The sequence below is a fragment of the Kocuria sp. 2SI genome (assembly GCF_005502825.1).
In the GTDB taxonomy this organism is placed as follows: domain Bacteria; phylum Actinomycetota; class Actinomycetes; order Actinomycetales; family Micrococcaceae; genus Kocuria; species Kocuria palustris.
Map to the genome: position 1 here is coordinate 112,702 of NZ_SCNB01000005.1, position 46,613 is coordinate 159,314.

A 46,613-nucleotide genomic window follows, 5' to 3' on the forward strand; every position below is an offset into this window, starting at 1 on the left:
CAGATCGGGATCCGGGTCCCCCACCTGCTCCTCTGCCTCCGCACGGGGATCGGCTGCGCCGCTGCCTGCGGGACCGGCCTGGTCCCCCGCTGCGGCGCCTGTGGCGGCCGCGGGCTCGGCAGGAGCCGCATGGCCTGCCGGCGCCGCAGCAGCTGAGGGCGCGGCCGCGTCCGAGCCCAGCGCCAGCCCCGGCCCCTCCTCCGGCGCGCGGCCGGCCTGAAAGGCCTTGGCGGCGGCGTTGGCTCGGGTGTCGGCGGCCTCGTTCAGCTCGTGGCCCGCGTGGCCCTTGACCCATTCGAAGGTCACGTCCCGGCCCTGCATGGCGGCGTCCAGCGCCTTCATGAGCTCGACGTTGAGCACCGGCTTGCCGTCGCTCTTCTTCCAGTCCTTCTTCTTCCAGCCCTTCATCCACTTGGTGATCGAGTTGATGACGTACTGGCTGTCGCACAGCACCCGCAGGGGCTCGCCGAGCTCCTGCGTGGACTCGAGCAGGTCCAGCACGGCCTGGAGCTCGCCCATGTTGTTCGTGCCATGCGGCCAGCCCCCGCTGCGCCAGTTGGAGTCGTCGATGTACCAGGCCCAGCCGGCCGGGCCGGGATTGCCCAGGGCGGAGCCGTCGGCGGCAGCGATGATCGTCATGCCGAACACTGTGGCACGTCCCACCGACAGCACAGCCCAGCCCGGCGCCGCGGCTCGGGCTGTCTCGACAGGCTCCCGTCGGCAGGCCGGTCGCACCGGGCCCTGGGACGCCTGCGGCACCGGCCGGCAGCGCAGACACTCGTCGGGTCCACCCCCCCGGACATGACGACGGGCCCCGCCTCCCGAGGTGGGAGACGGGGCCCGTCGGACTCGCTGGGCTGGCCTCAGCGATGACGCCGAGGCGTCATCACATCATGCCGCCCATGCCGCCCATCGGGTCCTCGCCGCCGCCGGCGGCCGCGGCCGGCTCCGGCTTGTCGGCGACGACGGCCTCGGTGGTCAGGAACAGCCCGGCGATCGAGCCGGCGTTCTGCAGGGCGGAGCGGGTGACCTTGACCGGGTCGTTGATGCCCGCGGCCATGAGGTCCTCGTACTCGCCGGTGGCCGCGTTGAGGCCCCAGCCCTTCTCGAGGCCGCGCACCTTGGCCGCCACGACGCCCGGCTCGAGCCCGGCGTTGAAGGCGATCTGCTTGAGCGGAGCGTCGATGGCGACCTTCACGATGTTCGCGCCGGTGGCCTCGTCGCCGCTGAGCTGCAGCTGGCCGAAGGCGGTCTCGCCGGCCTGGATCATGGCGACGCCGCCGCCGGCGACGATGCCCTCCTCCACAGCAGCCTTGGCGTTGCGCACAGCGTCCTCGATGCGGTGCTTGCGCTCCTTGAGCTCGACCTCGGTGGCCGCGCCGGCCTTCAGCACGGCGACGCCGCCGGCCAGCTTGGCCAGGCGCTCCTGCAGCTTCTCGCGGTCGTAGTCCGAGTCCGAGTTCTCGATCTCGGCGCGGATCTGGGCCACGCGGCCCTCGATCTCCTCGGCGGAGCCGGCGCCGTCGACGATGGTGGTCTCGTCCTTGGTCACGACGACCTTGCGGGCGGTGCCCAGCAGGTCCAGGGTGGCGGTCTCGAGCGAGAGGCCGACCTCCTCGGTGATGACCTGGCCGCCGGTCAGGATGGCGATGTCCGCCAGCTGGGCCTTGCGGCGGTCGCCGAAGCCGGGAGCCTTGACGGCCACGGACTTCACGGAGCCGCGCATCTTGTTCAGCACCAGCATGGCCAGCGCCTCGCCCTCGACGTCCTCGGCGATGATCATCAGCGGCTTGCCCGACTGGATGACCTTCTCCAGGACCGGGACGAGATCCTTCACGGCCGAGATCTTCGAGTTGACGATGAGGATGTAGGGATCCTCGAGGACGGCCTCCTGGCGGTCGGCGTCCGTGACGAAGTAGCCGGAGAGGTAGCCCTTGTCGAAGCGCATGCCCTCGGTCAGCTCGAGGTCCAGCCCGAAGGTGTTGGACTCCTCGACCGTGATCACGCCCTCCTTGCCGACCTTCTCCATGGCCTGGGCGATGAGGCGGCCGATCTCCGGATCCGCGGCCGAGATGGACGCGGTGGCCGCGATCTGCTCCTCGGTCTCGATCTCCTTGGCGGAGCTGAGCAGCTCGGCGGTGACGGCCTCGACGGCCTTCTCGATGCCGCGCTTGAGCGAGAGCGGGTCAGCACCGGCGGCCACGTTGCGCAGGCCCTCGCGCACGAGCGCCTGAGCGAGCACGGTGGCGGTGGTGGTGCCGTCGCCGGCGACGTCATCGGTCTTCTTGGCGACCTCCTTGACGAGCTCGGCGCCGATCTTCTCGTAGGGGTCCTCGAGCTCGATCTCCTTGGCGATGGACACGCCGTCGTTGGTGATCGTGGGAGCGCCCCAGGACTTCTCCAGGACGACGTTGCGGCCGCGCGGGCCGAGCGTGACCTTGACGGCGTCAGCCAGGGTGTTGAGGCCGCGCTCGAGACCGCGGCGGGCCTCCTCGTCGAATGCGATGAGCTTTGCCATGTGTTCGTCCCTCCTGGACGTTCAGTCTGACTCCCACCGACCCGCTGCCCGCGACGGACGGGGCGCCGGCTCCTGCGGGATCTGCCCGCCGAGCCTGCCCCTCAGAGAGGCGGTGGCTTCCACTTCGTGGTCGAGCGGCTGCGCCGACCGCAGCGGGGCCGGCTGGCAGTCTGCTCGACTGAGTGCCAAGTCCATTATTGGCACTCGGCCCCTGCGAGTGCAAACCCCTGAGCGCGTTCGGCTCAGGGTTCACCGAGGGCGGACGCCCCGTGCCACGGCACCTGCTCCCACTCCTCGCGCAGAATGCCGTAGATCATCCGGTCGTAGTGCTCCCCCGCCACCTTACGAGCCCTGCGGATCCGCGCCTCCTCGGTGAAGCCGAGCTTCCGGGCCACCCGGCACATGCCGCGATTGCCGCTCCAGGTCTCCAGGTCGACGCGGTCGGCGCCGCTGGTCCGGAACAGCAGGTCGACCCACAGGCGCAGGGCCTCCGAGCCGTACCCGCCGGACCAGTACTCCGGCGGGTAGATCGCCACGCCGATCGAGTGCAGCGGCAGCAGATGCGTGCCCGTACCCGGATCCTCCGTGGGGGCCTCCGCGTGATACCAGGAGACCTGCCCCAGGAACCGGTCGGTGCCCTGCTCGGCGATCACCGCGGTGTCGCGCACTGCGGGCCAGTCGCCCTGGCGCACCCGCTCCGTCAGCTTCCCGAGCCAGCGCTGGGCCGTTTCTGCGGTGAAGTTGGGGTAGAAGGGCCCGTCCGTGCGCTGCCACTCGTGCTCGCCGCCGCCGGGCGGGGGCATGATCCACCGCTCGTAGACGGGGAGGTCATCGGCGCGCCAGTCGCGCAGGCGCACGCGCCGGCCCTCGACGGCCAGCGGCTCGACAGCGCGCGAGTTCCCCGCCGCGCTCATCGGAGGGCCTCCGTCGGATCGGCCGCCATTGCCTGGGCGCCGGCGCCTTCCTGCGGGAGCTCGGCGGCGCCCTGCGCGGAGGACTGCTCCTGGCCTGCGCCCACCAGCTCCTCGCCGAGGTCGTCTCCGATCACTGCCACCAGCGGATAGGCGATGGCGTCGTCGGCCTGGACCTGCTCGATCCCCAGGGCATCGGCCACGAGCCGGGCCTGCTCCTCGGTGTCCCCGGTGACGCCGTCGCTCGCGTAGTAGACCACGCTCTCGTCCACGGGCAAGCCCCAGTTGCCGGTGGCGATGACCTCCCAGTCCAGCGCCGTGAGGTCCTCGCTGGCAGCGCCGGCCACGCCGTCGAGGTCGGTGGCGTTGAAGATGCCCACCTGCTCGGCGTCCTCGGGAGCGGCGGAGGCGCTCGCCCCGTCCTCCGCGCCGGCCGACCCGCTCGGATCCTCGGCGACCTGGTCCTCGGAGCCCTGGACGGCGCTCGAGCCGCGGTCCTGGTTCACGGTGGAGAAGACGTAGGCGCCGGCGCCCAGCAGCAGGCCGAGGGAGCCCACGATGACCATGGCCTTCAGGCTCCCGGGGGTCTTGGGGGCTGCGGCCTCCCGGGGCCGGTGCGCGCCCTGCCGAGGGCCGTCCTCCGGGACGTCGTCGAAGACGTCGCGGGGATGCAGGTCGGGATCGGACCACGGGGGCTGTTCGCTCATGCGCGCCATCCTTCCATCGGGGAGCCCGTTCATGCGCCGCGACGAGCCGCCGGGACCGCGCTCACGAGTCCCTCAGCTCGCGCAGCTGCCGCACCAGGACGGGCTCGGCGGCCCAGGCGGCCTCCGTGTCCAGCAGCGCATTGAGCCGCTGGTAGTACTCCGTCACGGGCATCCCGAGCTGCGCGCCGATGGCCCGCTCCTTGGCCCCCTGGTACTTGAAGCGCCGCTTCTCCAGGTCGAGGATCGCCCGCTGCTGCTCGTCCAGCTCCCCCGCCTGCGCGCCCATCAGCACTGCTCCTGGCGCGGGCGCACCGAGACCGAGGTGAGCTGCACATCCGGGGAGGCATCTACGACCGCACGCACGGCCCGGCCCACCGACTCGGGGAGGATGTACTCCTCCGGGCGGTGCTGCTTCCCGATCGAATCGTGGATCCCCCGCAGCATCTCGGTGTCCGTGGGTCCGGGGTGCACCGAGGCCACCCGCACGAGGTCCGGTTCGAGCTCCTGGCGCAGCGAGTCCGCCAGCGCCCTCAGCGCGAACTTGGAGGCCGCATAGACCGCATTGCCGCCGCTGGCGGTGAAGCCGGCGCCGGAGTTCACGAGCACCACGGTTCCCTGCGCGCGGCGCAGCGCGGGCAGGGCCAGCCGGGTCAGCTCGGCGGGGACCATGACGTTGAGCTCCAGCTGCGCCTGCCAGTCCTGGGGGCGGGAGTGCTCGACCGAGAGCCGGTGGCCCAGGGCGGCGCAGTGGACCAGGACATCCAGCCGCTCGAGCCCGTCCACGAGCTCGGGCAGGGCCTGGAAGTCCGTGAGCTCGGCGCGCACGGGCTCGGCCCCCTCCGGCAGCTGCGCCAGGGCGTGCTCATCGCGGCCCACGGCCAGGACCCGGTGATCGACCGCCAGGGACTCGACGACCGCCCGGCCGATGCCGCCGGTGGCACCGGTGACGAGGGCGACGGGACGCTTATCGGTGGGCATGCTCGACTCGCTCATGCCGCCACTGTAGAACGCGGCCACGACAGCGCAGCGGGGCGCCCCCGGCGTCGTGGGCGGCGGTCCCTAGAGTGGTCCGCATGACCAGCACCGATTCCGCAGACCGCCCCGACCTCGCCGAGATCATGGCCGAGGACTGGGCCGAGGCCCTGCGCCCCGTGGAGGACGCGATCCACGGGATGGGCGACTTCCTGCGCCAGGAGCATGCGCAGGGCCAGCGCACCTTCCCGCCGGGCCCGGAGATCCTGCGGGCCTTCCAGGAGCCGATGGCCGAGGTCCGCGTGCTGATCCTGGGCCAGGACCCGTACCCCACCCCGGGCCACGCCATGGGGCTGTCGTTCTCGGTGCGCCCGGACGTCCGCCCCCTGCCGCGGTCCCTGCAGAACATCTACCGCGAGCTGCACGACGACCTGGGGATCGCCCCGGCCGAGAACGGGGACCTCAGCGCATGGAGCCGCCAGGGCGTCATGCTGCTCAACAGGTGCCTCACGGTGCGCGACGGAGTGCCTGCCTCCCACCACGGCAAGGGGTGGGAGGCCGTCACCGAATGCGCGGTCCGGGCCCTGGCGGCCCGCGGCGGCCCGCTCGTGGGCCTGCTGTGGGGACGCCCCGCACGCCAGTGCGCCCCCTGGCTCGCCCCAGCCCCGACCGTGGAGTCCACGCACCCCTCTCCCCTGTCCGCCTCCCGTGGCTTCTTCGGCTCGCGGCCGTTCTCCCAGGTCAACCGTCTGCTCGAGGAGCAGGGGGCGGCTCCGATCGACTGGTCGGTAAGGTGAGCCTCATGAGTGACGACCCCGCCCAGCACCAGCCCGCTCCCGCAAAGCCGCCGAAGGCGCAGATCGACCTGACCGTCGTGCAGCGCCTGGAGCTCTCCCCGTCGATGGTGCGCATCGTGGCCTCGATCGGCGATCCGAGCTCCTTCCGGGACATCGAGCCCCCGGAGAAGTACTGCAAGCTCGTGTTCTTCGATCCCGAGCTGGGCCTGGGAGATCATCCCGACTACTGGAGCCTGCGCGAGACGCTTCCGCGCGAGCACCTTCCCGCGACCCGGCACATGACGCTGCGCCACGTGGACCTCGAGGCCGGGCAGCTGTGGATCGACGTCGCGCTGCACGGCGACTCCGGCTGGGCCGGGCCGTGGGCGGCCGGAGCGCAGCCCGGCGACACGATCGTCGCTGTGGGTCCCGGCGGCAAGTGGATCCCCGACCCACAGGCCTCCTGGAGCCTCATGCTCGGCGACGAGGCCGCGATCCCCGCGGTGCTCGCCAACGTCGAGGCCATGCCGGAGGACGCCCGCGGAGAGATCCTGCTCGAGGTCCAGGACGCCGATCACCACCTGGACATCCAGGTGCCCTCGGGCTGGAGCCTGCGCTGGATCCACCGCGCCGAGGCCCCCGCCGGCTTCCCCGCCCTGGTCGAGGCCGCGCGCACGGCGCAGTGGCCCGGCACGACGGACGGCATCCAGGTCTTCGCCCACGGCGAGCGCGAGGCCATGAAGGCCCTCCGACCCGTCCTGTTCGAGGAGCACGGCCTGGACCGGGCGCAGGTCTCGCTGTCGGGCTACTGGGCCCGCGGCCGCGACGAGGACGCCTTCCAGGCCGAGAAGAAGACCCCGGTCGGCAAGGTCTGATCCCCTTCCCCTCGCACAGCACGACGCCCGCGCACCTGCTCATGCGAGGGTGCGCGGCCGTCGTCGTCTGCGCAGGCGGGGTCGGTCAGTCAGCGGCGGCGGTTGCGACGCATGCCGATCCGGGCATCCTCCGAGAGCACGAACGGGCGCATCAGCAGCTGGCCCAGGACCAGCCCGGCGGCCATCGACAGGATCGTGGTCATGGCCGTCACCAGCGACACGACGCCGTGGCCCGTGGTCTCGGCCTCGATCGTCACCGCGTACATGCCGCGGAAGACCGACAGCCCGGGCAGCAGGAACGTCATGCCCGGCACCGCGAGCACCAGCGACGGGATGCGGTGCCGCCCGGCGATGTAGGCGCCGATCACGCCCGTCATCGTGGCCCCGAAGACCACCTGCAGGCGCGCGTCGAGTCCGACCCACCCCACCAGGTGATAGGCCAGCAGGCCACCGAGCCCGGCGACCATGGCGGGCAGCAGGTGCCGCGCCGAGGCCTGCAGGCTGATCGCGATCAGCCCGGCTGCCAGCGTCATGCAGATGATGTTGAAGTAGGGCGCCGCCGGCTCGAACTGCGTCTGGGAGATGTCCAGCCCTCCCTGGCCCATCAGCCCCATGACCGCGATGCCCGTGTAGATCCCCGCGACGATCCCTGCGAAGGCCATGCCCGTGGACAGCGCGCGCCCTGCGGCCGTGACGGGGAAGCCCGAGATCGCGTCGTGCATGGTCGACATGAACCTGGTGGTGGGCATCAGCATGATCAGACCGGCCGCGATCACCTTCGGGGGCGACATCTCGATGCCGATCTGGGAGCCCAGCAGCGCCATGACGGTGATGACGAAGGCCGAGACCACCATGGTGAAGAACTCCGGCACGCGGCGTCGACCCATCACGGCCCCGATCTTGCCCACCATGCCCGCCGAGAGCATCGAGATCGTGGCGCCCGTGAGGCCGCCGCCGATGCCCAGGGTGATGGCGAATGCCGCAGCCATGGTGGCCAGGGAGACCACCCAGTTGGGGAAGGGCTTGGGCCGGGAGTTGATGGCCTGGAGCCGCTCGCGGGCCTCCTCGCGCGACATCCTCCCCCGGCTGATCTCCGTGACCAGCCGGTGGGTGTCCGCCAGACCGGAGTAGTTGTCCGACGACGAGCGCACCACGCGCATGACGGTGTGGCTCGTGGTGTCGGCGTGGTTGAACACGTCCTCGCGGGTCGCGGAGGCATCGAGGCCGGAGACGTCTGCGACGTAGTTGATCGTGACCGACTGGTTGGTGATGTCGACCTCGATGTTCTCCACGCCGTAGGTCGCGCACACGGCCACGACCGCGTTCTCGACGTCGAGTGCGTCGGCGCCGTAGTGGAACATCGTCTCCGCCAGGCGCAGGGCGAAATTCAGGGTGCGCCGGGCCTCTCGGTCATCCGAGCTCGCGTACCGGCGCAGGCCCGCGAACGGGCTGGCCGTGAGCCGCTCGACCATGGGCATGGCGGCGGTCATCCCCGCGTCGCGCTTCATGATCGACTCGAGCACGCGACGCGAGCGCCGCGGCTGCGGTGCCGTCGCTGCGGAGCTCGACGACGGGTAGGCCGCCGTCTGCATCTGCGTGGTCGGCTGGCTGCCGAGATCCGTCGGCTCGACGGCCGGCAGCATCGAGGTGTCCGGGCGCGAGACCGGGCCCGTGGACTCCTGTGAGGCGCGCCGACGGCTCGTCGTGGCGATCGGGACGGTCTGGGCGGGCGACTGCCGCTGCAGCCGGTCGCGCTCGATGGCCTCGGTCGTGAGCACTGGAAGCGCCTCGACGCGCGGTGCCAGCACATCGCCGAGCTGACCGTCCGCCAGGGCCTGGGCGCGTCGGGCCTGGGCCTCGGTGGGCCGTATCGGCGCCAGGTCGTCGTCGCTGAGCCACTGCTGCAGGCTCAGCTGGGCGTCCGGCCCGAAGGGATCCGCGGGCAGCTGCTCGAGGTCCGTCCATCCCGAGCTCGGATAGGAGCCGGGGCGGACCTCCTGGCCGAAGGGCTGCAGAGCCGACGGCTCGGATGCGTCCGTCAGGCTGGTCAGGGAACCGGTGAGCGTGGCTGGGGGCACCGCGGACTCTCCTCCATGGTGTGTTCCGACATGCATCGTGCCGGATGCCGCCGTGCGGCGTCATCCGGCACGGGCACCCGGGCAGGCCGGGCAGGGGGCCGGTCGTCGGCTCAGTAGAACGCCTCGTTGCGGGAGCGGACCCACAGCCGTCGCATGACCTTCTCGATCACGGTGTTCCACAGGCGGGCGCGGCAGGGGGAGATCTGCTGATCCCACACGCCGGTGTAGTCGATGACGGTCTTGGTGAACGACGTCTTGAACAGCCCCAGCCCGTGGAACGGGTGCTCCTTGTCCTTGACCCGGTCCTTGGGCGGGGTGCCCACGAAGTCGTAGTCGATGATCCCGTGGTCCTTCATGAGATCCGTCAGCGCGGTCCACTGCACCAGGTGCGAATCGCCGTACTGCTTGCGCCGGGGCTTCGACCCGCCGTCCTTGTAGAAGCCGTGCCTCCCGAAGGCAACCACGAAGGCGCCGACGGAGGGCTCGCCGTCCTCGTAGGCGAAGTACAGGCGTCCCTGCCCGGCCTGGTCGAAGTTCGTCCAGAACCGCTGGTAGTACTCGTACGGACGCAGCATGACGCTGGCGCGGCCCTGTCCGATGGTCTGCATCAGCCCGAACATGGCCTGCATGTTCTCCTCCGTGACGGGCACGCGCTCGACGCGCGCTTCCTCCCGGATCGCGCGGCGCACCGCGTTGCGGCCGCGGGAGTGCAGGGCCTTGAAGACCTCGTCCTCGCTGCGGTCGGTGTCCAGCAGCGCGGTCGAGTCGTTGGACTGGATCGGGAAGGAATGCACCAGGCCGGCGTCCTCCAGGGTGGACGTGAGCTCGGGGTCATCCAGCAGCACCGGCTCCATCTTGACCATGAAGACGCCCAGGCGCTTGCGGCGGATCAGCTCCTCCGTAGCCTCGGCGAAGCCGACCAGGTCCTCGCCGGCCTCGACCGACGGGCCCTTGGCCATGTACCAGAGGGTGCCCAGCCCCGGAACGACCTTCTCCAGCACGAGCGTGAACACCGGCTGCGATCCGTCGCGCGGCTCGTGGACCAGGTGCACGGGCCGCCAGCCGTGATCCTTCTTGACGTCGGCGTACGAGGACGCCTGCAGCAGGTCCCCTCCGCGCGGGTTGGACTGCACATGCTCATCCCAGGCGTCGATCTCCTGGGTCGTGGCGAAGCGTGCGGTGAAAGCGCGCACGGTGCTCCTTTCGGGTCATGCCCCGGGACGATCGCTCGGGGGCTGTCTCGGCGAGGACGGGACGGGGGCCGACAGCAGGCCCGCGCCGCCCGGGCTCGCGGACAGGGGTCTCGGTCTCCCACCGTACCGGGTGATCCCTGCTCGGACCTCGGCACCGCCCCTGCGCGTCCTTCAGGCGATGACGACCTCCACACCGGCGCGCTCCAGGGCGCGGGCGAGCCCGGACGGCGGCTCGGCGTCGGTGATCATGACGTCGATCTCGCTCAGATGGGCGTAGCGCGAGAACGTCTCGTGGCCGTGCTTCTCGGCGTCGCAGACCACGACCACCCGGCGGGCGGCCCCTGCGATCGCCGCCTTGACCGCGGCCTCTGGAGCGTGCGGCGTGGAGAATCCGAAGCCCTCCGAGACCCCCGAGCAGCCCAGGATCGCCAGGTCCACCCGGTGGTCGGAGTAGTGCCCGGCGGTGCGGGCTCCGGCGGCCGCCCAGGTGAGCTTGCGCACAGCGCCGCCGACCATGTCGAGCTCGATGTCCGGGTGATCGGCCAGCCGCCCGGCCACGTGCAGCGCGTGGGTCAGCACCTGCAGCGGCTGCTCGGAGTCATCGGACCGCCAGTTCGCGAGCTCATCGGCCACCGCCTCCACCGTGGTGCCCGCGTCCAGGACGACGGTGACCGCGCCCTCATCCTCGAGCAGGCGCACGGCAGCCGCGGCGATGCGCCGCTTGGCCGGTGACTTCGGCGCCTCGCGCCCTGCGATCGCTGCCTCGACGGACGCCGGCCGGTCGAGGGAGACCGCCCCGCCGTGCACTCGACGCAGCCTGCCCGCGGCCTCGAGCGCGGCCAGATCCCGGCGCACGGTCTCCATGGTCACGTCGAATCGCCGGGACAGGTCGGCGCCGCTGACCCGACGGGATGCGCTGACCAGCTCGGCGATCTCCGCCTGCCGCTCCTGTGCGAACATGTGCCGATTCCTCCTGGGACCCGAGTCCGTGCCTCGCCCCCTCACTCGGTGCGCGGTCCTTTCGCGGCAGCCGAGACAGGGCCGCTGCGACCCGGGGCGTCGCCCCCGAGACTATCGGGAGCCTCCCTGTCCGAAGGTCTATCCTGTCCCGGGCCGGGCCCGGCTTCCGGGCCCCTGCCCCTTCCGCGCACCCCGTCATCGCTGACGCACGCACCCATCCCTGCGCCCCTCGTCGGCCACCCCCTTGGAGGCACCGCTTGCTCCTGCGCCTGATCCGCGACTACGCGGGCCGTTACCCCGGCTGGATCCTGGGAACGGTCGTCCTGCAGCTGGCCGCGACCCTGACGATCCTCCTGCTGCCCGCGCTCAACGCGCGCATCATCGACGGCGGGGTGGCCCAGGGCCGCACAGGGGTGATCGTCTCCACGGGTCTGGTCATGCTCGGTGTGACGCTGCTGCAGGCAGTGACTGCCGTGGCGGCCGTGTACTGCGGCGCGCGCGTGGCCATGGGCACCGGACGCGACCTGCGCCACGCCGTCCAGCGCCGGGTCGCCCGCTTCTCCGGGCGCGAGATGGACCGCTTCGGCACACCGTCGCTGATCACGCGCGGGACGAACGACGTCCAGCAGATCCAGATGCTGACCCTGATGGGCCTGACCATGATGATCACCGCGCCGCTGATGAGCATCGGCGGCCTGGCCATGGCACTGCGCACGGACCCCGGCCTGTCCTGGCTGGTCTGGGTCGCGATCCCGCTGCTCGTGGTGCTGCTGCTGCTGATCATGCGCAGGCTCATGCCCCTGTTCCGCTCCATGCAGGGCCGGATCGACGACATCAACGGCGTGCTGCGCGAGCAGGTGGTCGGCATGCGCGTGGTGCGGGCCTTCGTGCGCGAGGACCACGAGCGCCAGCGCTTCGCCGGTGTGAACGACGAGCTCTCGGGGATCTCCCTGCGCATCGGGCAGCTGTTCGTGCTGATGTTCCCCCTGATCATGATGATCCTGCACCTGGCCACCGCCGCGGTGCTGTGGTTCGGCGGCCACCGCGTGGATGAGGGGCTGCTCGAGGTCGGGCAGATGACCGCGTTCACGCAGTACCTGCTGCAGATCCTCATGGCCCTGATGATGGGAGTGTTCATGATGATGATGGTCCCCCGGGCCATGGTCAGCGCCGAGCGCATCGGAGAGGTCCTGCGCACGGAGACGAGCCTCCACGAACCGCTGCAGCCGCAGGCCCCGCAGCGCCTCGAGGGCGTCGTCGAGTTCCGGGACGTCTCCTACTCCTACCCCGGCGCGGAGGCCCCGGTGCTGGAGGGCATCAGCTTCACGGCCCGCCCGGGCACCACCACCGCGATCATCGGCTCCACCGGCGCCGGGAAGACCACGCTGCTGCACCTCATCCCGCGCCTGGACGACCCCACGCACGGGCAGGTCCTGCTCGACGGGGCGGAGACCTCGCGCCTGGCCCGCAGCGAGATCGTGCGCCGCGTGGCGCTCGTGCCGCAGAAGCCCTACCTGTTCTCCGGGACGATCGCCTCCAACCTGCGCTTCGGGCGCCCCGAGGCCACCGACGAGCAGCTGTGGGAGGCCCTGGAGACCGCGCAGGCCGCCGATTTCGTGCGCCGGATGCCCGAGCAGCTCGAGACGAACGTGTCCCAGGGCGGAACGACCGTCTCGGGCGGGCAGCGCCAGCGCCTGTCCATCGCACGGGCGCTGATCGCGGATCCCGTGGTCCACCTGTTCGACGACTCGTTCTCGGCCCTGGACGTCACCACGGATGCCGCGCTGCGGGCGGCGCTGCGTCCCGTGACCCGCGACGTCACCCAGATCGTGGTCGCCCAGCGCGTGGCCACCGTGCTCGATGCCGATCAGATCCTCGTGCTCGACGACGGCCGGATCACCGCCCGCGGCACCCACGCCGAGCTGCTCGAGTCCTCGGCCACCTACCGGGAGATCGTGGACTCCCAGCTCAGTCCCGAGGATCCCTCGGCCGACACGGAAGCGGAGGCCGCCCGTTGAGCCCCAGCACCTCCTCTGCACGTCGCCGCGGCCGTGCCGAAGCCGCGGCCGGGGATGAGTCCCTGAAGGACGATTCCCTGATCTCCCCCGAGATCGACCTGGATGACGCTCCCGCTGACGACGGCTGGGGCGGCGGCGCTCCCGCGCGCAAGCCGCGCAGCTTCTGGCCCTCGGTGCACCGGCTCGGCGGCCTCATGATGGACTTCAAGGCGGGGCTGGCCGTGGTGCTGGTGTTCATCACGGGATCCGTCCTGCTCTCTGTGCTGGCGCCCATGCTGCTCGGCCAGGCCACGAACGTCGTCTTCGCCGGTGTGCTGTCCCGGGACCTCCCGCCGGATGCCACGCAGCAGGAGGTCGTCGACGGCCTGCGCGCCGACGGGCGCGACTCCCTGGCCGACGTCTTCTCGACCATGACGCTGGACCCAGGCTCCGGAGTGGACTTCGGTCGGCTGGGCCAGCTGATCATGCTCGTGCTGGTCATGTACCTGGTGGCCTCGGTCCTGCAGTGGGCCCAGGGCCGGATCCTCAACACGATCTCCGTGCGGATCATCCGGGACCTGCGCGCCCAGGTCGAGGACAAGCTGCACCGGATCCCGCTGAGCTACTTCGACACCCGCCGCCGCGGGGATGTGATGTCGCGGGTGACCAACGACGTCGACAACGTCCAGACGGCGCTGCAGCAGACCTTCTCGTCACTGCTCGAAAACATCATGCGGGTGCTCGGCATCCTGATCATGATGTTCGTGCTGTCCTGGCAGCTGGCGCTCGTGGCGCTGATCGCGCTGCCGCTGTCCGCCGCCGCGGCCGGGATCGTAGGCTCTCGTGCCCAGAAGCACTTCGGGAAGCAGTGGGCGGCCACCGGAGCCCTCAACGGCCAGATCGAGGAGGACTTCACCGGCCACCAGCTCGTGACCGTCTTCGGGCGCGAGGACGACATGGCCCGGGACTTCGATCGCCGCAACGACGACCTCTACCGCTCGGCCCTCTCCGCCCAGTTCGTCTCCGGGACGATCATGCCGATCATGCAGTTCGTCTCCTGGCTGTCCTACGTGGGCATCGCCGTGGTCGGCGGGATGCGCGTGGTGTCGGGGTCCATGACGCTGGGTGCGGCCACGGCCTTCATCCAGTACTCGCGCGAGTTCAACCAGCCCCTGTCCCAGGTCGCCTCGATGGCCACCCAGATCCAGTCGGGCGTGGCCTCGGCCGAGCGCGTCTTCGAACTGCTGGACGCCCCGGAGCAGGAGCCCGAGTCCGCTCCGGCGCAGATGCCCGAGCGCATCGAGGGCCGCGTGCAGTTCGAGCACGTGGACTTCTCCTACCAGCCCGACGAGCCGCTGATCGAGGACCTCTCCTTCACCGCCGAGCCGGGGCGAACCGTCGCGATCGTGGGCCCCACCGGCGCGGGCAAGACCACACTGGTCAACCTGGTGATGCGCTTCTACGAGATCGACTCCGGGCGCATCACCCTGGACGGCACCGACCTCCGGGAGATGACCCGTGCGCAGCTGCGCTCGCAGGTGGGCATGGTGCTGCAGGACGCGTGGCTGTTCACCGGGACCATCCGCGAGAACATCCGCTACGGGCGCCTCGAGGCCACCGACGAGGAGGTCGAGGAGGCGGCCCGCGCCACCTCGGTGGACCGGTTCGTGCGCTCCCTGCCCGACGGCTACGAGACCGTGCTGGACAACGACGGCGGCAGCATCTCCGCCGGCGAGCGCCAGCTGATCACGATCGCGCGCGCCTTCCTGGCAGCACCGGCCCTGCTGATCCTGGACGAGGCGACCTCGTCGGTGGACACCCGCACGGAGGTCGCGGTGCAGAAGGCCATGGCCGCGCTGCGCCGGGGCCGCACATCGTTCGTGATCGCCCACCGCCTCTCCACGATCCGCGACGCGGACACGATCCTGGTGATGAGCGGCGGCCGGATCATCGAGCAGGGCTCCCACGACGAGCTGATGTCCCGCCCCGGGGCCTATCGGGCGCTCTACGAGAGCCAGTTCAGCGAGGAGCCTCCCGAGGAGCCCGAGGCCCTCACCGGCTCGCTCGATCAGCTGTGATCGCGGCCGCTGCGGGGGCTCGGCTCAGATGCGATTGTGGGCGAGTTCACATGTAGCATGGCGCACATCATCAGCCGCGGGTCGGGATGCCACCAGCCCTGACCTGCGGCTGCGCCACGCACCAGCAGGAGCCCTCCCGTGGAAGCACAGGAAACATCGCAGACAGGTCCCCCGGGCCGGCGGGCCGTTCTGAAGGGACTGGGCGCGGTCGTCGCGCTCGGGTCGTTCGGGACCGCGGCCTACGGCTCGATCACCTCGCGCACCTCCGGAACCGATCTGCGCTCGAACCTCACGATCATCGCCCCGGCCGCGGCCGGCGGAGGATGGGACACCATCGCCCGTGAGATGCAGATGGTCCAGCGCGAGAACCAGATCATCAACAACACCCAGGTGGTCAATCAGCCCGGTGCCGGCGGCACGATCGCGCTGAGCAACCTCATCAACATGGAGGGCGACCCGCAGACCCTGATGGTCGGCGGCACCGGCCAGCTCGCGGCGACCATCCAGTACGAGACGGAGGCGACCCTCGACGACGTCACCCCTCTGGCCGTCGTGGTCGAGGAGTACGGCGTGATCGTCGTGCCCGGAGACTCCCCCTACGAGAGCCTCGACGACCTCGTGAAGGCGTGGAAGGACGACCCCGGGGCCCTCCCATGGACCGGCGGCGGCTCGTTCGACGAGCTCGTGATCACCGATCTGGCGCTGAAGGCCGGGGTGGACCTGGCGAACTTCCAGTTCGTGTCCTCCGACGGCGGCGGCGAGGCCATCCAGGCGCTGCTCAACGGCACCGCCAAGGCGGCCACGGGCGGCTACCCGGACAACGTGGATCAGATCGAGGCCGGGAACCTGCGCGCGCTGGCGCTGGTGGCCCCCGAGCCGGTCGAGGGCATCGACATCCCCACCGCCGTCGACCAGGGATACGACGTCTCGCTGACCAATTGGCGCCTGCTCGCAGCCCCTCCGGGAATCACGGAAGAGGAGAAGGCCGAGCTGGAGGACGTGATCCTCGAGACCATCGACGCCCCCGAATGGGCCGAGGCCGTGGAGCGCTACCACTGGTCCGAGAACCGGATCTTCGGCGACGAGCTGACCGACTTCCTGGAGACCGAGCGCGAGCGCATCTCCGGCCTGTATGAGGAGATGGGCTCATGAGCACCTCAGCATCCGCCGCCGAGACCCCCTGGGCCGACGGCTCCGACGAGCCCCGCGACCCCGCAGCGCCTTCGAGCTCCTCCGCCGAGCCCGAGGTGCGCACCACGCTGATCCGCGATCTGCTCACTCCGCTGATCCTGCTCGCGTTCGCGACCTATCTGACGGTGAACCTGTTCCTGATCGAGGTCACGGACTCCACCGACTTCCCGGGCCCCCGGTTCTTCCCCGCGATCATCGCCGGGCTGATCTACGCGCTGACGGCCCTGGAGCTGCTGAGCATCGCCCGGAACCGCTCCCGTCGCGGCCCCGCGGCCGCCGCCGAGTCGGCCGCGCCGTTCGACTGGCCCGCACTGGTCTGGACCGTCGGCGGGTTCATCCTGTTCATCCTCACCCTGCGGCTGCTCGGCTGGGTCCTGGCCGCGGCTCTGCTCTTCTGGTTCGTGGCCCGCGGGTTCGGCAACCGCAGCCCGCTGACCTCGCTCGCGGTGGGCCTGACGGTCAGCTCGCTGGCCTACATCGGCTTCGACATGGGGCTGGGCCTGAACCTGCCCTCCGGCATCCTGGGGGGTGCGTTCTGATGGAATCCCTGTCCCTTCTGGCCGACGGCTTCGCCGGAGCCCTGACGCTGAGCAACCTCTTCTGGGTCGTCGCCGGGTGCCTTCTGGGCACCGCTGTGGGCGTCATCCCCGGGCTCGGCTCCTCCATGGCCGTGGCGCTGCTGCTGCCCGTGACCTTCGCCCTCGAGCCCACCGCCGCGTTCATCATGTTCTCGGGCGTCTACTTCGGCGGCCTGTTCGGCGACTCCACCATGGGCATCCTCATGAACACTCCGGGGCAGGGATCGGCGATCGCCTCCACGTTCGAGGGCCATCGCATGGCCAAGGACGGCAGAGCGCCCCAGGCCCTGGCCACGGCCGCGATCGGCGCGTTCGTCGGCGGCTTCACGGCCTCGATCCTGCTGGTGTTCGTCGCGCCCTGGCTGGCCAGGTTCTCCTCCAGCTTCGGACCGGCCGAGTACTTCGCCCTGGCCCTGTTCGCCTTCATGGCCACGTCCTCCGTCGTCACCGACTCGGCGGTCAAGGGCCTGCTGTCGCTGCTGCTCGGCCTGGGCATCGCGGTGATCGGCATCGACTCCGTCACCGGCATCCCTCGCTTCACCGCCGATTCGCAGAACCTCTTCGACGGCATCTCGCTGGTCACCGTCACCGTGGCCGTGCTGGCTCTCGGCGAGGTCTTCCACTACGCCACCGTCACCCGGCACACCCCGCAGGGGACCATGGTCGCCCCCAAGGGCCGTCCGTGGCTGTCGGGCAAGGAGTTCCGGGAGGCGGCCCCGGCCTGGGGCCGCGGCACCGCCATCGGCCTGCCCTTCGGTGTGATCCCCGCCGGCGGCGCCGAGATCCCCACCTTCCTGGCCTATGGCACCGAGCGATCGCTGGATCGACGCCGCAAGGACCCCCAGTTCGGCAAGGGGGCCATCCGCGGCCTGGCCGCACCCGAGGCCGCCGGCAACTCGACCACCGGCATGGCCATGGGCGCTCTGCTGGCCCTGGGCCTGCCGGTCTCCGCCACCGCGGCCATCATGCTGGCGGCCTTCCGGCAGTACGGCCTGCAGCCCGGCCCGCTGCTGTTCGAGCGCTCCTCGGACCTGGTGTGGGCGCTGCTGGCCAGCTTCTTCGTGGCCATGGTGGTCCTGCTGATCATCAACCTGCCGTTCGCACAGGTCTGGGCCAAGCTGCTGCTGATCCCCGCCCCGTATCTCTACGGCGGGATCATGGTCTTCTGCGCGCTGGGCATCTACGCGTCGTCGAGCGCCCTGTTCGACCTGGGCCTTCTGCTGGTGCTCGGACTGATCGCGTTCGTCATGCGGCTCAACGACTTCCCCATGGCGCCGCTGATCATCGGCATGGTCCTCGGGCCGCTGGCCGAGACCTCCCTGCGGGATGCGCTGGTGTCCTCCGCCGGTGATCCCTCCGTGCTGATCGACGGCCCCATCACCTGGGTGCTCTACGGGCTGCTCGCCGTGATCCTGCTCCTGTCCATCCGCGCCAAGGTGGTCAGCCGCACCCGCGAGGACGTCTGAGCCGGGTCGAGCCGCGAAGGCCCTCCTCGGTGCGCAGTGCCCATCGAGGAGGGCCTTCGTCGTGCCCGGGCCAGGTGCTCGACGGTCCCGCGGCGGATCCCGGTGGGAATGTCCTGTGCATTCGAGCCGATGCGACGAGTGCGGTTCCTCCCCTCGGCGTGCGCGGATACGTTGGGGAGGAAGGCATCGCATCAGTCATCGCATGAGCGCCTCCGGCGACCCGGAGCGCGCCGGGAGGAGATGAAGTGACCAATTTCGCCGTCGTCGAGCGCCGTCACCTGGCAGCCCTGCTGCGCCGCGTGGGGCCGGATGCCCCCACCCTGTGCGAGGGCTGGGTCACCCGCGATCTCGCGGTCCACCTGATCGAGCGCGACTCCCGCCCTGATCTCATCGCGGGAACCGTCCTGCCCAAGATCCCCGTGCTGAGCAAGCGGGCGCAGGAGGCCGACGCCCAGCTGCGCGGCCAGGACTGGGCCGAGCTGGTGTCCAAGGTCGAGAAGCCTGCCCTCTACTCCCCGGCCCGACTGGGCCCGCTGGACAAGCGCATGAACACCGCCGAGTTCTTCGTCCACCACGAGGACGTGCGCCGCGCGCAGGAGACCTGGCACCGCCGTCAGCTGCTGCAGGAGGAGGAGCGGGACCTCTGGGCCGCCCTCAAGCTCATGGGCAAGGCTCTGCTGCGTCCCGAGCAGGATTCCGTCCTGCTGGTGGCCAACGGCTACGGCTCCGTGACCGGGGGCAAGGCCAAGACCTCGACGGTGCGCATCGTGCGCGGCACCCCGTCCGAGCTGCTGCTGTGGGCCTTCGGCCGCCGCGAGCAGGCGGAGGTCGCGATCACCGACGAGTGATCCCGCCTCGATCCCCAGCGGCCCCCGACCGGATGGTCGGGGGCCGCTTCCGTGCTGTGCGGCACCTCAGCGCCGGAACGCCGCCCCGGGGTGGGTGCTCGGCAGGTGATCGGCGCCGGTGAGCCTCCCGCGCAGCGTCGAGCCGGGCCGGGCGCCCTCGGGCAGGTGCCCGCGGCGGCGCAGCTCGGGGCTCACGTGCTCAGCGAAGGCCGTCATATCGACGTCGCGCAGGCCGTAGTCGATGTTGAAGCCGTCCACGCCGGCCTCGACCATCCAGCGCTCGAGCTCCTCAGCGACCGTGGCGCCTGAGCCGATCACGACGGGGCCGCGAGCGCCCAGGCACATGTGCGCAGCCACTTCCCCCACCGTCCAGTTCCGGTCAGGGTCCAGCTCCAGGAAGGACTGCAGCGCTGAGCGGTTGCCCTCGATGGCGCCGTCGCCCGTCAGCTGCGCGACTGCCCGCGCCAAGGGGGTCTGCGGGTCGAACGGCGCCAGGTCGAGCCCGGTCCAGCCCGCGAACAGCGCCAGGGCAGCCTGCCGGTCGGCGAACTGGGCGTAGGAAGCCGCGCGCTCGGCCGCCTCCGCGTCGGTGCTGTCGGCGATCACCGTGATCGACATCAGCATGTGCGCAGCATCCGCCCCGCGGCCCTCCCGCTCCAACCCGGCTCGCGCGGCGTCCGTGAGCCGACGGACGGATGCTGTCGAGGTCCCGGAGAAGAACATGGCCTCGGCATGCCGGGCGGCGAAGGCCATCCCGCGCGGCGAGGAGCCCGCCTGGAAGAGGTACGGGGTGCGCTGCGGGCCCGGCGCCACGAGCGCGGGTCCGGGGACGCTGAAGTGCTCGCCCCCATGACCCGCCCCGTGGACGAGGTCCGGGTCGAGATAGATCCCGGACTCGGCGTCGGCGCGCAGCGCCCCCGGTTCGAACGTGCCCTCCCACAGCGCGCAGACCACGTCCATGAACTCATCGGCCCTGTCGTAGCGGGCGTCATGGGGCAGCTGGCCTCCGGCGCCGAGGTTGCGCATGGCGGATTCCTGATAGCCGGTCACGATGTTCCAGCCGATGCGCCCGTCCGTGAGGTGGTCCAGGCTCGCGAAGCGGCGCGCCAGCAGATACGGCTGCTCGTAGCTCACCGAGGCCGTCACGCCGAAGCCGAGGCTGGTGGTGGCTGCGGCGAGCGCGCTGACGGCCGTCAGGGGATCCAGCGCCGGGTACTGCATCCCGGAGCGGATGGCGGTGCGCCCGGAGCCGTCGAAGACGTCGTAGACCCCGGCGGCATCGGCCAGGAACAGGACGTCGAAGCCGGCGCGCTCGAGCATCTGCGCGTGGGCGGTCCAGAACCTCAGGTCCCGGTACTGCTCCGGCTGAGCGCGAGGATGGCGCCACAGCCCCGTGCTCTGGTGGGTGGGGACCATCATGTCCAGCGCTGCCAGGATCATGACCCACATGCTGGCACAAGCGGAGCCCCCTGTCGGAATCGAACCGACGACCTGCTGTTTACAAGGCAGCTGCTCTGCCGACTGAGCTAAGGAGGCGCGTCCTCTGCTGAAGGACCCTGCCATCCTAGCGGGGAGCACCCGGATGACACGACGGCGCCCGTCGAGCCATGGGCTCGACGGGCGCCGTGGGCGCGCGGTCCGAGGGGGAATCAGCCTTCGGTGGGCTCCGCCGAGGCGGTCGAGGAGCCCGACGCGGAGGCGGACGGCGACTCCGTGGCCCCGCCCGAGGCGGAGTCCGAGGCCTCGCCGCCGGCCTCGTTCGGGTCCTTGCCCTCGGCGGCGGCCTTGACGGCCTCGGAGAGGCTCGAGCCCTGCTCCCAGACCACGCCGTCGACCATGACGGTGGGGGTGCCGTTCACGCCGTCGGCCTGGGCCGTGGCGGAGGTGTAGTCGACCATCGGGCGCCAGTCCTGATCGTCCATGGCCTGCTCGATGTCGGCGCCGTGCTTGGAGGCGATCTCGACGATCTCGTCGTCGTCGAGCCCGCCGGTGCCCTGGTGCGTGAACATCTCCTCCTGGAAGGCGAGCGCCTCGTCGGTGCCCACCTGGTTCGCGACCTCGTAGAAGGCGGCCGCGGAGCGGGAGGAGTAGTACGTGGCGCTGTCCAGGTAATTCACCGTGCGGTACTCGACGGTGGCCTCGCCCGCGTCCACGAGCTTCGCGAGGTCCTCGGCGTGGGTCTCCTCGAACTCCGCGCAGTGCACGCAGTCGAAGTCCTGCCAGATCACGATCTGCACGGGCTCATCGGAATCGGCGGCCGTTCCCGGCTCGACGATGCCCTCGGCCTCCGGGGTCTCCGGCGGGGTCTCGGGCGGGTCGCCGGCGTCATCGGCGGAGACCTCATCCGTATCGGAGGAGTCCTTCGTGATGCCGTCGGCGGTCATCTCGATCCCGCCCCACTGGTTGGCGCTGGCGGGAACGGGCCCGGAATCGGGGATGCGCTGGGAGCGCACCTGCCAGAACACCAGCGCGGCGATGACCAGGACCGCGACCACGAGCAGCGCGATGCCGCCCTGGAGGAGGCGCTTCTGCCGCTGGTCGGCCTGGGCGTGCTTCTCGGCGATCCCGCGAGCCTGAGCCCTGAAATCGTCCTTGTCGTGGGTGGAGGCCATGGATCCTCTTCTGCGTGAAGGTCGGGGGTGACGGCACCACGGTGCCCGGGGGCGTATCGCGGGCTCGAGTGGTCTCACGCGCCAGGATAGCGGTGACCGCGTCCGCCTCCGCGATCAGGGACCGTCCAGCCGACGTGCAGATGCCCCGGGTCCGGGCCAGGCGAGGCGACCTAGACTGGAGCCAGCAGATCACCCGATGGAGGAGAGTGCACCGTGAGCCAGTCCGCATCCGCGAGCACCGATCAGACATCCACTGGGGACTGGCAGGGCCGGGACTTCGTCGTCGTCGCCAACCGCCTGCCGGTGGACCGCGCCGTCGACGAGAACGGCAGCAGCTCCTGGCACCGCTCCCCTGGCGGGCTGGTCTCCGCGCTCGCCCCGGTCATGGCCAGCAACGACGGCGCCTGGGTCGGCTGGGCCGGCAGCCCGGACGAGCAGCTTGAGCCCTTCGACCACGACGTCTTCCACCTGGTCCCGGTCGAGCTCTCCGCCCGGGAGGTCGAGCGCTACTACGAGGGCTTCTCCAACGGCACCCTGTGGCCGCTGTACCACGACGTCATCGCCCCGCCGAGCTACCACCGCACCTGGTGGAACGCGTACAAGGACGTGAACCGGCGCTTCGCCGAGGCCGCCGCAACGGCTGCCTCCGAGGGCGCGACCGTGTGGGTGCAGGACTACCAGCTGCAGCTCGTGCCCAGGATGCTGCGGCAGATGCGTCCCGATCTGACCATCGGGTTCTTCGATCACATCCCGTTCCCGCCGGTCGAGATCTTCGCCCAGCTGCCCTGGCGGCGCTCGGTGCTCGAGGGCCTCACCGGTGCGGATCTGGTCGGCTTCCAGCGCCCCGGCGACGCCCAGAACTTCCAGAACTGCGTCCGCCGGTTCATGGGAGTCTCTTTCCGCCGCGGCGAGGCCGAGATCACCGCGCAGACCACCTCCACCGCCTTCGACTTCACGGGCGAGGACGCCGCGGACGATCCGTCGTGGACCCTGAAGGCCGGTCCGTACCCGATCTCGATCGACGTCGAGGGCATCAAGGAGATGGCCGCTCGGAAGGAGACGAAGGCGCGCGCGAGGCAGATCCGCCGCGAGCTCGGCGATCCCGAGACGGTGTTCCTGGGCGTGGACCGCCTGGACTACACCAAGGGCATCCGCCATCGGATCAAGGCCTACGGCGAGCTGCTGGCAGACGGCGATCTCGATGTCGATCACGACATCCTCGTCCAGGTCGCCTCCCCGTCGCGCGAGCGCGTGGAGTCCTACAAGGTGCTGCGCGAGCAGGTCGAGGGCATGGTCGGGCATCTCAACGGCCAGTACGACACCATGGGCCACACCGCGATCCGCTACCTCCACCACGGCTATCCGTTCGAGGAGATGGTCGCGCTCTACCTGGCCACCGACGTCATGCTCGTGACCTCCCTGCGCGATGGGATGAACCTGGTGGCCAAGGAGTTCGTGGCGGCCAAGGCCGACGGCAGCGGACGGCTCGTGCTCTCCGAGTTCACCGGGGCGGCGGATCAGCTCAAGCAGGCGATCCTGGTCAACCCGCACGACATCGACGACCTCAAGCTGCTCATGCTCGCGGCCAAGGCCATGCCGGACGACGAGGCCCGCAAGCGCATGCGCGCCATGCGCCGGCAGGTGCTGACCCACGACGTCGACGCCTGGCAGGAGGCGTTCCTCAACGACCTCGCCGCCCTCCGCCGCCGCAACGACGATGCCCAGGAGTCCTGAGCCCATGTCCTCTCCCGACGACGCCCTGTCTCCTGAGCTGCTCGAGGCCCTGCGGCGTCTGGCGAAGGCGCCCGTCCTGCTGGCCGCCTTCGACTTCGACGGCACCCTGGCCCCCTTCACCGTGGACCCGCAGGACTCCCGGGCGCTGCCCGAGTCCCAGGAGGCGCTCGACCGGCTGGCGGCCATGGAGCGCACTCACGTGGGCATCATCTCCGGGCGGGACCTCGGCTTCCTGCGCTCCGTCGTGGACAAGGACCGCACCAAGCTGCTCAGCGGGTCCCACGGGGCCGAGCTGGACCTGCATCCGCTCGGGCCCGACGCCGGCGACACGGCCATCCGCCTGTCCGGGGAGCAGCTCGTGGCACTCGATCGCGCCGTCGACGCCGTGCGCGAGGTCGTGGACAGGTATCCCGGGGCCAAGGCCGAGCTCAAGCCGGCAGGGGTCTGCCTGCACACCCGTCCCATGGAGGACCAGTCCCTGTCGGATCAGGCGCTGGCCGAGATGCTCGGGCGCTTCGAGGCCCTGGACGGGCTGCGCATCACCCCGGGCCAGCAGGTCATGGAGTGCTCGGTGCTCTCGGCGACCAAGGGCGAGGGCGTCGAGGCGCTGATCCGGGCCACCGGCGCGGATGCGGCGCTGTTCGTGGGCGACGACGTCACCGACGAGGACGGCATGCGAGCGCTGCGACCCCAGGACGTCGGCCTGAAGATCGGCGACAAGGAGACGGTCGCGCCGTTCCGCGTGGCCTCCCCCGAGGCCCTGGGGCGACTGCTGACGCAGTTCGCGCAGCTGCGGGCGGACGCCCTGGGCTGAGCGGATCCGAGATCTGCTCAGCCCTTGACGGCCCCGCCGGTGAGTCCGGCCACGATGTAGCGCTGCAGGAAGAGGAACAGCAGCACGACTGGCAGCGCCGAGAGCACGGCTCCTGCCGTGAAGACTCCCCAGTCCGCCCCGAACTCGACCGAGACGAACTGGTAGAGGCCCACCGCGAGCGTGTATTGGCGAGGATCCTGCAGGACGATCTGCGCCAGCAGGAAGTCGGAGAACGACGCGATGAAGGAGAGCATGCCGACGACCACGATGATCGGCGTCACGAGCGGCAGGATCATCCGCCAGTAGATCTGGGCATGGCTGGCCCCATCCAGAGTCGCGGCTTCGTCGAGGTCCCGCGGGACGGTGTTGAAGAACCCGAACATCAGGAACGTGTTCGCGCCCAGAGCCCCGCCCAGGTACACAGCGATCAGACCGAAGCGGGAGTTCAGTCCCAGGACCGGATAGACCTCGGAGATCGCGAACAGGAGCAGGAAGATCGCCACGAAGGCCAGCAGCTGGGGGAACATCTGGATGATCAGCAGTGCCATGAGCCCCTGGCGTCTGCCCCGGAAGCGGAACCGGGAGAACGCATAGGCCGCCGCCGCCCCCATGAGCACCGTGCCGATCGCTGTGATCGTGGAGACCATCATGGAATTGAGGAACCAGCGCGGGAACGGATTCTGCGGATCGGAGAACAGCTGCCTGTAGTTCGCATCGGTGACGGTGGCGAACAGCTGATTCGAGCCCACCAACGACCCCGAAGCCGACAGCGAGGCCGACAGGGCGTAGACGAGCGGGAACAGCGCGAACACGCACATGGCCACGGCGGCGAGATGGCGCCACCAGGCATTCGAGCGTGCACGGGCGCTGCGACGACGACGAGGGGTGCGAGACCCTGCGGTGCTGGCCATGTCAGTTGATCTCCTCGAGAGCCTGGGAGCGACGGAAGGTCAGCAGCGAGATGAGCGCGACCATGAGGAAGATCAGGATCGACAGGGCCGCCGCCAGACCGTAGTCATTGGTGCCGCCCGCGAACGCGATCTTATAGACGAACGTGATCAGGATGTCCGTCCCGCCGACCCCCGTCGTGGATTCGAGGTCCACGGGCCCGCCGCCGGTGAGCAGGTAGATCACGTTGAAGTTGTTGAAGTTCATGGCGAAGGAGGCGATCAGCAGCGGGCCCACCGCCACCATGAGCATCGGCAGCGTGATCGAGCGGAAGCGACGCACCGGGCCCGCACCGTCGGTCGAAGCCGATTCGTAGATCTCGGAGGGGATCGCCTGAAGGGCCCCGGAGCAGATCAGGAACATGTACGGGAAGCCCAGCCACAGGTTCACCAGCAGGACCGAGCCTCGCGCCAGCCAGGCGTTCTCCAGCCAGGGCACCCCTGCGCCCCCGAGCAGCACCTGGTTGATCCATCCGTAGTCGGTGTTCAGCAGGCCGGCCCAGATCAGCGCCGAGAGGAACATGGGGAAGGCATAGGGAAGGAAGAGGATCGCACGGTAGAAGCCGCGTCCGCGCAGCTGGGGGTCGTTGAGCAGCATCGCCAGCAGCAGCCCCAGGAAGAAGGTGAGCGCGACCGACAGGATGGCGAAGGCGAAGGTCCACAGCGTCACGGATACGAACGGCCCGCCCAGGATCTCGGGGTCGAAGATCGCCGCGAAGTTCTCGAATCCCACGAACTCCCGCCACCCCGGACGCAGCTCCTCGCCCGCCTCCGAGACGAACGAGCCCTCACCGGAGTCGCTGTACACCGTGCCGTCCTCGGCGACCATGGAGCCTGTGTCCTCGTCGTAGCTCAGCGTCGGCTCCCAGGCATAGGCGGTCCTCCCGTCCTCGGTCCGCAGCGAGCCGTCATCCGGATCTCCCGAGACCGGGACGCGAAGCTGCTCCAGGTCCTCCGAGGCCGAGACGACGCCCGCGTAGTCCAGCACCTCGTAGCCATCCGCAGCTGTGACCCGATCCCCGTCCGTCTGGGCAGAGTCCTCAGCAGCCAGCGGCTGATCGGCCGTGCCGATCAGCACCTCCTCGTCCTCGACAACCGCCAGGGCGAGGTCGCCGTCGTCGCTGCGCAGCACGGTCACAGCACGTTCGGGCGAGCCCTCCACGCGCTGCTCGTAGGTGCGGGTCAGCTGGGCGATCGCCTCGTCCTTGGAGCCGTTGTGCCCGTCGCCGTAGTTCGTGAACGCAGTCATGCCCGTGTAGAGGATGACGAAGACCTGGAAGACCACGAGCATCAGCAGCCCGGGGAACAGGTACTTGCCCGGGAGCATCCGCCGGGAGGGGACGAAGTAGATCAGGTCGGCGATGACCAGCGCGAGAACCAGGAAGAGGCAGATCGCCCAGCTGCCGACCGTGGCGGAGGCCACGATCCCATAGAGGCCGAACGCGTTGACCAGCCCCATCAGGGCGAGCTTGACCAGGAATCCGGCGCCGAAGCCCCGGGTGTGGGAGCGTCGCGGGGGCTTCGAACCCAGTTCGGAGCCCGTCTCCGGAGCCTTCACCTGCTCAGTCATCAGATCTGCCCCTCGATGCTCTCGATCATGGACTGCCACTGGGGTCCGGGCTCCGCGCGTCCGTCCAGGATGGCGTTCTCCGTGGTGCCCCAGAAGCTCCACACCGCTCCCATGGCCGGGATCGACGGCATGGGCAGCGCCAGCTCGTCGGCGATCCTGGCGTACTCGGTGCGCAGGGGATCGCCGTCCATCGCCTCGACGGCGGAGACGGAGGCCGGAGGCCGCCCTGTGGATTCGTAGAGGGCGGTCTGCGCCTCGGTGGTGGGCAGCCAGTTGGTCACGAAGTCATGTGCGGCGACCGGATTCGCCGCGTGGGCGTTGACGAACAGCGCCTGGACTCCGGCGAAGGGCCGAGCGGGCTGGTCACCGGCTGGCGGCACGGGGAGCACGGTGCACCTCATCCCGGCCGCCTCGATCGCCGCGAGCTCCCACGGCCCTCCGATCAGGAAGGGCGACTCTCCGTTGAGGAACGCCTCAGAGGCGATGTCGGGAGTCATCGAGGTCTGCACATCGCCCGCCTCCCCGAGCTCGGCCAGGTAGTCGGCGAAGGCCTCGCCCTCCGAGCCGCCCATGGTCAGCTCGGGCAGGTATTCGCCGTCCTCGGTCCGGTGGAAGACCTCCGCGCCGAATGAGGTCTGCAGCGGGTAGAGGTGGTACGGATCTCCCGAGGTGGGCGATTGGGAGACCGCCAGCGGATAGCTCAGCCCCTGCTCCTGCATCAGCCGCCGGCCGATCCGCCGCAGCTCGTCGAAGGACTCCGGCTGCGCGTCGGTGATCTGATCGTTGCGGATCAGCGCCACGCACTCCACGGCATAGGGCACCCCGTAGGACACCCCGTCGAAGACGACGGCGGTCAGAGCGTTGTCCGTGAAGTCCTGCGCCCGGTCGCCCAACTCGACCGATGCCACGACGCCGTTCGTGGCCAGCTGCCCGAGATTGTCATGCGGGGAGATGATGATGTCCGGGGCCTGGCCCATGGGCGACTGCGCGATGAAGTCCGAGATCGAGTCGGCGTTGATCTCACGCTGGATGTACTCGACGTTCACGCCCGTCTGCTGCGTGAATCCCTCGGCGATGCGCCGCAGGCCGGGGATCTCGTCGTCACCGGCCTGGATCTTCAGCGTTCCTGCACCGAGTCCCAGACCGGCGCCCGATTCAGTGCAGGCGCTCAGCGCCCCGAGAGCACCCAGACCCAGGCCTCCGCCCAGCAGGGCCCGGCGCGTCAGACGTCGGTCAGGACGCTGTCCAGTCGCAGCCAAGTGTCTCGGGTACGGCGTTCGCTCCACAGTGATCTCCGGTCCGATCTGGGACGGTGCATACCCGAATCCAGGCTGCAGGAGACTCAGACTAAATGCTCAGCCCACTACGTGACGCGCGACACGCGCAGACCAGGTGGTGTGCGCAGCGCCGGCGTCATCTCAATGGCTGCCGATTGACCAGTAGGATCTTGTTCCATGTCGGAGTCCCCCACCGCCCCTCCCGAGACGCACGGCTCCGCGCGCCGCGTGTCGATCCAGACCGGCTTCCCCCAGCCCGAGCTGCTGGATCTGCCGTGGCAGGTACCGCTGGCCGAGTGGCCCGAGGACGTCCTGGTGGCCTACCCCCGGGGCATCTCCCGTCACGTCGTGCGCTTCGCCCGGGTGGGCGAGCGCGTCCTGGCCGCCAAGGAGACCACGGCCCGCAATGCCTCGCGGGAGTACGAGGTCCTGCGCCAGCTGCGGCACATGGGCACGCCGTCGGTCGTGCCGGTCGCCGTGGTCACCGATCGACGTGCGCCGGACGGCTCCGAGCTGCCTGCGGTGCTGCTCACGGAGCATCTGGCCTTCTCCCTGCCCTACCGGGTGCTGTTCTCGGATAATCCGGACCCCGAGATCGCAAACAAGCTCGTGGATGCCCTGGCGCTGCTGCTGGTCCAGCTGCACCTGGCCGGCTTCTACTGGGGGGACGCCTCCCTGTCGAACACCCTGTTCCTGCGCGATGCCGGGGCCTTCGCGGCATGCCTGGTGGATGCGGAGACCGGCGAGCTGCACCCGCGGCTGACGGACGGCCAGCGACGTTACGACCTGGACCTGGCCACGACCAATGTGGCCGGGGAGCTCATGGACCTGCTGGCGGCCTTCGAGCAGGACGAGGACCCCGCAGACATCCATGAGGACCTGCGCGGCGACGATCAGATCGACCCCGAGGACCGCGGCACGCACTCCGGGCCCGGCTACGAGCCGGCGGCCGCCACTCAGGCGCTGACGGTGCTCCCGGCCGAGGCCACCGCCTCGACCCCGGTGGACCCGTTCGCCACCGCCAACCGGCTCTCGGAGACCTACGACTCCCTGTGGGAGGAGCTCACCGGAGAGGAGCGCTTCCCTCACGAGCAGAAGTGGCGCGTGGCGGAGCGCGTGCAGCGCCTCCAGGACCTCGGCTTCGATGTGGAGGAGGCCTCGCTGGACACCGACGACGACGGCGTGGTGCGCCTGATCCCCCGCGTGGTCGAGCCGGGGCACCACACCCGGGAGCTGCTGAACCTGACCGGTCTGCACGCCCGGGAGAACCAGGCGCGGCGCATCCTCACGGACATCCGCCAGTTCGGCCGCGCCCTGTACCCGGGGCTGCCCGACGACATGACCGCCAGCCTGTGGAAGCAGGAGGTCTTCTCGCCCATGATGCAGGCGGTCCCCGCGGAGCTGCGCGCCAAGCGCGAGCCCGCCGAGATCGTCCACGAGGTGCTGGAGCACCGCTGGTTCCTCTCCGAGCGGCAGAAGCACGACGTCCCGACCGAGGTCGCCACGAAGGACTACCTGGAGTCCCAGCTGCGGCGCAGGCCCGATGAGCAGATGAGGCTCTGAGGCCTCCCGGATCCGCGGGTGCTCAGTCCTGTCCGAGCTGGCCCAGCAGGGCATCGCGCACCCGCTGCGCCCAGTCGGCGCCGAGCTCCCCTTCCCGCGCCAGACGCGCATAGGCGGAGCCCAGCACGAAGTCGATCACGACCTCCAGATCGAGATCGGAGCGCAGCCGCCCCGCCTCGACCTGCAGCTGCAGCAGCCGGTGCAGCTGCTCGATCCTGGGCCGCACCAGGTGCAATCGCAGGATCCGGGCCACCTCGGAGGTCGGCTGGGACAGCAGTGCGACTGCCGTGCCCGTCCCGAGATCGAGGACCAGCGATCGCACCGCGGCATCGAGAGCCTCGGTCCACTGCCGCTGGGTCCACTGCCCGTCCTGGGGGATCTCCAGGGGCCGCGGTGCGAGGCTGTCGCCGCTGCGCTCCAGGACGTCCTCGACCATGGCCTCGGTATTGGCGTAGCGGCGGTAGATCGAGGTCTTGGCCACCCCGGACTCGGCCGCGACCGATTCGATGGAGACCCGTCCCGGGCCCTCATGCACGAGCAGCGACAGGACTGCCGCGACGATCTTGCGATCCGTCGTGGCAGCGCGCCCCCGCGCCGGCCCTGCCGAGGCTTCCTGCCGCTGCGAGCTCATGCGACCTGCCGCTGGGCAGACTCCGCCTCGCCGGGCCCGGCGGTCTCCTGATCTGCGGGCTCGGCATGCCCGATGACATCCTGGAACAGGGTGAGCCCCTCCATGCCCGGCAGGCGGGCGATGTTGGCGTCGAGCTTGCGCATCTCCGCACGCCCCTCCTCGCCGGCGAAGAGGTGGCCCATCACGTGGCGGACCTCCTCATCGCTCATCACGCCGGAGCCCACCGGGCGCCAGGCGCTGCGCAGCGCGAGCCGGGTGATGCGCTGGGCCTTGACGGAATCCCCCAGTCGTTGCCGGGCCTGGGTGGAGTAGAAGGCCACGTGGCGCGACTCCTGACGGGCGATGCGCACGAGCAGCTCCGAGAGCACGGGGTGGCTCTCGATCGCGGCCATCCGCTTGTAGGCCGCCACCGCCGAATACTCGTTCGCAGCGCCCCAGGTCATGTGCGTGGCCACGAAGTCGTGGCCGATCAGCGCGGACAGCAGCGACTGCTTCAGCGGCTTGAGCGCCTCCGCCCAGCCCAGCTTCACGCGCTTGGCCTTGATCTCGTCGTAGTCCACGACGATTCCGTGCAGCCCCAGCACCTCCGCCAGCGCCTCGCCGTGCCAGAACTCCTCGCGGTTCCACATGGTCATGAACGCGGAGACGTCCTCGTCGTGGTGCGACGGGGTGATCAGCAGATCGCGCAGGTAGCAGACGGTGTGGAACTCGACATCGCACATGTAGCGCAGCACCCGCAGCGACGACTCCGGCAAGGGGTTCCTGCGGAAGCTGTCCATGTCGAGGTCCTCCCACGCGACGCGGTGGGAGGTCTCGGCGAAGCGGTCGATGTCGAATGCCATGCGATCAGTGCCTCTTCCAGTCTTCGATCGGCCAGTGGGAGCGCTTGGCCAGGCGGTACAGGGGGATGTCCGGGTTCACGGCGGCCGGGTGCCCGACCAGACCGAGCCACGCCGCATCGGCCACGGAGTCGCCGTAGCCGAAGGAGCGGGACAGGTCCAGACCGTGATCCTGCGCGTAGCGCTTGAGCCACTGGGCACGGGCCTCATCCACCAGCGGCGGGGTGTCGAGGTAGCCGGTCAGCACGCCGTCGCGCACGCCCATGCGGGAGGCCACGACCTCGTCGAACAGATCCGCGACCGGTGAGACGAGCAGCTCCGGGCTGCCGGTGACCAGCACGGTGCGGTGGCCTGCTGCGCGGTGCTCCTCGAGGCGAGCCAGCGCCCCCGGGTTCAGCTTCTCGAGCATCTGCTCGCCCAGAGGACCGTCGACGGCCTCGCGGATCGAGGACTCCGAGAGCCCCTCGTAGCGGCGCAGGAACGAGCGCAGGAACTCACCGCGATCGCGCCGCTCGGCCTTGAGGTAGGTGGGCACGGTGCGCACCATGCCAAGGATGTCGCTCGGGACGCGCGACGGCGCGACCCTGCGCTGCACGGCGAGGTACTGCGACACGACAGTGGAGTCGAGCACGGTGCCCTCGAGGTCGAACAGGGCCAGGACGTCGGTGCCCGGCTTGAGCTCCCGGCGCGGGCGCTCGGTGCGCTTGCGCCGGGCCGCCGAGGCCCGCGAGTACGCCTTGGTCATCTCCGTGAGGGCAGGCAGGTGGATCTGCTGCCAGTAGGAGCGCCACTCGATGTCGCGGGGGTCGAAGGACGAGTCCTCCGGGGCATCCTCCGGCCGCTGGGCGTTGAGCGCACGCGTGCTGGAGTCGTCGAAGATCATCTCGGTGCGCGTGTAGTTCTGGTAGAGATCCACGTAGGTGCGCAGCGACCCCAGCCCGGACTGGGCCTTGTGCAGCTGATTCGCCCACTGCAGGGTGCGCTTGGTCGAAGGCAGCAGCTCGTTGAGCCGCCCGCCCAGATCGACCAGCCGCTCGCGCACGGCCAGGGAGCTCTCCACCCCGTTGTTGGCCGGGAACTTCCACTCGGGGACGATCACGGGCTTGCCGTCCGGCCCCTCGACCGGGTGCTCGAGGAAGTACTCGCGGACGTACTCGTACATCTTGTGGAACGGCAGCGGGTTCGAGGCCCCCGTGCAGATCTGGTAGTACCCGGCCCGGGAGCGCTCCCCCTCGGCCTCCCCGCGGTGGCCCTGCAGGGCGAGGGTCACGATCGCGTTGACCACGAAGTCCACCGGGGTCACGTCCAGCACGGAGTCCGGCAGGCCCGGGAACTCGGGCAGCGCGCCCTTGGCGTAGGCCATGATCAGCGGATCGGCGACCTTGTAGCCGTCGATCCAGCCCGGGAAGGGGTGGCGCAGGGAGGACTCGATGATGGCCGGGCGCACGACCGAGAGGCGGTGCCCGTCACCGGCCCACAGGTCCTCGGCCACCCGCTCGCCCATGGCCTTGGTGAAGGTGTAGACGTCGGTCCAGCCCAGCGACTGCGCGCGGGTGCGGCCCAGATCCACCAGGCGCTGGGTGATCCAGCCGGTGCGGCTGGCCTCCGCCGAGCCGGCCACCGACTTGGGGCCCTGCTTGCCCTCGGTGCGGGTCGCGGACTCCACGAACGCGTGCAGCTGCTCCGGGGTCCGAGAGGCCGCCTCGGCCTCGGCGCGCGAGGCGATCGCGTGGTCGAGCTCCAGGCGCCAGTCGACGTCGTGGTCCACGGCCGTCTCCGGGCGCAGGCCCTTGGCGATGCCGCCCACGTAGCAGGTCGAGACGTGGATGACGTGGGGGTCCTGGCCCGAGGCGCGCAGGGCCTCGTAGAGGCTCAGCGCACCGCCCACGTTGGTCTTGAAGGCGTCGTCGATCGGCGGATCGAACGAGACGGTCGAGGCCGAGTGGATCACGACGTCGAACGGCTCGCGGATCTCGCTCAGTGCGGAGAGATCGCCGGAGAGCACATCGGTGCGCTCCTCGAAGATCCGACGGGCCTCGTCGTCGCCGACAGCAGCGCGCCAGTTCTTGAAGACGGGCTTGCGGAAGAGCTGCCCGAGCCGGGTCTGTGCGGTGATCTCGCCCTTGGGTCGGATGACGGCGGTGACGTGCACGTCCGCTCCGGAGGAGAGCAGGCGCTCGAGGACCGCCTGGCCGAGGAAGCCGGTGGCTCCGGTCAGCAGCACGCGCTTGGTGGTGGTCTCGCTCAAGAGGACTCCTTGTGCAGGGGCGGCCTGTCGGCCGCCTCGAGGGGCGCGGCGCCTGCCGCGCGATGTCAGGGACGGGGCTTGGGAGCTACCAGTGTGCCGGACGACGGGGACGTCACAGGCACAGTCGCGGGCCTCGTGATGGGCATCTCAGCTCGGCACGCAGGCCGCCGAGGGCTCACAGGCCGCTGCGCAGCGCCGCAGCCAGCGGCTCGGGCCCGCGCAGGCCGGGGAGGGAGTGGACCGGGGCATCGGCCCGGCTGCTCAGCTGCCGGCGCTCGCGCACCCCCGGGGCCAGGACCTCGAGGGCGCGTCGAGCCCGGCGGGCCGACATCCGCGGCGCCACCAGCGGCGAGTAGCCGATTCCGAGCGCGCGCCTGGCGGGCGCTGCGGCCGAGGCGTCTGCCAGCAGCCGGGTCCGGGCCTCCTCGCGGAAGAACGCGATGTAGTCGTCGGTGCGCTCGAGGGACTCCCGGCACAGCCGGTCGATGACCGGGTGATCGGCCACCTCGCCCAGGCGCTGCAGCAGTGCTGCCGCCGTGGACTCCCGGGACAGCTCGCGGGCCATCTGCCCTGCCACGATCCGCTCGCCGCGCAGGTTCGTCCACACGGAGTCGGTCATCGGATAGACGTGGTCCAGGAGCCGACCCAGGCGGCCGCGGAGATCGTCGTCCGGCTCGACCTCGGGCGGAGTGGGGGCTCCGTGGGCACGCAGCACGCGCTTGAGGGCATCGGCGATCCAGAACTTCTCATAGGCCCAGGTGGTCAGGAAGGCGTCGATCCGAGCCTCCTTGGAGGTCCACCCGGCGAACAGGTCGCGCAGCCGGCCGGTGGTCGAGCGTTGCAGGTCCCACAGGTGGCGCACGGCTTCCAGGACGTCGTCATCCAGTCGACGCTCCTCGAACTCCTCCAGCCCGAGATCCGAGGAGAAGGCTCCGCGCTCGCGCCGGAAGAACTCCCGCACGGAGAAGTCCGTGGACAGGACCCCCTGCTGCCCGGGGGTGCTGTAGAGCCTGCCGGAACGGTGCTGGGCCAGGTATCCGAGCGGGGGCTGGGCTGCGGCTGCTGCCAAGGGGACTGCCTCGTCTCTTCTGAATCGCTACGCTCACCGTAGTGTAACCTGTCCACCATGATGACTGCTCTGATCACCGGCGGAACCTCCGGCATCGGATCCGCGTTCGCGGAGGCGCTGGCGCGCCGCGGATTCAGCCTCGTCCTGGTCGCCCGCGGCGCCGAGCGCCTCGAGTCCACCGCCTCGCGGCTGAGCGCGGAGTACGCGGTCGAGGTCGAGACCCTCGAGGCCGATCTCAGCGACGCCGACGACGTCGCCCGCGTCGCCGAGCGCATCGAGGACCCGCGCGCACCGATCGACATGCTGGTCAACAACGCCGGCTTCTCGGTCAAGCGCACCTACCAGGCCGAGGGCCTGGACCTGCACCACCGCGGCATAGACGTCATGGCCAAGGCCGTCCTGGATCTCTCCTCGGCCGCCGCCCGCGCCATGACCGCCCGCGGCGAGGGGTGGATCCTCAACGTCTCCTCGACCTCAGGCGAGGTCACCATGGGCCCCTACTCCGCGCTCAAGGCCTGGTGCACTACCTACACCGAGTCCCTGGCCGTGGAGCTGGAGGGCACGGGCGTGCGCGTGATGGCGCTGCTGCCCGGCTGGGTGCGCACCGAGTTCCACGCCCGGGCGGGCATCAGCGGCTCCTCCATACCCGACTTCCTCTGGCTGCAGGCCGACGACCTGGTCGAGGAGGCCCTCAAGGACCTGGCCCGCGGCCGCGTGGTGTCGATCCCCACGCTGCGCTACAAGGCGATCATGCTCGGAGCCAAGCTCGCCCCGCGCGCTGTGGTGCGCAAGTGCTCGGGCATGCTGATGGGCTCTCGCGCCAATGAGACTCCGCTGGCCGAGCCCGCGGCCTCCGGCTCCACCTCCCGACGCCGCGCTGGACAGGGGAAGCACGCATGAGCACTCAGGACCACGACCGGCGCGCATCAGAGTCCGAGGCAGGCCAGGCGGCCGAGCCGCAGCCGCAGCATCCCGCCGAGGCCGGGCAGCGCAGCACCCCGTGGGGCGCCGCGCAGGAGCGCGCCAGCCGGGAGGCGCGCGAGCTGCGCCAGCGCCTGGACGGCTGGACGCATCCGGAGCACGAGCCGGTCCTGGAGAGCATCGACTCCCACGGTCAGCGCGAGGAGCGCAGCGGCCCCGATCCCGTGGCTCCCCCGGCGGCCTCGGCGCACATCAGCCTCGCCGACTTCACCGGGCAGTCCCGTCGGCGGGCGCGCACGATCGCGCAGACCATCTTCTTCCGGGGTCTGGTCGACCGCGCGGTCCGTCGCCGGGTCGTCCGGGCCCCGGGAGCGGAGCAGCTCTCCGGCGGGTGCGTGGTGGTGTGCAACCACTCGAGCCACCTCGACGCCCCCATGATCATGAGCTCGCTGCCGCCCAACCTGCGCCACGAGGTCGCCACCGGCGTGGCAGCCGACTACTTCTTCACCGCCTGGCACAAGCGGCTGTTCACGCAGCTGGTCTTCAACGCCTTCCCCGTCGACCGCAAGGGCAGCGGGGCCAACCGCGGGCTGACCAAGAAGCTGATCGCCGCCGGGATCCCCGTGCTGATCTTCCCCGAGGGCACCCGCTCCAAGGACGGGCGCATGCGCGACTTCAAGATGGGCGCGGCCGCGCTGTCCCAGTCCCTCGAGGTCCCCGTCCTGCCGGTCGCCCTCATCGGCGCCCACGAGGCCATGCCCAAGGGCTCCTCGTGGCCGCGCTGGGGCCGCCCGCCGGTCGTCGTGGCCCTGGGTGAACCCATGCGGCACCGCCCGAACGAGTCCGTTCCGTCGTTCAACGAGCGGATCCAGGCAACGGTCCGCTCGCTGTACGCGCAGAACCGCCCCCTGATCGACGACCCCGACGCCGCCTGAGCCCGGCAGCAAGGTCCGCCGCGCCCGGCCCTGACGAACGCGGCAGCGCCGCCGGAGGATGATGGGCACCACACGAGCAGAAGGAGCACGAGCAGCGATGCCGAACGTCAAGCACATGAAGTGGTGGGGCTGGGGAGAAGAGGGCGTCTTCTTCAACTGGCAGAACAAGCCGGCCTTCGCCCCGATCGTGCGCCGGGCGGTGGGCGTCGATCTGCGCCCCCGCGAGATCGACACCGTCGACTTCGCCACCGCCCAGGTCCCCGAGACCCGCCTGCCGGAGGAGATCCGCTCCGAGCTCACCGCGATCCTCGGCGCCGAGCACACGGTGACCGATGACCACGACCGCGTGGTGCACTGGGCTGGCAAGGCCGTGATGGACATCGTCAAGACGCTGCAGAACCGCTTCGAGCGCCTTCCCGACGTCGTCGTCTACCCCGCCGATGAGCAGCAGGTCGCCGCGGTGACCCGCCTGGCGGTCGAGCGCGATCTCGTGCTCATCCCGTTCGGCGGAGGCACCAGCATCTCGCGCAGCCTGCAGCCGCGCCCGGAGGAGACCCGCACGGTGGTCTCCGTGGACCTGGGCCGCATGAACAAGGTGCTCGAGATCGACGAGACCTCCTGCATCGCCCGCATCCAGGCAGGCACGCTGGGTCCGGACATGGAGGACCAGCTCAACGCCCGCGGCTGGACCCTGGGCCACTTCCCGGACTCCTTCACGCACTCCACCGTCGGCGGCTGGGCGGCCACGCGCTCGTCGGGCATGCAGTCGGACAAGTACGGCGACATCGCCGAGATCATCCGCGGCATGAACGTGGTGCGCCCCGGCGGCACCGTGAAGCTGCGTCCGCTGCCCTCCACTTCCACGGGGCCGTCGCTGCGGGAGATGTTCATCGGCTCCGAGGGCCGCCTGGGCATCATCACCGAGCTGTGGGTCCAGGTCCATCGCATCGCCCCGTCGCGCCAGGTCATCGCCTACATGTTCCCCACCTGGGAGCAGGGCCTGGACGGCATCCGGCAGATCAAGGAGGCGGAGATCCCCACGACCTTCGCCCGCATCTCCGATGCCCGCGAGACGGAGTTCTCGCTGGCCACGCAGAAGGCCCCCACCTCCCGGAAGTCGGAGATCGCGGCCAAGGGCCAGGAGGCTCTGTGGGCGTTCATGCGCAAGCGCGGCTGGGACACCCAGGCCATGTGCATCGCCTACGTCTGCTTCGAGGGCACCAAGGCGGACGTCGCCCGCCATCGCAAGGCAGTGACCGGCATCGCCAAGGCGAACGGCGCGATCGTGCTGGGCTCCGGACCCGGGGCCCTGTATGACCAGAAGAAGTTCGACACCCCGTACCTGCGCGACTTCCTGCTCGAGCAGCAGATCATCGGCGACGTCTCCGAGACGGCCGCCCCCTGGTCCCGGCTGACCGCCGTGCACAAGGCCGCCTACCGGGCAGCCGAGTCCGCGTTCGAGGAGCTCGGGCTCAAGGGCTGGATCATGAGCCACATGTCGCACTCGTACCACACGGGCGCCTGCCTCTACTTCACGTTCGCGTTCCCCTTCACGGACGAGAACGTCGACTACGAGTACGCCCTGGTCAAGACGCGGATCCAGCAGGCCTTCATCGACGCCGGCGGCACCCTGTCGCACCACCACGGCGTCGGTGCGGAGCACAGCCCCTGGATGGACCAGGACGTCTCCCCCGAGGGCGTCGAGCTTCTGCGCGGACTGTTCCGCTCGGCTGATCCGAGCGAGAACTTCAACCCGGGCAAGATCATCGACTCCCCTGACACGCAGACCGGGGTGCTCGCCCAGCACCGCGACCAGCAGGGCTGAGCCCCGCTTCAGCGCCCACGGCCCCGTCGGAGATCTCCGACGGGGCCGTCGTGCGTCCTCCCTGCGGCACCCAGCTCCTGCCCGACGACGGTCCGCCCCGACAGCGAGCGGAATAAACCCCCGGGCCATGAGGCGTTAAGCGGAGGACATCCCTTCCGGGCCCTCGAAGTTCCTGCGGCCCGGCGCATCGATCAAGGAGCATCCCATGGCAGCATCCGCACGCATCCCCGGCATCGACGCCCAGTTCCTCCCGCTGAACCTCGGCGGCAACACCTTCGGCTGGACCTCGGACGAGCAGCGCTCGTTCGAGGTCCTGGACTCCTTCGTCGCCGCCGGCGGCACCTTCATCGACACCGCAGACATGTACTCGGTGTGGGCCGAGGGCCACACCGGAGGCGAGTCAGAGACCGTGCTGGGCCGCTGGCTGGCCGCGCGCGGCAATCGCCAGAACGTGCTGATCGCCACCAAGACCGGCGCCCACCCCGATTTCGAGGGCCTGGCCGATCAGACCGTCAAGGCCTCGCTGGAAGCATCGCTGCAGCGCCTGCAGACCGATCAGATCGATCTCTACTACGCGCACTACGACGACGAGTCCGTGGCGATCTCCGAGCAGGTCCGCACGTTCCACGACCTCGTCCAGTCCGGGAAGGTGCGAACCTACGGGCTGTCCAACTACTCGCCGCAGCGCATGCGCGAGTTCTTCGAGACCGCTCGCCGCGAGGGCCTCACTGCCCCGGTGGCGATCCAGCCGCAGTACAGCCTGGTGTTCCGCAAGGAATACGAGCAGGACTACTCCCCCATCGCCCGCGAGTACGGCGCGGCCGTGTTCCCGTACTTCTCTCTGGCCGCAGGCTTCCTCACCGGCAAGTACCGCACGAAGGCCGATCTCGAGGGTGCCCAGCGCGGCGGGATGGCCGAGGGCTACTTCTCCGAGGACGGCCTGCGCGTGGTCGAGGCCGTGGAGCGCATCGCCGCTGATCGCGGCGTCGAGATGCCCACCGTGGCCCTGGCCTGGCTGCTGGCCCGCGGCATCACCGCCCCGATCGCCTCGGCCTCCCGGGTCGAGCAGCTCCCGGCGCTGATCGCAGCCGCCGAGCTCGAGCTCACGGATGCGGAGGTCACGGCGCTGAACGAGGCCTCCCAGCCCTTCGCCTGATCCCCACCCCTGACCCGCTCCTCGTCCGCGCGGCATCGGAGCAGGTCAGGGGCTCCAGCACCCCGCACCGACGGCCGGGTGCCGGTCGCGCCCTCACCGGCAGCGATCGGCACCCGGCCGTCGGCATCTCGCCCTCGCGCTGCGCGCTCATCGGGCTTTCATCCCGGTGGGCCATAGTCGAGGGACATCGCGCTCCAGGGACAGCAGGTCCCGCGCATCCTGCGGATCGCCACCGGAGGTGAGAGGCATGACCGCCCGTCGGCACAGCAGCAACGCTGCGCCCCGCGCCGTTGTCGTGGGCTCGGGGCCCAACGGCCTCACGGCCGCTGCACTGCTCGCCCGTCAGGGCTGGGAGGTCGACGTCTACGAGGGCGGCGAGCATCCCGGCGGCGCGGCGGCCTCCGCCCCGCTGCTCGGCGAGGGCACGATCGTTGATCTGGGCGCCGCAGGGCACCCCTTCGGCGTCGCCAGTCCGGTGTTCCGGGACCTGCGCCTGGAGCAGCACGGCCTTCAGTGGGTCCGCAGCGCCTATCCCATGGCGCATCCGGCTGAAGGCGCTCCGGCCGCGCTGCTCCACCAGGACCTCGCCTCCACGGCTGAGGGCCTGGGACGCGACGCCCGCGCCTGGCGCGCTCTGCACGCCCCCGTCGTCGAGGGCCTCGACGCCCACCTGGAGAACATCCTGGGGCCCATGCTGCGCTGGCCGAAGCACCCGCTGGCTATGGCGCGCTTCGGGCTGCGCTCTGCGCCCCCTGCCGCTGCGATGGCACGCGCGCTGTTCCGCGACGACGCCGCGCGCACCCTCTTCCTGGGCTCGGCCGCTCATGCGATCACGCCGCTGGGACAGCCGCTCACCGGTGCGTTCGGGACCCTGTTCGGGGCGCTGGGAATGACGCGCGGCTGGCCAGTGGCACGCGGAGGCACCGGCTCGGTCGTCGCGGCGCTGCTCAGCGTTCTGGAAGCGCACGGCGGCCGCGTGCATACCGGTCACTGGGTCACCGATCTGCGCGAGCTGCCGCAGGCCGATGCCGTCCTGCTGAACCTCACGCCCTCGCAGGTGCTGCGCCTGAGCGGGCCGGGCGCCGAGGAGATCCCGCCGCGTGTGCGGAAGCAGCTGGGCCGGTGGCGCCACGGGGCGGCCGCCTACAAGGTCGACTTCCTCCTCGACGGCCCAGTGCCGTGGAGCGATCCGCGCGTCGCGGAGGCCACCACCGTCCACGTCGCGGGCACCGCTCAGGAGCTGGTGCGCGCGGAGTCCGAGGTCTTCCGGGAACGGCTACCAGAACGACCGTTCGTATTGGTGTGCCAGCAGCAGGCGGCCGATCCGTCGCGCGCACACGGCCCAGCCGAGGGACGCGTGGTCCTGTGGGCCTATGCCCATGTGCCGGCGGGATACGTGGAGCGGCGCCCCGGTGAGGTCGCCGAGCGCATCGCGTCCCAGATCGAGCGCTTCGCCCCCGGGTTCCGCGACCGCATCCTCGAACGCCGCAGCACGGACCCCGCCGCCCTCGAGCAGTGGAACCCCAACCTCATCGGCGGCGACGTGGCAGGCGGCGCCATGACGGGCCTGCAGTCCGTGCTGCGGCCGCGCCCGAGCCTCGACCCGTACCGGCTCGCACCGCGCGGGCTGTACCTGGCCTCCTCCTCCGCCCCTCCGGGAGCCGGCGTCCACGGCATGCCAGGCGCCTGGGCCGCACACGCGGCCATGGCGGATCTCGCGACCTGACCTGCTCCCCGCAGTCGTCTTCCCCAGCTCACCCGCCTGCCGCACCACGCCCCAGGAGACACCCATGCGCACCACCGCACCCTCCGCCCCGCCCCTCCGAAGCGCAGATCTGCTGCGTCTGGCCGGCCTGGCCGGGCTCGCCGCCGTGCTGGTGTCTCCGGTCCGCCACTACGTCGGCCCCATGTCGACGGTGAACGTCCAGAAGATGGAGCAGGACTCGTTCCCCCTGTCGACCTTCCCCATGTTCTCCGAGGACCGCAGGGGCCGGGTGATCGTCCCGCATGTGATCGGCCTGAGCGAGGACGGCGAGCGCATCCTGCCCCACTACTCGCACTACGGCGCCGGCGGCCTCAACCAGGTGCGCAAGCAGATCGCCCGGGATGTCCGCAGCGGGAGGGCCGTCCCGGTCGCCCAGCGCTTCGCCGACTCCCTGGCGCAGCTTCCGGAGGCCGGCGGCTCCACCGAGATCGAGACCATGCGCCGGATCGAGCGCGAGGCGAGGATCGTGCGCGTCGAGGTCGTGCGCAGCCGCTTCGTCTTCGACGAGTACTTCGCGGGGCAGCGCATCCCCCGCTCCGAGACCATCCATGCCCGGTGCGCCGTGGGCGGGACCGCGACGGCCCAGGACGCCACCCGCCGCCTCAGGAAGGACGCACGATGACCGCCCGAAGCAGGTTCCTGCACCGCCTCGTCGACACGCTCATACCCGCCGCGGAGCCCCTGCGTCCTGCGGTCCTGCGCATCGGCATCGGCGCCTTCTCCGCGTTCCGCAACCTCCGTCGTCGGCCGATGTTCCGCTCCCTGCACGCTCAGGACCCGGAGCAGTTCGCGCCGGTGGGACCGGTCCGCGTCCTGCGTGCGCCGCTGCCGCCCCGCGTGGCCGACGCGCTGTTCGACGCCGCGCAGGTCACCAACGCCCTGACCCTGCTGGGACTCGGGCACCGGATCACCGGGCCGCTGAACTCACTGCTGCAGCTGTGGACCCTCTCCTACCGCAACTCCTGGGGGATGATCCTGCACAACGACAACCAGCTCACGATGCACCAGGTCATCCTGGGGCTGTCCTCCACAGCGGATGCGCTGTCTGCGGATCGCCTCCTGCGCGGTGCGCCTCAGCGACCGAGAGTCCTGGATCGCGCCTACGGCGCTCCCGCCACGGCCATGAACATCGCGACCGTCGCCGTCTACTTCCTCTCGGGAGTGGCCAAGGTCCGCAGCCCCAAGGGCTGGGCGTGGGCGTCGGGGAGCACGCTGCGGGAGCAGGTCGCGACCGACGCGATCCGCAAGGAGGTCTTCGGCTCCGAGGCCCCTGCCCTGGCAGGGGTCCTCTACCGCAGCGCAGGCCCGCTCGGTGCGCTGTCGGCGATGGCGCTGCTCGTCGAGCTCGGGGCCCCGGTCGCGCTGGCCGGCCGGCGCACGGGCCAGGTCTTCGCCCTGGCCGCCCTGGGCATGCACTGGGGCATCCGCCTGTCGATGGGGATCAGGTTCACGTACAACCTCTCGGGGTTCTCCTACCTCCCGCTGTTCCCGGTGGGACGGCAGCTTCCCCCGGTATCTCGTCTGCTGCCCTGAGACCGTCCGCTGCCGCTCGAGGCCCCGTCCCCTCTGCGGGACGGGGCTTCAGCTCTGTCACCTTCCGGGAAGGGGCCCCGGGCGCGTCCTCTCATCGAGGCGGCGCCTCCACCATCCGGACGGTGCCGCCGCCCCTTCCCTGGGATGGGGCTTCGTGATCCGTCGGCCGCGCCAGATGAGAGCTGCCTCATCCGCGGTTCATCCGCACCTCATCGTCGTCGGGTTATCTCGTGCTCACGACGTTCCGCTGCCGAGAGGACCCGAGATGACCGCCCAGCCCCTGCCCCGCATCCACGAGACGAGCGAGACCGCCATGACCGATGAAACCCGCATCGTCCGGGATCCCCTGCCCGCGAGCTTCCAGTCGAGTTACACGACCCGCCACGTGGCCAGCCCCGTGGCCCACGACCCGGCCCGGTTCCATCTGCTCTCCGGCGTGGACGTCCACCCGCAGGCCGGCGACGTCGTGATCGCGGAGGTCACCCGCATCGGCAATCACAAGCGCATCGAGACCCCGGAGTCGCGCAAGGCGATCCTCTTCGAGGGCCGGCTCGTGATGGTGGCCTACGGCAACCGCTACGCGGCGGATCAGTTCCTGGCCCATGTCCCCGACTCGCTGGAGCCCGTGGATCTGGTGGCGGCCGGCGGCATTGCCGGGCAGGTGACCGCCTCCCACGACAAGATGTCCTCTCCCACTCGACTGCGCCCTCTGGGCCTCCTGGCGGATGAGAGTGGCGTCGTCACCATCGAGCGCTTTGCGCCGTACCTCAACGAGCCGGTGACAGGGCCTCGGCGTGAGCGCACCGGGCGCCCGGAGGTCATCGGCGTCCTCGGCACCTCCATGAACTCCGGCAAGTCGACCATGATGGCCTGCCTGATCAACGGACTGGTCAACAGCGGCCTCACGGTCGGCGCCGGCAAGATCACCGGCACCGGTGCGGGCAACGACCCCATGATCTACGCCGACGCCGGCGCCTCCAAGGTCCTCGACTTCACCGACTTCGGGTTCCCCACCACCTTCCGCGCCCCCATGGAGCAGCTGCGCGCCCTGGCCGTGAACCTGGTCGATGCTCTCACCGAGGCTGAGACGGACGTGGTCGTCGTCGAGATCGCCGATGGCGTCTACCAGGAGGAGACGGCTCGCCTGCTGCGCGACGAGACCTTCCAGGCGACCATCGACCACGTGATGTTCGCCGCCACGGATGCCCTCGGCGCTCGCGCCGGAGTCCACGAGCTGGTCGACGCCGGCCTGCGCGTCTCGGCAGCCTCCGGGGTCATGACCTCCTCCCCTCTGGCCACCACCGAGGCGCACTCGGTCCTCTCCGCCTTCGACGTCCCCGTCGTGGGGACCTTCGATCTCCAGGATCCGCTCGAGGCGACCGCGCTGCGCGCCGAGCCGCAGCGGCGCCGCGTCGTCGACCCGACGGCTTCGGCTGAGTCCGCCTGAGCCGCGGGAGCGCCGATTGACTGAGCGCGTGTCCTCCCAGCAGGAGGATCCCCGAATGCCACCTGTATGGCGAGGACGCCGCCGGTGGCTCCTGGCGTCCCTGGTGGTCCTCGGGGTCCTGCAGGCTGTGTTCGCCATCGCCATGGCGCTGAGCGTCGGCGGTGTGCTCTCGGCTCGGCAGCCGGAGTGGGATCTGGTGCTCCTGCTGGTGCTGTCCGTGCTCGGCATCGGGCTGGCCCGGTGGATGGAGCGCATCGTAGCCGAGCAGGTGGGGCAGGACTACGTCTACGAGCAGCGCCGGCGACTCATCGCCTCGGCCATCCTGGGCGAGCGGGGCAACAAGTCGCTGGGGGCGATCGTCACCCGGGCCTCCAACGACCTCACTGCAGTTCGGAACTGGATCGCCCAGGGCATCGTCCCGCTGGCCACGGGCCTTCCCCTGGTGCTGGTCGTCCTCGCCGCGCTGTGGGTGATCGACTGGCGCGTTGGCGCGGCTGTCACCGTGCCGCTGGCACTGACTGCTGCGGCCATCCCGCGGCTCTCCGGTGCTGCGTTCGAGCGCGCCCGTTCCCTGCGACGGCAGCGCGGTCGGATGTCCTCCCACATCGCCGACACCGTGCGCGCCGGACCGTCCATCAGGATCTCCGGCGCGGTCTCCCGCGAGCTCAACGCCGTGGACCGCAATTCGAGCCGGGTGGTGGAGTCAGCCGTCGAGCGCGCCCGCATCACGGGCTTCATCCGCGCGCTGACGGTCACCGCCGCCTCGCTGTGCACAGTGGTGGTGGTCCTGCTGTCCATGCTCGGGGCGACCGACGCCGCCGGTGTGGCGTCCGTGATGACGCTGCTCGGCATCATGTCCACGCCGATGTCCGATCTGGGCCGCGTGGTCGAGTACCGGCAGAACTACAAGGCCGCCCGCCGCATCCTGGCTCCCGTGCTCCAGGAGGCCATCCAGCTGCGCAGGGCCGAGCAGCGCCGGGAACGGGCCTGGAAGCAGGGCGCTGTCGAGGCCGTCGACGACCACGAAGGACTCAGCGTCCGCGGACTCACCGTCCACGGAACGCCCCTGCCGGACATCGACGCCGTGCCCGGCGATCGGATCCGCATGGTCTCCGAGCACTCCGCCCGCCCGCACCAGGCCATCCAGCAGCTGCTGCTCGTAGGGGACAGCCCGAACCCGCAGGATGAGGACGGGGCCTACGTGCTGATCGACGGCAAGGACTATGTCCGTGCACCCCGCAAGGAGCGTCGGAAGCTGGTGGGCTACGCCTCCCTGGACGTCCCGCTCGAGCAGGGCTCCATCCGGCGGATCGTGACCTACCGCCGACCGGGAGGCGACGACGACGAGGTGCTCCGCGAGCTCGAACGCGTTGGCATGGGCAAGCGCGTCGGCAGGCTCCACCGAGGACTGGGCACCAAGCTGAAGAACAACGCGGCGGGGTGGTCTCCGTCCGATGTCACCCGTCTCAAGCTCGCCCGCGCGCTCCACGGGCAGCCGCCCCTCTTGGTGCTGGAGAACATCAGCGTGGGCCTCGATGGCGAGGGACGCGACATCGTCCGCGAGCTCCTGGACAGCTACCCCGGGGTGATCCTGTTCGTGACCGCCCGCCCTGAGGCCATGCTGAGCGACTACAGGATCTGGGAGATCGACGGGGAGACCGACGAGCAGCGCGAGGCGACCCGCCAGGCAATGCTCCAGGACCTCCACCGGGGCCACGTCCACTCGGACGCAGCTGCCCACGCCGCCGACGCCGACGAGTAACCCGCCGTCTGCCCACCCCTTTCCCTCGCGAGTGGATCCCCAGTTGCGTTGTGGCCACTCATATCGCAATTGAGTATCCACTCGGCCCGGGAGGAGCCCGACCCTCTCCCCTGGTTCGAGTGGATACCTGATTGCGGTATCGCCTCCTATAGCGCAATCAGGTATCCACTCAGCAGGAGGGGGGGCAAAAAGCATCTGGGTATGCGAAAAGAGGCCGACCGCGACTCGACCCATCCTCACCCTCACGGTGAAGACGAGGAGTCAGCGATCAGCCTCTCTCCGTACAAATAATTGCGGCGGCGACCTACTCTCCCACACCCATCAGAGTGCAGTACCATCGGCGCTGTGAGCCTTAGCTTCCGGGTTCGGGATGGGACCGGGCGTTTCCCTCACGCTATAACCACCGCAAACCTGCTACCACCACACACCGCAGTGCGCGTGGAAACCTGTTCACGAACCTACCACCCACCACGACCAACCCCGCGAACGGGAACCAGATGGTCGTGGGACGGTGTTGTTCCAAAACCGTACAGTGGACGCGAAACACGCTGCTATTCACACCCCAAACGGGGCTGCAAGACATGTTGTGTGTGTGAAGATCATCGGCTTATTAGTACTGGTCAGCTCCACGAGTCGTCAGTCCTCGCTACCACATCCAGCCTATCAACCCAGTAGTCTCCTGGGAGCCTCACCCCCACAAAAGGGGAAGGAAATCTCATCTCGAAGCAAGCTTCCCGCTTAGATGCTTTCAGCGGTTATCTCTCCCGAACGTAGCCAATCAGCCATGCACCTGGCGGTACAACTGACATACCAGAGG

General features: G+C 70.2%; 38 protein-coding genes, 1 tRNA gene and 2 rRNA genes (1 of these 41 running past the window's edge). 20 read left to right on the forward strand and 21 right to left on the reverse strand.

The window, feature by feature from the left end; genetic code table 11:
* From FFS25_RS04555 to FFS25_RS04580, 6 genes are all read right to left on the reverse strand, one after another.
* On the reverse strand, positions 1-639 hold the 5' portion of the coding sequence (locus FFS25_RS04555) for a ribonuclease HI (RefSeq protein ID WP_137802083.1). The gene continues 366 nt to the left of window position 1, outside the view; only the first 639 of its 1,005 coding nucleotides appear in the window; it begins with the start codon at positions 637-639; its stop codon lies off the left edge, out of view.
* A gap of 247 nt (positions 640-886) precedes the next feature.
* Positions 887-2,518 carry a chaperonin GroEL gene (gene groL, locus FFS25_RS04560; protein WP_058871442.1) on the reverse strand — a complete coding sequence of 544 codons (1,632 nt, stop codon included), beginning with the start codon at positions 2,516-2,518 and terminating at the stop codon, positions 887-889.
* Positions 2,519-2,760: 242 nt separating this feature from the next.
* Complete coding sequence (locus FFS25_RS04565) at positions 2,761-3,432, reverse strand: GNAT family N-acetyltransferase (RefSeq protein WP_058871443.1); 672 nt, start codon at positions 3,430-3,432, stop codon at positions 2,761-2,763.
* Positions 3,429-4,136, reverse strand: a complete 708-nt coding sequence (locus FFS25_RS04570) for a LytR C-terminal domain-containing protein (RefSeq protein WP_171004098.1) — start codon at positions 4,134-4,136, stop codon at positions 3,429-3,431. The genes FFS25_RS04565 and FFS25_RS04570 overlap by 4 nt, the downstream gene beginning before the upstream one ends.
* 61 nt (positions 4,137-4,197) lie before the next feature.
* Positions 4,198-4,422 (reverse strand): DUF3263 domain-containing protein, encoded by a 225-nt coding sequence (locus FFS25_RS04575; RefSeq protein WP_058871445.1) that lies wholly within the window; start codon positions 4,420-4,422, stop codon positions 4,198-4,200.
* Positions 4,422-5,129, reverse strand: coding sequence for an SDR family oxidoreductase (locus tag FFS25_RS04580; RefSeq protein WP_249933773.1), 708 nt, complete (start codon positions 5,127-5,129; stop codon positions 4,422-4,424). The genes FFS25_RS04575 and FFS25_RS04580 overlap by 1 nt, the downstream gene beginning before the upstream one ends.
* A gap of 80 nt (positions 5,130-5,209) precedes the next feature.
* On the opposite strand from FFS25_RS04580, the gene FFS25_RS04585 reads away from it, so the two are divergent.
* Both FFS25_RS04585 and FFS25_RS04590 read left to right on the forward strand, forming a co-directional pair.
* Positions 5,210-5,905 carry a uracil-DNA glycosylase gene (locus tag FFS25_RS04585; protein WP_137802085.1) on the forward strand — a complete coding sequence of 232 codons (696 nt, stop codon included), beginning with the start codon at positions 5,210-5,212 and terminating at the stop codon, positions 5,903-5,905.
* Between the two features lie 5 nt (positions 5,906-5,910).
* Positions 5,911-6,759, forward strand: coding sequence for a siderophore-interacting protein (locus FFS25_RS04590; RefSeq protein WP_058871512.1), 849 nt, complete (start codon positions 5,911-5,913; stop codon positions 6,757-6,759).
* A gap of 89 nt (positions 6,760-6,848) precedes the next feature.
* Here the strand turns inward: FFS25_RS04590 and FFS25_RS04595 are convergent, their stop codons facing one another.
* The 3 genes from FFS25_RS04595 to FFS25_RS04605 all read right to left on the reverse strand — a co-directional run bounded on the left by FFS25_RS04595 (position 6,849) and on the right by FFS25_RS04605 (position 10,990).
* The gene (locus FFS25_RS04595; RefSeq protein WP_249933774.1) at positions 6,849-8,837 is read right to left on the reverse strand and encodes a threonine/serine exporter family protein; all 1,989 of its coding nucleotides are present in this window, start codon (positions 8,835-8,837) and stop codon (positions 6,849-6,851) included.
* A gap of 110 nt (positions 8,838-8,947) precedes the next feature.
* On the reverse strand, positions 8,948-10,030 hold the full coding sequence (locus tag FFS25_RS04600) for a lipid II:glycine glycyltransferase FemX (protein WP_137802087.1): 1,083 nt from the start codon (positions 10,028-10,030) through the stop codon (positions 8,948-8,950).
* Positions 10,031-10,201: 171 nt separating this feature from the next.
* Positions 10,202-10,990 (reverse strand): DeoR/GlpR family DNA-binding transcription regulator, encoded by a 789-nt coding sequence (locus FFS25_RS04605; RefSeq protein WP_058871448.1) that lies wholly within the window; start codon positions 10,988-10,990, stop codon positions 10,202-10,204.
* A 257-nt stretch (positions 10,991-11,247) separates the two neighbouring features.
* Between FFS25_RS04605 and FFS25_RS04610 the strand changes: the two genes are divergently transcribed.
* The 6 genes from FFS25_RS04610 (at position 11,248) to FFS25_RS04635 (ending at position 19,148) form a co-directional block, all read left to right on the forward strand.
* Entirely contained in the window at positions 11,248-13,008 is a 1,761-nt protein-coding gene (locus tag FFS25_RS04610) for an ABC transporter ATP-binding protein (RefSeq protein ID WP_137802088.1), read from the forward strand.
* Positions 13,005-15,065 carry an ABC transporter ATP-binding protein gene (locus FFS25_RS04615; RefSeq protein WP_137802089.1) on the forward strand — a complete coding sequence of 687 codons (2,061 nt, stop codon included), beginning with the start codon at positions 13,005-13,007 and terminating at the stop codon, positions 15,063-15,065. The genes FFS25_RS04610 and FFS25_RS04615 overlap by 4 nt, the downstream gene beginning before the upstream one ends.
* Positions 15,066-15,203: 138 nt before the next feature.
* A complete protein-coding gene (locus FFS25_RS04620) occupies positions 15,204-16,217 on the forward strand; it encodes a tripartite tricarboxylate transporter substrate binding protein (protein WP_137802090.1) in 1,014 nt (337 codons plus the stop codon).
* Positions 16,214-16,795 carry a tripartite tricarboxylate transporter TctB family protein gene (locus tag FFS25_RS04625; RefSeq protein ID WP_137802091.1) on the forward strand — a complete coding sequence of 194 codons (582 nt, stop codon included), beginning with the start codon at positions 16,214-16,216 and terminating at the stop codon, positions 16,793-16,795. Before FFS25_RS04620 ends, FFS25_RS04625 begins: the two co-directional genes overlap by 4 nt.
* Positions 16,795-18,300 (forward strand): tripartite tricarboxylate transporter permease, encoded by a 1,506-nt coding sequence (locus tag FFS25_RS04630; protein ID WP_137802092.1) that lies wholly within the window; start codon positions 16,795-16,797, stop codon positions 18,298-18,300. The genes FFS25_RS04625 and FFS25_RS04630 overlap by 1 nt, the downstream gene beginning before the upstream one ends.
* A 245-nt stretch (positions 18,301-18,545) precedes the next feature.
* Positions 18,546-19,148: a TIGR03085 family metal-binding protein gene (locus FFS25_RS04635; protein WP_058871454.1), complete on the forward strand. Its 603-nt coding sequence runs from the start codon at positions 18,546-18,548 to the stop codon at positions 19,146-19,148.
* Between the two features lie 66 nt (positions 19,149-19,214).
* Here FFS25_RS04635 and FFS25_RS04640 read toward each other — a convergent pair whose 3' ends face one another.
* From FFS25_RS04640 to FFS25_RS04650, 3 genes are all read right to left on the reverse strand, one after another.
* A complete protein-coding gene (locus FFS25_RS04640) occupies positions 19,215-20,588 on the reverse strand; it encodes an NtaA/DmoA family FMN-dependent monooxygenase (protein WP_171004099.1) in 1,374 nt (457 codons plus the stop codon).
* Positions 20,589-20,611: 23 nt separating this feature from the next.
* Positions 20,612-20,684 (reverse strand) — tRNA-Thr (locus FFS25_RS04645).
* 113 nt (positions 20,685-20,797) lie between these two features.
* Entirely contained in the window at positions 20,798-21,760 is a 963-nt protein-coding gene (locus FFS25_RS04650) for a DsbA family protein (RefSeq protein WP_058871456.1), read from the reverse strand.
* Positions 21,761-21,973: 213 nt separating this feature from the next.
* On the opposite strand from FFS25_RS04650, the gene FFS25_RS04655 reads away from it, so the two are divergent.
* Complete coding sequence (locus tag FFS25_RS04655) at positions 21,974-23,494, forward strand: alpha,alpha-trehalose-phosphate synthase (UDP-forming) (protein ID WP_137802094.1); 1,521 nt, start codon at positions 21,974-21,976, stop codon at positions 23,492-23,494.
* 4 nt (positions 23,495-23,498) lie between these two features.
* Positions 23,499-24,308 (forward strand): trehalose-phosphatase, encoded by an 810-nt coding sequence (gene otsB / locus FFS25_RS04660; protein ID WP_137802095.1) that lies wholly within the window; start codon positions 23,499-23,501, stop codon positions 24,306-24,308.
* A gap of 17 nt (positions 24,309-24,325) precedes the next feature.
* Here otsB and FFS25_RS04665 read toward each other — a convergent pair whose 3' ends face one another.
* Genes FFS25_RS04665 through FFS25_RS04675 form a run of 3 tightly spaced genes read right to left on the reverse strand, consistent with a single transcriptional unit; the run spans position 24,326 to position 28,084 of the window.
* Positions 24,326-25,219: a sugar ABC transporter permease gene (locus FFS25_RS04665; protein WP_137802096.1), complete on the reverse strand. Its 894-nt coding sequence runs from the start codon at positions 25,217-25,219 to the stop codon at positions 24,326-24,328.
* A 1-nt stretch (position 25,220) separates the two neighbouring features.
* Positions 25,221-26,825 carry an ABC transporter permease subunit gene (locus FFS25_RS04670; RefSeq protein ID WP_058871458.1) on the reverse strand — a complete coding sequence of 535 codons (1,605 nt, stop codon included), beginning with the start codon at positions 26,823-26,825 and terminating at the stop codon, positions 25,221-25,223.
* Positions 26,825-28,084 carry a sugar ABC transporter substrate-binding protein gene (locus FFS25_RS04675; protein ID WP_249933775.1) on the reverse strand — a complete coding sequence of 420 codons (1,260 nt, stop codon included), beginning with the start codon at positions 28,082-28,084 and terminating at the stop codon, positions 26,825-26,827. Before FFS25_RS04675 ends, FFS25_RS04670 begins: the two co-directional genes overlap by 1 nt.
* A gap of 195 nt (positions 28,085-28,279) precedes the next feature.
* On the opposite strand from FFS25_RS04675, the gene FFS25_RS04680 reads away from it, so the two are divergent.
* Positions 28,280-29,665 (forward strand): DUF4032 domain-containing protein, encoded by a 1,386-nt coding sequence (locus FFS25_RS04680; protein WP_137802098.1) that lies wholly within the window; start codon positions 28,280-28,282, stop codon positions 29,663-29,665.
* Positions 29,666-29,687: 22 nt separating this feature from the next.
* On the opposite strand, the gene FFS25_RS04685 is transcribed toward FFS25_RS04680, so the two are convergent.
* The 4 genes from FFS25_RS04685 to FFS25_RS04700 all read right to left on the reverse strand — a co-directional run bounded on the left by FFS25_RS04685 (position 29,688) and on the right by FFS25_RS04700 (position 34,452).
* A complete protein-coding gene (locus tag FFS25_RS04685; protein ID WP_006215605.1) occupies positions 29,688-30,296 on the reverse strand; it encodes a TetR/AcrR family transcriptional regulator in 609 nt (202 codons plus the stop codon).
* On the reverse strand, positions 30,293-31,138 hold the full coding sequence (locus FFS25_RS04690; protein ID WP_058871461.1) for a ferritin-like domain-containing protein: 846 nt from the start codon (positions 31,136-31,138) through the stop codon (positions 30,293-30,295). Before FFS25_RS04690 ends, FFS25_RS04685 begins: the two co-directional genes overlap by 4 nt.
* 4 nt (positions 31,139-31,142) lie before the next feature.
* Entirely contained in the window at positions 31,143-33,383 is a 2,241-nt protein-coding gene (locus tag FFS25_RS04695; protein ID WP_137802099.1) for an HAD-IB family hydrolase, read from the reverse strand.
* 175 nt (positions 33,384-33,558) lie between these two features.
* Complete coding sequence (locus FFS25_RS04700; protein ID WP_137802100.1) at positions 33,559-34,452, reverse strand: hypothetical protein; 894 nt, start codon at positions 34,450-34,452, stop codon at positions 33,559-33,561.
* A 57-nt stretch (positions 34,453-34,509) separates the two neighbouring features.
* Here FFS25_RS04700 and FFS25_RS04705 point away from each other — a divergent pair, with 57 nt between their 5' ends.
* From FFS25_RS04705 to FFS25_RS04745, 9 genes are all read left to right on the forward strand, one after another.
* Positions 34,510-35,352, forward strand: coding sequence for an SDR family NAD(P)-dependent oxidoreductase (locus FFS25_RS04705; protein WP_006215609.1), 843 nt, complete (start codon positions 34,510-34,512; stop codon positions 35,350-35,352).
* Positions 35,349-36,308: a lysophospholipid acyltransferase family protein gene (locus FFS25_RS04710; RefSeq protein WP_137802101.1), complete on the forward strand. Its 960-nt coding sequence runs from the start codon at positions 35,349-35,351 to the stop codon at positions 36,306-36,308. The genes FFS25_RS04705 and FFS25_RS04710 overlap by 4 nt, the downstream gene beginning before the upstream one ends.
* A 97-nt stretch (positions 36,309-36,405) precedes the next feature.
* A complete protein-coding gene (locus tag FFS25_RS04715; RefSeq protein WP_058871464.1) occupies positions 36,406-38,133 on the forward strand; it encodes an FAD-binding oxidoreductase in 1,728 nt (575 codons plus the stop codon).
* 205 nt (positions 38,134-38,338) lie between these two features.
* The gene (locus tag FFS25_RS04720; RefSeq protein ID WP_137802102.1) at positions 38,339-39,289 is read left to right on the forward strand and encodes an aldo/keto reductase; all 951 of its coding nucleotides are present in this window, start codon (positions 38,339-38,341) and stop codon (positions 39,287-39,289) included.
* 247 nt (positions 39,290-39,536) lie between these two features.
* On the forward strand, positions 39,537-41,015 hold the full coding sequence (locus FFS25_RS04725; protein ID WP_137802103.1) for a phytoene desaturase family protein: 1,479 nt from the start codon (positions 39,537-39,539) through the stop codon (positions 41,013-41,015).
* 64 nt (positions 41,016-41,079) lie between these two features.
* Entirely contained in the window at positions 41,080-41,676 is a 597-nt protein-coding gene (locus FFS25_RS04730; protein WP_137802104.1) for a hypothetical protein, read from the forward strand.
* Complete coding sequence (locus FFS25_RS04735; RefSeq protein WP_249933776.1) at positions 41,673-42,587, forward strand: HTTM domain-containing protein; 915 nt, start codon at positions 41,673-41,675, stop codon at positions 42,585-42,587. The genes FFS25_RS04730 and FFS25_RS04735 overlap by 4 nt, the downstream gene beginning before the upstream one ends.
* 265 nt (positions 42,588-42,852) lie before the next feature.
* Positions 42,853-44,034 carry a DUF1611 domain-containing protein gene (locus FFS25_RS04740; protein ID WP_137802106.1) on the forward strand — a complete coding sequence of 394 codons (1,182 nt, stop codon included), beginning with the start codon at positions 42,853-42,855 and terminating at the stop codon, positions 44,032-44,034.
* A 55-nt stretch (positions 44,035-44,089) separates the two neighbouring features.
* Complete coding sequence (locus tag FFS25_RS04745; RefSeq protein ID WP_137802107.1) at positions 44,090-45,796, forward strand: ABC transporter ATP-binding protein; 1,707 nt, start codon at positions 44,090-44,092, stop codon at positions 45,794-45,796.
* Between the two features lie 291 nt (positions 45,797-46,087).
* Here the strand turns inward: FFS25_RS04745 and rrf are convergent.
* Both rrf and FFS25_RS04755 read right to left on the reverse strand, forming a co-directional pair.
* Positions 46,088-46,204: ribosomal RNA gene (rrf, locus tag FFS25_RS04750) — 5S ribosomal RNA — on the reverse strand.
* Positions 46,205-46,385: 181 nt separating this feature from the next.
* Positions 46,386-46,613 (reverse strand): 23S ribosomal RNA (locus FFS25_RS04755); the annotation flags it as partial.

Excerpts from the sequence above, each read along its gene's own strand:
- FFS25_RS04740 (WP_137802106.1), top strand. The coding sequence starts at position 42,853 with ATGACCGCCCAGCCCCTGCCCCGCATCCACGAGACGAGCGAGACCGCC.
- FFS25_RS04575 (WP_058871445.1), bottom strand. The coding sequence starts at position 4,422 with ATGGGCGCGCAGGCGGGGGAGCTGGACGAGCAGCAGCGGGCGATCCTC.
- FFS25_RS04705 (WP_006215609.1), top strand. The coding sequence starts at position 34,510 with ATGATGACTGCTCTGATCACCGGCGGAACCTCCGGCATCGGATCCGCG.
- FFS25_RS04630 (WP_137802092.1), top strand. The coding sequence starts at position 16,795 with ATGGAATCCCTGTCCCTTCTGGCCGACGGCTTCGCCGGAGCCCTGACG.
- FFS25_RS04745 (WP_137802107.1), top strand. The coding sequence starts at position 44,090 with ATGCCACCTGTATGGCGAGGACGCCGCCGGTGGCTCCTGGCGTCCCTG.
- FFS25_RS04640 (WP_171004099.1), bottom strand. The coding sequence starts at position 20,588 with ATGATCCTGGCAGCGCTGGACATGATGGTCCCCACCCACCAGAGCACG.
- FFS25_RS04725 (WP_137802103.1), top strand. The coding sequence starts at position 39,537 with ATGACCGCCCGTCGGCACAGCAGCAACGCTGCGCCCCGCGCCGTTGTC.
- FFS25_RS04650 (WP_058871456.1), bottom strand. The coding sequence starts at position 21,760 with ATGGCCTCCACCCACGACAAGGACGATTTCAGGGCTCAGGCTCGCGGG.
- FFS25_RS04590 (WP_058871512.1), top strand. The coding sequence starts at position 5,911 with ATGAGTGACGACCCCGCCCAGCACCAGCCCGCTCCCGCAAAGCCGCCG.
- groL (WP_058871442.1), bottom strand. The coding sequence starts at position 2,518 with ATGGCAAAGCTCATCGCATTCGACGAGGAGGCCCGCCGCGGTCTCGAG.
- FFS25_RS04710 (WP_137802101.1), top strand. The coding sequence starts at position 35,349 with ATGAGCACTCAGGACCACGACCGGCGCGCATCAGAGTCCGAGGCAGGC.
- FFS25_RS04690 (WP_058871461.1), bottom strand. The coding sequence starts at position 31,138 with ATGGCATTCGACATCGACCGCTTCGCCGAGACCTCCCACCGCGTCGCG.
- FFS25_RS04685 (WP_006215605.1), bottom strand. The coding sequence starts at position 30,296 with ATGAGCTCGCAGCGGCAGGAAGCCTCGGCAGGGCCGGCGCGGGGGCGC.
- FFS25_RS04715 (WP_058871464.1), top strand. The coding sequence starts at position 36,406 with ATGCCGAACGTCAAGCACATGAAGTGGTGGGGCTGGGGAGAAGAGGGC.
- FFS25_RS04570 (WP_171004098.1), bottom strand. The coding sequence starts at position 4,136 with ATGAGCGAACAGCCCCCGTGGTCCGATCCCGACCTGCATCCCCGCGAC.
- FFS25_RS04730 (WP_137802104.1), top strand. The coding sequence starts at position 41,080 with ATGCGCACCACCGCACCCTCCGCCCCGCCCCTCCGAAGCGCAGATCTG.
- otsB (WP_137802095.1), top strand. The coding sequence starts at position 23,499 with ATGTCCTCTCCCGACGACGCCCTGTCTCCTGAGCTGCTCGAGGCCCTG.
- FFS25_RS04720 (WP_137802102.1), top strand. The coding sequence starts at position 38,339 with ATGGCAGCATCCGCACGCATCCCCGGCATCGACGCCCAGTTCCTCCCG.
- FFS25_RS04735 (WP_249933776.1), top strand. The coding sequence starts at position 41,673 with ATGACCGCCCGAAGCAGGTTCCTGCACCGCCTCGTCGACACGCTCATA.
- FFS25_RS04585 (WP_137802085.1), top strand. The coding sequence starts at position 5,210 with ATGACCAGCACCGATTCCGCAGACCGCCCCGACCTCGCCGAGATCATG.
- FFS25_RS04665 (WP_137802096.1), bottom strand. The coding sequence starts at position 25,219 with ATGGCCAGCACCGCAGGGTCTCGCACCCCTCGTCGTCGTCGCAGCGCC.
- FFS25_RS04625 (WP_137802091.1), top strand. The coding sequence starts at position 16,214 with ATGAGCACCTCAGCATCCGCCGCCGAGACCCCCTGGGCCGACGGCTCC.
- FFS25_RS04565 (WP_058871443.1), bottom strand. The coding sequence starts at position 3,432 with ATGAGCGCGGCGGGGAACTCGCGCGCTGTCGAGCCGCTGGCCGTCGAG.
- FFS25_RS04580 (WP_249933773.1), bottom strand. The coding sequence starts at position 5,129 with ATGAGCGAGTCGAGCATGCCCACCGATAAGCGTCCCGTCGCCCTCGTC.
- FFS25_RS04670 (WP_058871458.1), bottom strand. The coding sequence starts at position 26,825 with ATGACTGAGCAGGTGAAGGCTCCGGAGACGGGCTCCGAACTGGGTTCG.
- FFS25_RS04680 (WP_137802098.1), top strand. The coding sequence starts at position 28,280 with ATGTCGGAGTCCCCCACCGCCCCTCCCGAGACGCACGGCTCCGCGCGC.
- FFS25_RS04605 (WP_058871448.1), bottom strand. The coding sequence starts at position 10,990 with ATGTTCGCACAGGAGCGGCAGGCGGAGATCGCCGAGCTGGTCAGCGCA.